We start from the raw sequence: 53,951 nt of genomic DNA, 5'->3' as shown, positions 1-53,951 counted from the left end.
TCCGTGAAGGTGGTCGTACAGTAGGTGCTGGTGTTGTATCTAAGATCCTAGACTAATCTAGACTTAGCAACATAAGCCAAAAAAAGCGCACTTAGGTGCGCTTTTTTATGCCTTTTGGAAAGTGCGCGAGTGTATGCCCTCCGAGAAACGCCGTAAACCCATCCATGGGGGCTTCGCAGCTGCTTCCATGCAGCTGAGAGTTCTAGAGTGAACAAGCCCCCCTTTTGCATCTATTGAGCCTGTACGGAGAGGCAGAAACGCACCGTAAATCCATCTTTGGCGGCATCAATCAGCGTCCCTACTGCGATCAGTTTTTGATGGGGCTTCACTCTCTCCTTAATTGGGATGGCAAGAAGTTTGGAAAGAAGGGGATTAACACGCCGTAAAGCCATCCTATCTTTTGTGTTAGCGGCTTCTGCACCGCATTCATTCTATGGCGGGATTTAGCGAGCAGTTGTTTAACATGGATAAGGCTAGTGGGTAGCTTTAATCGAAAGTTTAGCTAAGCTTAGGTATTGATAAATCTGAAATTTATCATTGTCATGTCTTTCTTTCATTAGTGCGAAGTGGCAAGCTTCGGTTTAGTCTTACATTAAGGTTTTATAAAGCAATGTCATTCGAGTCAGTTTTAAACGAATCGGAGTTCAGTGCGATTATCTTGGAAAATCGCAGTGCCTATGAGCAAGACTTAATAGAGTTCAACGAGTTACTGCAGGCTGACTATCTTTTTTTAGGTGTCAAAAAAGCACATAGTATTTCTGTGTTGATAGGGTTATCGCATAACTCATCGATTCCACAAATGGAATATGAGCTGAAAGGCTCTCCTTGTGAAAGCGTCTTAATAACAGGGCCGTGTGGTTATGAGTCAGACGTTTGTGTCCATTTTTCCGAAGATCAAACCCTTAAGGCGCTTAACGCCGAAGGGTATTTAGGCGCCGGGCTTTTTAACGAAAAACTTCGTGATATTGGCGTACTCGTCGCTGTGTTTAAAACGCCGAAAAAAGACATCTCTGAGTGGCTACAAGTTTTTTCACTTCAGGCCAAGCTGTTTTCTACGCAGTTTCAAAAAGACTTTTTTGCGACAAAAACTGCCCATAACTTGTCGCTTATTGATGAAATAAGTCGTATGTCGCACACGGGGTCTTGGGAATTCTACCCCGAAACTGAAAAGTTGATATGGTCACCGGAGACCTATCGAATTCACGATTTGCCAATTGATAGTGAGATAAACATACAAAAAGCACTCGATTTTATTGCGCCTGATTATCTTGCCGAGCTTACATTCGCCTTCGAAAATTTACGCTATAAGCAGTGCCCCTATGACATTCAGTGCCAAATTATCGATTCGTCCAGTTCTGTTAGATGGGTAAGAGCTTCTGGGAAGGCTGAGCTTTACAAAAACGGCGCGGTTAAGCGTCTTTTTGGTGCATTCGAAGATATTACCGAATATAAAACAGCGCTAATTCTCAGTGCAGACCGGGCTAAGAAAATTCAAAGCATTTTGAATAATATCAATGATGCTGTATTTAGTATCGACACCAGGGGCACAATCACACATTGTAACGACGTTGCGCTTAAAATGTTTGGTTACACCCGAGGCGAGTTACTCGCTCAATCCGTAGAGGTATTAATGCCAGAGCCTTACGCCTCTAACCATGCTTTTTATATGCGTAACTATATGGAGACTGGGGTAGGCAAAATTATAGGAGTAGGCCGGCAGCTTCCTGCTAAGCGAAAGAATGGCGATATCTTTCAGATGGAGCTGTCATTGTCTGAAAGTAGCGATCTGGGTGAGAAGGGCTTTATAGGTGTTATTAGAGATATTAGTGAACGCATAGAAGCGCAGGATACAATTTATAACCTCGCTTATACTGACCCTGTTACACACCTTCGAAATCAACAGTGGTTTCATCAACGTTTTAAAGATTTGATGCTGCGCGCATCAATGAATCAAGAATATATACACATTTTGTTGCTAGATATCGATAATATGGCGCAAATTAACACGCGGTTCGGCTTTGGTAACGGAAACTATGCCATAAGAAAAGTCGCCGAGCAGTTGCTCTTCGTCATCGGTCATGATTATGAGATATTTAAGTACGGTGGCGATAGTTTTGTCGTGTTGTCGAAGAAAACCTATAGAAAAGAAGATCTCCATAAATTCGATGCGAGCTTAGTGGAAAGTGCACTCCTTAGTCCACGTCATTTCGATATTGTCATAAATTCAGTGAAATGGTCTCTTACTGCGTCACTCGGCAGTGCTATCTTTAACCCGCAAGGTCAAAGTTTTGAGTCAATCATCAATGTAATCGAACAGGCTGTTAAAAGGGCAAAAAAGTCGGCGCCTTTTGGTCTTTGTCATATATCAGAGGATGGGTTTAAAGAATTCGACCGTTACTTAGATATAAAATCTAAGCTTGAACAAGCAATAGAAAGCGATGAATTATCAATAGTGCTTCAACCCCAAGTTACCCATGATGGAACTGTCTCTTCTTTCGAGGCTCTAGTGCGGTGGTACTCGAAAGAGTTAGGTCCGGTAAGCCCTGGCGAATTTATTCCTATCGCCGAAGAGAGCTATGCTATCTGCGAAATAGGCGACATTGTTTTACGAAAAACGCTGAACGTGATGAGTAACTTTGTAAAGGCCGGCTTAAATACCACTATTGCGATCAACATCAGTGCTAGACAAATTGTTATGCCAGACTTTATAAATTCGCTACTTTCTCGCGTAAATCAATTCGGCATTCCACCTCATAGGTTAATGCTGGAATTAACAGAAACCGCTTTAGTCGTAGATATTGAGCTGGTTAAGGAAACTATGCTTGAACTGGCGAAATTCGGCTTTCGTTTTTCAATTGATGATTTCGGTACGGGCTATTCCAGCCTCGCATACCTGAAAGTACTTCCTATTAGTGAACTTAAAATAGATAAATATTTTGTGGATGACATAGGTAAAGATTTTGATGGAAAAGCGACGCAGATTGTTGATGCAATCATCGAAATGGCAAAAGCGCTTAATGTGACCTGCATTGCAGAAGGTGTGGAGACTGTAGAGCAGTTAAACTATCTGAAAGGTAAAGGCTGTGAAAGATTTCAAGGCTATTACTTTTCACGTCCAGAGCCGGAAGCCTATTGGGCAGAGCTTAAGCAAAACCCAACACTTCCTTAGGTTTAAGAAAATATTTGCGATCACCGTTTACAGTATTATCCAGTCTTAAGCGTGTTTTACTCGCTGTTTATCGCTTTCATGAATGGCACTCTTGCTAGTTTGATTAGTCCATGTTGTTATAGTGTAACAATATCTAACGATAATATTTAAATTTAGCGCAGTAAGAGATTTTCATGATTACACGACGCGAGTTTTTAGTAGGATCATTGGCATTTGGTGGCCTAGCGACCAGTGCTTTTGGTAAGAAAATGAATTTGGCGTCAATGCCAATTAGTGAAGGTTATGGCGCGCTTGTTGCTGACCCCCAAAAGCTCCTCGATTTACCTAAAGGCTTTAGCTACAAGGTAATATCTAGTCTTGGCAATGCGATGTCAGATGGCATGCACGTACCTGATAGAGCGGATGGTATGGGGTGTCTACCTATAGACGATACCAGCGACAAAGTAGCGCTTATTCGTAACCACGAATTGCACCCCAAACATTTAAGTGCTCAGCCACCGTCTATCCAAAAGCATACTAGCTCGCTGGCTTACGACAATTACCATAACGGGGTTGCTTTGCCGGGTGGCACTACAACGATGGTGTACAACCTTACCACGCAAACGGTAGAGCGAGAGTTCATTAGCCTTGCTGGAACGGTAAGAAACTGTTCTGGTGGCATTACGCCCTGGGGCACATGGCTTACGTGTGAAGAATCGGTAGACCGTCCTTACGGCCCTAATGGCGATGTGGTAAACAAAGATCACGGCTATATATTTGAAGTACCTGCAAGTGCCGACTCACTGATAGAAGCTAAGCCGCTGAAAGCAATGGGGCGCTTTAACCACGAAGCCGCGTGTGTAGATCCTAAAACCGGCATTGTTTATCTAACCGAAGATAGAGGCGATAGCTTGCTTTATCGCTTTGTACCTAAAGAGTACGGCAACTTGGCGGCTGGCGGCCAGTTAGAAGCCTTAGTCGTAAAAAATAAGCTTCAGTTCGATACACGTAACTGGAATGACAACGATATGCCAGTAGCTACATGGTTCGATGTCGAGTGGGTCGCGTTAGACAACCCAGAAAGCCCTAGTGATGATTTACGCGTGCAAGGGCATGATAAAGGTGCAGCGCTTTTCGCTCGCGGTGAAGGCATACATTGGGGCGAAGATGAGCTTTATTTCTGCTGTACCAATGGCGGGCAAAAGCAGCTAGGTCAGGTGATGAAGCTTGTTCCATCTGCAGATGGAAAACAAGACAAGCTTCAGCTGTTTTTAGAAAGTGAAGACAAGAACCTGTACAACTTTGGCGATAATTTAACGGTGTGTCCAAACGGGCATTTATTGGTGTGTGAAGACCAGTACACCGACATTGTCGATAACCATTTGCGCGGTGTTACGCCAAGCGGAGAAGTGTACAACTTTGCTAAATTACATGCGCAAACTGAGCTTGCTGGTGCGTGCTTTTCGCCTAACGGCAAAACACTTTTCGTCAATATTTACTCACCTACTAAAACGTTGGCGATTACTGGCCCATGGCTAGATGCTTAAGTTTTTTCTCTAGAAGGTGTAGGAGCAGCGTTATAAATAAACGCTGCTCCTTATAGTACTTTACATTAGCTCAACGCTTTCCTACGCGTAACCCCTCCCAACGCTTACGCCCACATTTCTTTCGCTCATAAATAAATTCGATTAACTAGCATCTTTACAATCTTTAAAATCTATCGACTGAATCAACTTATCTCGTTTTAATAGTTTTACTCAATCAATAATAATGCTTTCAACTTAACAAGGAGAGCTAAATGAGCACACTATTAAAAAGGCTAACAATGGCGAATAGCCACCGTGTTTCCTCCACTATTAATCAACCTATTCGTACGCAGTGCAATTACGCTGACAACTATTACGGCGACCAAGTATGCGTAGAAGTGAAAGCCCCTAAACCTGGTACCAACCTTCATGTAGGAGTACAGCTGTGAGAACCTCGATGAAATCAACCGTATTAAATAGCATAGAATATAACTAGGGGGGAACGCCCTATTTGTATTCTATGCAGCTAGTTCAATACTAAGCCCATAAGAATATAGAAGTGGGTTCACTATGAGATCGTTATTTGCTGCATTTTTTATTTTTTTGCAGCTTCCTCTTTTGGTGACAATATCTAAAGTAACAGCAGAACGTTCAAAAATGCTACAAAGGTTTAATGATAAAACGCGTATTAAACATCTATATTTGTGACGTATTTTAATGTGTTTTTTGCGTTTTATTAGTTTTTGTTTATATTCCTGGTGTTCGTTTTTCTCCCCAGAGGAGTGAGTCATGAAATTCGATTCAATTAAATCTAGGCTAGTGTTAATGACCCTGATATGCGTGATAGGTATGGGGGTGTTGGTGGTAAGCCAACACTACTTTACGCAGCAGTTAATTAGCTTAAATCAGCAGCGAGATGTTCTACTAAGAATGGGGCAGGATTTACTTCAAATGCGAAGGCATGAAAAAGACTTTCTATTACGTCACGATACGTCTTATTTCGATGACTTTCTTGAACAGTCTTATCTTTTCAAAGGGCGTTTAACTACGCTTATTCCCTTGTTCAATGAATATAAATTGCCCGTGGCTGATGTTGAAAGCCTCTCTACATCAATTGAGGCATACAGTGGTGCATTTCAGCAGGTGGTACTTGTTCAAGAGCGCATTGGTTTAACACAAAACGACGGGTTGAGAGGCCGTATCTTAGCGCTAGAGAATGCTTTGGCTGAGGGGCCGCTTGCGCAAAAAGCTCAAGCAATCGAACAGCTCACTACTATGCAGTTAGCCACGCGCAACTTTCAAATCACCCGAGAAGGCTATTACGCTAAGCAAATAAAAGATATGAGTGCACAATTTTCTGCTAAATACCAAAATGACCCTGCGGTACGTGGCACTATAGTGCAGTATCGCGAAGCGCTGATAGGGCTTGTTGACGGCGTTATTACATTAGGTGTCACTCATAACGAAGGTTTAAGAAATGAATTTAGACAAAGCGCGCATAATGTTGAAACGCAATTAAAAGGTGTGGATGCCGCACTTCAACCTGTTATTGAACAACAAGAAGGGCAGGTGCGTATTTACAGTCTTAGTATAGCAGCGCTTACGTCTGTCGTATTAATTCTTGTTTTGATCAAGAGTTTTGCGACATTTCATCGCGCTTTTGTTAACTTTCTAACATTCTTTTATCGCTGTAAGCGCCAGTATCAGATGATTGATACAAGAAAGTTAGGGTTTGCAGAGTTGAAATCACTTGCTGAACTGGCAAATGAAATGGTTGAGTCAAAGAGAGATATCGAGGCACGACTAGCCAGTGTAGAAGCCGAGTTGGCCACTAAAAAAGCCCGCAGTTCTTAAACGAAGGTTTTCTAATGTAAGCGGTCAACTCATTATTGCATTAAAAGGTAGAAGCAAAATGAAGTTTAACCGCTTAGGAACTAGCGATTTACAAGTGTCTGACGTGTGTTTAGGTACAATGACATGGGGTATTCAAAACACTCAGCAAGACGCAGATGAGCAACTAGCATATGCCCTTGATAAAGGTGTTAATTTTATCGATACCGCAGAAATGTACCCAGTGCCGCCCAATGTTGATACGTACGGCGATACCGAGCGCGTGATCGGGAATTGGCTCTCGCGCAACCCGTCAAAGCGCGCTGATATTGTACTGATGACTAAAATTGCAGGTAGCGGTTTAAAGTATATTCGAAATGCAGGGCCTATTACCGCCGATGCAATCGCCAATGCGTTAACGTATTCATTAGAACGTCTGAATACCGATTATATCGATGTTTATCAACTTCATTGGCCTAATCGAGTCACCCCTCACTTTGGTAAGCACTGGCCTGATGGGGCGAACCCTACGAAGACCAATAGGGAGCAAGAACTTGATGGTATGCGAGATATACTAACCGGAATTAAGCGCGCCCTTGATGAAGGAAAAATAAGGCATTGGGGGTTGTCGGATGATACGCCATGGGGAATTCACACATTTTTGATGCTATGTAATGAAATGGATATCCCACTTCCTGTTTCCATTCAAAATGAATTTAGTCTACTTCACGCAAAAGATTGGCCGTATCTGATAGAAATGTGTGAACTAGAGAATATTGCTTATTTGCCCTGGTCGCCTTTAGCAACGGGAATGTTAAGCGGTAAATATCAAAAGGGGGCGCGTCCTGAAGGAAGCCGGTGGACATTAGCACAGCGAATGGGACTATTTAGAGATAAGCCGCCGGCGCAGGCTGCCACCGTTGAGTACATGCAGATTGCCAAAAAGGCCGGAATTACGCCGTCTCAACTTGCGTTAGCCTGGTGTCAGCAGGTCCCTGGCGTCACTTCTACTATTATCGGCGCAACAACGATGCCCCAGCTAAAAGAGAATATTGATGCGTTCGACTTATCGCTTTCTCAAGAAACCTTAGATGACGTTCACAGTGTGCTAAGGCAATATCCTATGGGCTTCTAAGCCCCTCATAGCCCATTAGAACTGGCGGGAGGCATGCGTACTCCCGTCATTTTTGTGTAATACGCACGTCATACTATGGCCTTTTCATGTATTAAACCGTGCGTATTATGTCAATGACCGACCCACAGCTAGCCCAGAACGACGCCCTTCAAAAAACACATAATTGGCGTCAGTGGTTACTCTTAGTGCTCCTAGTTTACGTTATGTTACTTGCTGTTAGTATGATTGGCAGCGGGTTCAAATTTGCCACTGGCGATCATGCCAAAGCGCTTTTTAGCTTCGCTTCTAACCCTGTGATGGGGTTAATTATTGGCATGGTATCCACTGCACTTATTCAATCTTCTAGTACGGTCACGTCTATTATTGTGGGCATGGTAGCCGGTGGTTTACCTATTACTATTGCGATACCCATGATGATGGGAGCTAATATTGGTACAAGTATTACTAACACCCTGGTGAGCCTAGGCCACGTAGCAAGAAAAGAAGAATTTCAACGGGCCTTTAACGCCGCCACCATACACGATTTTTTTAACGTGCTATCAGTGCTGATATTTTTACCCTTAGAAATGGCATTTGGCATTTTGGAATATTTAAGTGCTCAAATGGTCGCAATTTTTCATACCGGACAAGCCATTGGGGTTGATGGTGTTAACCCAATAAAAGTGGCAACCCAACCTGTTACCGACCTTGCTACCCACGTATTCTCATTTTTGCCTTCTATTTACCCTGGCGTGGCTAAGATTATTTTGGGTATTGGGCTTATTATGTTTTCTATCACCTATATGGGCAAAATTATGAAATCGCTCATGGTGGGGAAGGCTAAAGCGCTATTGCATACTAGCATTGGTAAAGGGCCACTTTCCGGCATTGCATCAGGTGCGGTAATGACTGTGTTAGTGCAATCGTCATCAACAACCACATCGCTCATGGTGCCTTTGGTTGGCAGCGGTATTCTAAAGGCAAAAGACATCTACCCGTTCACCTTAGGTGCCAATATTGGTACCTGCATTACTGCGCTAATCGCGGCACTAGGCGTAGTGGGAGTAAATAGTGGGTTTGCATTACAAATTGCTTTTGTTCATCTGATTTACAATGTACTGGGCGTAACGCTTATTTACGGCTTTCCGCTATTGCGTAACATTCCGCTTAACCTTTCCTATCAATTATCTGTGATAGCAGCAGAGCGTAAAATGTATGGAGCAGCCTACATAGGTGGCTTGTTCTTTATCATGCCATTGGGGATTATTTTTACTACGATGTAGTCGTCGAGGGAATGATGAAAACGGCGCAGGCGCCGTTTTCATAGGGTTTATTGAAAGGCTGGATTAAAACGCATACTTCGCTGAAACTTGGAAGCGATTCATATCACCTTCTAAACCTGCTTCAACTTCGCGATGAGCAAATGCGTACTCTGCGCCCACGGTCAGTGCTTTTGTTGGCGAGTACAAGTAGTTAACGCGTGTACTGTATGTGCTTTCGGTTACTGCCATCCCCGTAAGCGTTGCGTCATTATCAGCCTCAAATGCTGAAAACATGATGCTGCTGCGCGCTTTATCGCTCCACTTGTGGCGATACGCAATGCCGTAACCGGTAGAGTCGATTGCTTCAAGGTCGCCACTTTCTGTGAGTACAGCGCCATTGGCAGCGTTAAGGGCTGAATATCGTCCTAGACCTTTACCTGAATTGAACGTGAAGCGGATGTCATCGCCATTTGCCAAGTTGTATTTACCGGTAACTGATACGCCGAAGCTAGTTTCATCTGCATCAATCCCTGCGGCGTTATCGTAGGAAAGCTGGCGAAGTAAGCCTGCTACTTTTACATAACCCCAATCTTGTTTGGACGTGTAAGCTGCTACTAAATCAGGCACGCTGCTATCGTCACTTGTGATACGGCCGCCACCGCCAAAGGGGGTGATAGTCGACTCAGGATTTTCTAACGCAATCTGCAGCCCGCCGTTGGTGTATCTCACCATCACTTGTCGGCCAAAAGTAATACCGTCAGTAGTACCAATGAAGTCCAGTGACTCAGGTAGGGAGTAGACGTCCATGAACGTCGTCCATGTTTGACCAACCAACCAATTTTTATACGTCAGGTAAGCATGACGTACGCGAGGCGTGTACGAGTTACTGATACGTTCATCACCGCCGCTAGTTACAACGAAGTCGAGTTCGAATACACCGTTTATGGTATCGCCTTCAGCCGTAGGCGTTGATGTTGCAAAGCGGAATCGTGATGTTCTAATGTGGGCATCAAACTGTGGGTCTTCGTCAACGCCACCAACCGGAGTTAGTGAAGGGATGTAAAAGTCGCGGCCTACGCTTCCCGAGGCAATGGTGCCGTCAGAGTAGTCGCTTACCATCGCATCGACTTTGATATAGCCTGTGAATTTCACACTTGTGTCGCCGATTGTTGCTGCTTGCGCCGCGCCGCTAGATGCCGCTAGGCACAATGCTACCGCGGTAGCCGTATTTTTTATTTTAGCTTTCATCGTGTCTGTTCCAAAATGTGGTTAAATAAATGTAAATTCAACGTTAACATTGCTGATTGTGTACGTATTATTTCAAAATTAAATAAGCCTATGGTCGCATAAGACTATAGTCGCAGTATTTTTACACTAATTCTTCGTTACGAGAACCTAAGTAGGAGGTTGTTAAGACCAAAGTCTCATTTTGCTTTGTGAGTGAATGGCTAGAGTGTTTCACCATACAACAAGAATTTTACATTATTGATATTGGAGGCAATCTTTATGACCGCCGGCAAAACTTATCCTGTACCTGAGAATATCCTTCAGTCTACACATCTTAATGCGTCGCAATATGACGAAATGTACAAGCAATCTATAGAACAACCCGAAGCGTTTTGGGGCGAACATGCGTCTATTCTTGAGTGGTACCAAAAGCCAACCAAAATTAAAAACACGCATTTTGGTGAAAACGACGTGTCTATCAAATGGTTTGAAGACGGTGAGCTAAACGCCAGCTATAACTGTATCGACCGCCATCTTGCTAATAATGCCACTAAGGTTGCCTTTCATTGGGAAGGTGACTCTCCCGAAGAGAGTCAAGATATTACCTACCAAGAAGTGCACTACGAAGTATGTAAGTTAGCGAATGCACTGAAGGGCATGGGCGTAGAAAAAGGTGACCGTGTGGCTATCTATATGCCAATGGTGCCAGAGGCGGCTTACGCTATGCTCGCCTGTGCCCGAATAGGGGCTGTTCACTCGGTGATCTTTGGCGGCTTCTCGCCAAACGCCATTGCCGATCGCATTAACGACAGCAGTGCTAAAGTCGTTATTACGGCTGATGAAGGACGCCGTGCTGGAAGAAGCATTCCCTTAAAAGCGAATGTAGATAAAGCGCTGGCAGGCGATGCATGCCCGTCGATTACTCACGTACTGGTCCATAAACTTACTGGTGGTGACGTTGATTGGAACGAAAAGCATGATGTGTGGTGGCAAGATGCCGTAGACGGCATGTCTGCCCAGTGTGAGCCAGAGGTAATGAACGCGGAAGACCCGTTATTTATTCTTTATACGTCAGGTTCAACGGGAACGCCCAAAGGCGTGGTGCATACCACAGGGGGTTACCTGTTGTATTCTGCCATGACCTTTAAATATGCGTTCGACTATAAAGACGATGATGTTTACTGGTGTACGGCTGATGTGGGTTGGATTACAGGCCACAGCTATATGGTTTACGGCCCTATGGTTAACGCCGCTTCGCAAGTCTTCTTTGAGGGGGTTCCGACGTACCCAGATGTTAAGCGTATTGCTCAAGTGGTAGAGAAGTACAAAGTAAATAGCCTTTACACAGCGCCTACGGCTATTCGTGCGCTAATGGCTCATGGCGATGCGCCCGCTGAAGGTTGTGATTTATCATCACTGCGTTTACTTGGCACCGTGGGTGAGCCGATTAACCCTGAAGCGTGGGAATGGTATCACCGCGTGATTGGCCAAGGCCGCTGCCCCATTATCGATACGTGGTGGCAAACCGAAACCGGTGGTCACATGATTTTACCACTACCCGGTGCGACGGAATTAAAACCAGGCTCAGCCAGTCGTCCTTTCTTTGGTATTCAGCCTGCGTTGTTTGATGCAGATGGCAAAGAGTTAGAGGGAGCGGCCGAAGGTAACTTAGTGATTAAAGACAGTTGGCCAAGCCAAGCGCGCACGGTATACGGCGACCATCAGCGTTTTATCAATACGTATTTTAGTGCATACAAAGGGGTGTACTTTACCGGTGACGGTGCCCGCTGTGATGAAGATGGTTTCTATTGGATCACTGGCCGCGTAGATGACGTGTTAAACGTGTCAGGTCACCGCCTAGGCACCGCAGAAATTGAAAGTGCGCTGGTTGCTCATCCTAAAGTGGCGGAAGCTGCGGTAGTAGGTTTTCCTCACGATATTAAAGGGCAGGGCATTTACGTTTACGTGACACCAAATGAAGGGGTTGAAGCAGACGAAGCGCTAACCAAAGAGCTTAAAGCGTGGGTACGCCAAGAGCTTAGTCCAATAGCCACGCCCGATATGATTCAGTGGTCACACGGTTTACCCAAAACCCGCTCGGGTAAAATTATGCGCCGCATTCTTAGAAAAATCGCGGCTAACGAGCACGAGCAATTAGGTGACACTTCTACATTGGCGGATCCGTCGGTTGTTGATACACTGATAGAGGAACGTCTAAATAAGTAAAACTAAGGATATAGACAATGATAACCCTTCTAATCGCTGATGATCATCCGCTGTATCGCGATGCACTAAGAGGCGCGTTATCGTTGTCATTGCCAGCCTTAACGCTTAAAGAGGCTGGCGACTTAACCACCACAGTCGATATTCTTAATAACGAGGATATCGATTTGCTGTTACTCGATTTACATATGCCGGGCAGCAATGATTTGTTCGGCTTATTGCACATTCGTAAACTCTTTCCTGAACTTCCCGTTGCAGTCGTGTCGGGAACCGAAGATACCACTCTCATCTCGAAAATAATTAGTGTTGGCGCACTTGGCTTTATCCCTAAAACTGCCAGTGCACAAGACATTGCTAATGCCGTAGAAGCGATTTTAGATGGCGACGTATGGTTACCTGAAAACTTAAGTGAAAATGTTGATGAAGTGAACGAAGCGTTTTCTGAGTTAGCAGATAAGGTAGCATCGCTTACCCCATCGCAATACAAAGTATTGTGTTACATGCGAGATGGGTTGTTGAATAAGCAAATTGGCTTTAACTTAGATATTGCTGAGGCTACCGTGAAAGCCCACGTTACGGCTATCTTCAAAAAGCTAGGAATAAATAATCGCACGCAGGCGGTGCTTATTGCTTCTCAACTTGAACTGGAACCGCCATCTCAGTAGCCTCAAAATCTTCTAAAGGCTTTGACGCAGAAAACTCGGGAAGAAACTTCTCTAGCGCCAAACGGCTTTGTTCACTCAAAAATGGGTTTTCAATGCCTATCACGGTTCGCTCTTCAATAAGCGACATGCCCTGCTTAAAATTAGCATTTGCCACTAATAGCGCCTGAAATTTACCCGTTTCAAACAAAGTCAGTAAACCTTCGGTAATACGGTTAGCCAACGCTTGGTTATCGCTACTTACGAAGAAAAATATGGGGCTTGGGTAAGCAATGATAAGGTTTTGATCTATGACGAGATCACGTGAAAGGGTATCATCTTGGGCCTCTTCATGAATTTCCATTACGCTACGAGGAAACATGTCTGCAAAGCCTTCCGATACAATACGGAAAGAGGCGCGGTATGTGGTTTCTAATACTGGGATATCGTTGGCGCGAAAAATTTTTGTATCGGGCCAGTCATAGCCCAAGACGGCTCTGAAAGCTTGTAAATCCTGAAGGGTTTCCACGCCTTTTAATCGAGTGTCACCTGCCTTTACAAATAGAGCTCGTTTACCAAAAAGCCCGGCCATAATAGGGATACGGATAGGCAAAAACTGACGTTCCCGTTCTTTAGAGGTCACACTCCAGGTTACGTCTAGCATATTGTGTTCAAGGCTTCGCAATTGACGCTCTTGCGCTGTTTCTTGGTCGCTGACTAAAAGCTCAAATGTGCCATATTGGGCCTTTGTAACACGTAACGACTCTGCTAAAAGTGTTTTTGCATACGCGTACACGGCATCTCTGCCGGGATGAACATTTGGCAGCCGAATAACAGTGTGGGGTAGCTCACTTTGAACCTTACTCGCCACGACTTCTTGAGCACTAATAGTGAAAGACGTCACAGTACTTAGTAGTAACGCGACCCACCCTAGTTGTTTAGTCCACATGTCCATAAAGTTCACTTTATTTATTCCGGTGAAGCCCACCACCTATCGTCTGGCCTTTCAACGCGTGGTGATAATTAGTCTCTTCCCGTAAGCAAAAAATCGTGCTCTGGGTCGACAATAAAATGCCCGCTCATTGCTTCGCGTCCAAGTAACATAAGATACGTCATTTCAGAGCGGTCAGTAAGGGTTAACTGTATATCCCACTGGTACCCATCCATTATTATAGGCGTAATTATCACATAGCGCTTTTCCCGTGTAGCCGTAGAGCTTTTGACTCGTTTCTTTCCTTCCACTCGCGCTTCTCTGCGCACCACTCGCTCAACGTTGTGAATATCTGGATGGATATCGAAGGTAATCCAAAGCTCACCGTTTTGCTCAAATTCTTCGATATTGTCTACATGTAACGAAGACGTGGCTGCGCCCGTATCCACGCGCACATTCAGGTCAGTAATAGCAAGTTTGGGTAGGTCACACAGCTCTACCGCACCAACGATTTTTTTATTGTTCATTTATTGTTATACCAATTTTATAAACCAGGGTCTTGTTCTTGTGGCAATAAATTGTCTTGCAATAACTCTACGTGTTCTGCAACGGTATCAGGCTCAGAGAAGTATGCAATGTGATAAATCGCTTCACCTTCTTGAGTGAGTGGAATATTTTGTTTACCAATGACGACCCCTTCTGCAGGACTTACAATACTATCTAGATAGTTGCCAAACGGGTCTGCAATGATAGCCAGCTTGTCACCCTTTTCCACATGATCGCCAAGTTGTGCTAAGTGCGTAACAAACCCGCTTTCCGGGGCACGAACCCAGCCGCTCTGTCTGGCGATAAAACGTTCAATGCTATGACCCTTACTGCGGCTTTTATTGAGCATGCCTAAATGACGCATGGTGTTAATAATGCCTTTTACACCTGCTCGTATAGAGAACTCATCGTAGCGCAGTGCTTGCCCGGCCTCGTAAAGTAAGATTTTAACACCGTTTGCGCTGGCCGCTTCTCGCAATGATCCGTCCCGTAATTCTGCATTGAGTAACACAGGAACACCAAATGCTTTGGCCATTTCCAGCACGGCTGCATCGTCTAAATCGGCGCGAATCTGGGGAAGGTTACTGCGGTGTATTGCACCAGTGTGAAGGTCTATTCCTACATCACACTTGCTTACGACTTCTTTAAAAAATAAGTTCGCTAAACGGCCGGCCAAAGAACCTTTTTTGCTTCCTGGAAAACTGCGGTTTAAATCCCGTCGGTCTGGTAAATAGCGAGACTGATTGAGTACGCCATATACGTTAACCATAGGTACCGCAATTAATGTACCCCTAATGCGCTCAATCGCTTTTGAACGAATTAAACGCCCCACGATTTCTATCCCGTTTAGTTCATCGCCATGAATGGCTGCACTTACAAACATAGTAGGGCCCGGTCGCTTTCCACGTCTTACATACACCGGAATGCTCATGTTAGTAGCCGTATAAAGCGGCGGCATTTCTAGCTCAATCTTTTTTGTTTCGCCAGGGGCAATGCTCTCCCCCCCAATTGTTAGCACATCGTTTACCACTCACGTTTTCCTATAAGTAGGTTATTGCAAAGCAAAGGTAAAAAAAGGGTTAGCCCTTTCCTCGGGTTTTGGTTTTATGCGGCTCTGCACATTTTTTCAATAAATTCAATGATCATGCTGGCCACATCTTTCGTGGTGGCTTTTTCTATACCTTCTAATCCTGGCGACGAGTTGACCTCCATGACAACCGGGCCATTGTTTGAGCGCAGAATGTCTACACCACAGCAATTTAGACCCATTGTTTTCGCCGCATCGACTGCCGTTTTTCGCTCAGCGGGACTTAAGCGCACTAAGCTTGCTTGCCCACCGCGGTGAAGGTTAGAGCGAAATTCTCCCGGTGCCGCTTGGCGCTTCATCGCCGCAACCACTTTGCCGCCCACTACAAAGCAGCGAATGTCACTGCCGCCTGCCTCTTTAATAAACTCTTGCACTAGAATACTGGCGTTTAACCCCATGAATGCTTCGATAATCGACTCTGCCGCTTTCTGTGTATCTGCCAACACCACACCGATACCTTGGGTACCTTCTAGAAGCTTAATCACCACCGGTGCGCCGCCTACAGTTTTAATAACATCGTCAATTTTATCTGGGTGGTGAGCAAACCCCGTTCTAGGCATGCCAATGCCTTTGCGTGATAAAAGTTGTAGGGAACGCAGCTTATCGCGAGAGCGGCTAATCGCGACCGACTCATTAAGGCTATACGTCCCCATCATCTCAAACTGGCGCACTACCGACGTACCGTAAAAACTCACCGACGCTCCAATACGAGGGATAACCGCATCGTAATAGGGAAGTTTTTTACCGTGGTAGCGTACAGATGGACGCGCACTGGTGATATCCATGTAACAGTGCATGGTGTCGATAACATCAACGTCATGCCCTCGAGCCTGACCGGCTTCAACTAAGCGTGAAGTAGAGTAAAGGCGAGGGTTTCTTGAAAGAATTGCAATGCGCATTATAAAAACCTGTAGTTTAAAAGTTGTCGTTTTTTTGACCCGGCTAGTGTTATTAAAGCGTGAATATCACACTCTGTCGATGCGAGGTGTCGTTTTTATTGATGGTGTATTATCACTTTCACTTTGCCCTCATTCTTTGCCCTCAACGGGCACGCTGTGAGCAAGCGAGAACAATATAATGCGACAGGCATCACTAGGTACGTCATTTTGCGCGCATACTAATAGAAGTATTTAACACTGTCTTACGAATAATTCTTGTTGTGTCGATTGCTTTTAATGCATGAACTCGTGAGTTATTCACGTTAGCATGAAGACGCGTCGGCGTCTTCTGTCGGCAATCTTCGCGCGTTTGACATAAATAGCGCTATAAAAATTAAGGGTTTACTGTGATGAATGAATGGTGGCATGGGTTTTTGACGTGGTTGACGCAATACCAGTCAAATGCCGTGTGGAGTGGCGTGGTGCTGTTGTTTTATTTGGGCATGTCTCGCAAATTATTGCCAAAGCTAGAAAGCAATATCGAAAAGTCTAAGCTTAAGTCCCATAGTGCCCTTAAAGGCTTGTTTGCCGCGCGGGTTATCGTTGCCACTGTTTCTCTAGCGCTCCTTTTGCTTGCGTGGGGAATTGATTTTTCAGGCTTGTTGGTGCTGTCCACGTCCATTATTACGGTAACAGGTGTCGCGCTTTTTGCCAGCTGGTCACTCATTAGTAACATCACCGCTTATTTTATTTTGTTGACGAATGTGGCTTATCGCAGAGGGAACTATGTTCGCGTGCTTGACGGGGATAACTATATTGAAGGAATTATTGCTGACGTGGGCCCATTTAGTACACGCCTGGTTACAGCAGAGCGTGAAACACTGATGTACCCGAATAATTTAATTCTTACTCGCCCAGTGTTGCTGAACCCTAAACAAAAATGGGGCTCAATGGGTAAGATAGTGGCAAAATCTTCGAGTGAAACCGCTGTTGTGAAAACAGAAGATAGTAAAGCTCACGAAGAGTTTCTCTAATTCGTAACTAAAGGTGCCCACAATTAAAGCTAAACGTTTTTTGCTTCCCTAATATAGCGCGTCATACTTTGAAGAAGGGCACGGAGTTTGGCGGGTTTAAGTGGCTTTGCCAAAAAGTTTACGCCCTGCGCTTTACATTGTGTGACCAAGCTCTCATCGGGGGTTGCGGTTATCAAAGCGGCTGGCACCACAATGTTAAGCCTGTGCCTAATTTCCTCTATCAGCGCTAATCCGTTTTTCTCGCTGTCGTGGCTAAGCTGATAATCCATTAACAGAATTTGCGGCTGAATTGTCTTACACAGGGTTAGTGCATCATCCCAGTTGTTGGCAAGGGCAACGTTAATCCCCCACTTTTGCAAAAGGGTTTTCATGGCATCAAGGTTTTCTTTTTGATCGTCCACACACAGAACGTCCATACCCGTGAAGGTGGTGCCGCGAGGTTTCGATACAATACTCGATACCCGTTTGGGTTCGGCTTTCTCGAGCGTAAACGTAAAACAACTGCCTTTACCTATTTGTGACATGACTTGGATATCGCTGTTTAGTTGAAGGCTTAGGCGCCTTACTACCCCTAAGCCCAGCCCCAAACCGTGCTCTTTACTCTCGTTTGCACGGAAAAAGTCGCCGAAGATACTGTCTTTTTTATCGGCAGATATACCTATGCCCGTATCGAGAATTTTAAAATGAACGGTGTTTTTTATTGGTTTTACAATAAATAGAACCCGTCCCTTTTCGGTATATTTCACAGCATTTGATAGCAAATTTTGAGTAATTCGGTACAAGTAGGTTTTGTCCGCTCTAACCCAGCAGGGACGCACAATGGCTTTAAAGCCCAAGCCTTTTTCTTTGGCTCGCATGGCCATTTCGTCTATCAGCGGGGAAAGTAGTGCCGTAATATCAATAGATTCAATATCCGGTTTCATCTCGCCCTGATCTAAACGTGCAATATCTAACAGTGTACCAATCAGTGTTTCGCTCGACGTAACGCTGTGTCCAAGTTTCTGAATAATGGCGTGGGACGATTCGGGTAGCTCTTGCTCTTCTAGCGCACTGACATAAAGCTTTGCCGCGTTCAAAGGCTGCAGAACGTCGTGACTGGCGAGCGCCAAGAACCGGGTTTTACTGGCGTTAGCATCTTCGGCCGCTTTTCTTGCTCTTATCAGCTCTTTTTCTGCTTCAGAACGACGTTCAATTTCAAGACGTAACTCGGCGTTAATTGAATGCACTTCTTCAGTACGCTTTTTAATTCGCGCTTCAAGATCTATATTCGACTCTTCTAGAGCCTGCTGAATTTCCACATGCCCTGTTATGTCGTTGAAACTTGTTACGAAGCCGCCACCAGGTAGCGGGTTGCCGACCATTTCAATGACTCGGCCATCTTTGCGCTGGCGGGTAAAGCGGTGAGGCATGCCCGAGCGCAAATGTGAGAGACGTTTTTCAACTTCGCTATCTACGTTATCTGTACCAAATTCACCCTGAGCGGCATTGTATCGAATGAGCTTTTCTATTGGAGTACCCACCGCGAGTAAGTTGTCGGGGTAAGGGTAGAGATTAGCGTAGCGCTTGTTCCACGCTACTAAGTTTAAATGCTTGTCGACAACGCTGATTCCTTGATCCATGTTTTCAAGCGACGTTAAAAGCGCGGTCATATTAAATTGCATTGCCTGCGTGGTGTCATCAAAGAAGTTGATAACCTCAGTGAAGTCCATTTTTTTACCACGTAACGCGCTGTCTAGCAGCACTTTTGCGCTCGATGCGCCAATAACACCACCTAATGCACGCTCGCAGAAGGATAAAAAGGATTCATTAGGCGTGTCGTCATGCTTCAATTGACAGTTATTAAGGTGCTGGTATTGGTCTAGCAACTGCTCACACCGACCAGATCCCATGAAGGTAGAAAGTAAAGTAATAAGGTCTGATACTGTTACGTTCGTTGCCTGGGTTTTTACTGTGTTACTGCTGGATATAGCGGGAGATACGAAGGCTTCGGCTTGAATGCGATCGATAAGACGCTGGGGCGCGAAGTGAGAAAATAAAATGTACACAAAGCTATTTGCCGCCAAGCTAATCATGGCGCCTTGGCTGATTAACTCGTTTTGCTCCATTTGCGATACTTGCTCGCTCACAATGGGAAGCACTAGCCACAGCACCCAAATAACTAGGCCTACCATTAGGCCTGCATATACCCCGTGTGCATGAGCCCGCTTCCAATACAGCCCGCCCACAATGGCAGGCATTAGCTGAATAACCAGCGAGAAGGCAATTAAGCCGATAGAGTGAAGAGAGCGGCTGCTGGTCATTTGCTGGTGGTATAAAAACGCCATAAGTAGAATAAACGCTATAACAATACGGCGAATTAAACGAATCTTTCTCGATACGTCCTTTTTGTCATCTGTGTTGCCCGTAAACGCTAATATGCGAGGTAAAATAACATCGTTAGTTAACATAGTGCTAAGGGTTAGCGTAGCGACAATGATCATCGCCGTTGCCGCGGACAACCCGCCCACAAATACAATAACCTGAAGCAGTACCGACTCGGAAAATACGGCCAGTGATAACACGTAAGAGTCGGGCTCTATGCCTTGGTTGGCGAAGATCGCTTTGCCCGCGATAGCAATTATCGGGATCACGGCGGAAATAACAGTAAGGTATAAGGGAAAGAGCCAACGCGCAGTGCGCAAATGCCCAAGGCTTAAATTGTCGATAATGGCAACGTGGAACTGGCGGGGTAAACACACTATTGCAGCGGCAGCCATGATCGTTTGTGCAATAAAGCTGAACGAGCCAAACTGAGAGAGGGCGATTTCATTAGTAAAACTTTCAAAAAACGGCCCTGACTGGGTTCGTTTCCATGCACTATACCCAACCGCAGCCACTAGCACCAAAGCCAGTAATTTGATGGTCGATTCGAATGCTATGGCTAACATCAAGCCCCGGCGGTATTCAGTGACATCGGTTTGGCGTGTGCCAAAGTAAATAGCAAAAGCGGCAATGAAGCCGGTGGCGGCAATAATAATGCCGTTGCTGTTTGGTTGTTGCGTTAACAACTGGAAAGTCGCCCCAACGGCCTTCAACTGAAGTGCGATATAGGGAATGGTGGCCAATAAAGCAATAAGTGTTACTACTAACGCAACGGTTTGGCGCTTCCCATAACGTGAAGCAATAAAGTCTGAGATGGTGGTAATGTGTTGCTTTTTACTCACCAGGGTCAGCTTGTAAATAAACTTATACCCCAATACATAAACCAAAATGGGACCAAGCATAATGGGTAGGTAAATCCATGTATCTCGGCTTGCTTGGCCTACCATTCCAAAGAACGTCCAAGCCGTACAGTAAATAGCGAGCGCGAGTGAATAAATAGCCGGGTGAGAGGTGAGTGCGCGGGCAGTAGGTGAATTCTTTTCGCCCCAACTCGCTAATGAAAATAGCAAGAAGAGATACAGAACTGCAAGCGTTACCCAACCAAAGACCATAACATTCCTTTTAACGAAGATTTAACAATGCTGTTGCTATTATAACCATTTCGACCATGGTCTACCTACGACCATGGTCTCATTTTGAATTTCATGATGCAGGACTAGAGTAATAGCCGACCTCCTAGATGCTTGACTTTTGCTGCTTTGTTCTTTCAATTGATAAAGACCGAATCACAGCAATAACGTTAACAAAGCCGAGCGTTAGGGAATTGTAAAATCATAACAACTAGTTAACCTGACATGAGGGTGAAACAATGGCATTTAGAAACGAAGAGGACAAAAAAGCGTATTGGAAGGAGAATTTATCACTCCTTGCCAAGCTTTTAGTCGTTTGGTTCATCGTATCATTTGGTGCCGGCATACTGTTTGTCGATATCTTAAATGAAATTCAGTTCTTTGGCTTTAAATTAGGCTTCTGGTTTGCACAACAGGGCGCAATTTACGTATTTGTTGCATTGATCTTTGTCTATATGGCAAAGATGAACGCCATGGATAAACGCTACGGCGTAGATGAGGAGTAAAGCATGGACGTTCAAACTTTAACATTTATTATTGTTGGCGCTTCTTTTGCGCTTTACATTGCAATTGCAATTTGGGCTCGCGCTGGGTCTACTAACGACTTTTACGTTGCTGGTGGCGGCGTGCCACCTGTGATGAACGGTATGGCTACCGCAGCAGATTGGATGTCGGCAGCGTCTTTCATCTCTATGGCTGGGCTTATCTCATTTATGGGCTATGACGGCGCCGTCTACCTTATGGGCTGGACCGGCGGTTATGTATTGTTAGCACTCTGTTTAGCACCTTATTTACGTAAGTTCGGCAAATTTACGGTGCCTGATTTCATCGGTGATCGTTACTACTCTCAAACGGCACGTACGGTGGCTGTATTCTGCGCAATCTTTGTTTGTTTCACATACGTGGCAGGCCAAATGCGTGGGGTCGGTGTGGTATTTAGCCGTTTCTTAGAAGTAGACATCGTATCTGGTGTGGTTATCGGTATGGTTATCGTGTTCTTTTACACCGTGTTGGGCGGCATGAAAGGCATTACCTATACTCAGGTAGCACAATACTGCGTAATGATATTCGCTTACATTGTACCAGCGGTATTTATCTCTATGATGGTGACAGGCCACATCCTGCCGCAAACAGGGTTCGGTGCCACACTCGCTGACGGCTCCGGCGTCCATATGCTGCAAAAGCTCGATAATTTATCCGTCGAACTTGGGTTTAATGAATACACATCCGGTACCAAAAGTACCATAGACGTATTCTTTATTACCTTTGCACTTATGGTGGGTACAGCGGGTCTTCCACACGTTATCGTTCGTTTCTTCACTGTGCCTAAAGTTCATGATGCACGTAAATCAGCAGGTTATGCATTGGCGTTCATTGCTATCTTGTATACCACTGCTCCTTCGCTAGCGGCATTCGCTCGGGTCAATATGATTGAAACCATTAATGGCCCTGAAATGACAGGAACCAGCTACGCAGAAGCGCCGTCTTGGATTAAAAACTGGGAACAGACTGGGCTAATCGCCTTTGAAGATAAAAACGGCGATGGCAAGATGTTCTATTCGGGTGATGAGCGCAACGAAATGAAAGTTGACCGCGACATCATGGTATTGGCAAACCCTGAAATTGCCAACCTACCAGCATGGGTAATTGCGTTGGTTGCAGCGGGGGGAGTGGCAGCAGCCCTTTCTACATCGGCAGGCTTGCTGTTGGTAATTTCCACCTCTGTATCTCACGATTTGTTGAAGCGAAACTTCATGCCAAATATTACCGATAAAGCCGAGCTTATGTATGCGAGGTTAGCTGCGGGGGTGGCAATTGTTATCGCGGGCTACTTCGGTATTAATCCGCCCGGCTTTGTGGCTCAGGTGGTCGCCTTTGCCTTCGGCTTGGCTGCGTCGAGTTTCTTCCCCGCTATCATCATGGGTATATTCAGCAAACGCATGAATGATAAAGGGGCCATTGCAGGCATGATTTCAGGTATTGCCTTTACTGCGGCTTACATCATTTACTTCAAGTTTGTAAACCCAGCAGCAAATACGCCTGATAACTGGTGGTTCGGTATTTCGCCAGAGGGCATTGGCACGGTAGGTATGCTGGTGAACTTCATTGTGGCGTTCCTAGTGTTTAAAGCAACCGATGAAGCACCTGAAGAAATCCAAGAGCTGGTTGAAAGCATTCGTTACCCGAAAGGTGCGGGCGAAGCGTCAGCTCACTAAACGGATAATGCCTTCAGATAGGCTTTAGCAAATAAAACCAATCTACTGGCGAAAGTGAGTAGGTTGGTTTTTTCTTTTTTGTCTTAAAAATTGGACGACGGCTATGACGGCAATGGCTAAACAAGTGGAAGACTTCTTAAATACGTCTGCGCCTTTCGATGTGCTTGATAAAGAACAGAAATTGGAGCTAGTTAAGCACACCGAGCTTATTTACGTTACTTCCGAGAATGTTAGCGACCTTTACCAAGAAAATAACGCACTTTTTCTTATACGAGGTGGGCAGTTCTCTATTCAAGATTCAGATGCGCCTTTGCGTCATTTAAGTGAAGGCGACTACTTTGGCTATGCGGGGATCATGGAGCAGCGCTCCTTCCCGTTAAGTATCAGTGTAGACAGCCCTGGGCTCGTTTATCGTTTCGATGCATCGGCTGTTTCGCCCTTATTTGAGCAGCCGGCGATACGACAATTCTTTAATGGGTTAAGAGACAACGCCCTGCAGAGTCATGCTATTTCTGATACTAATTCAATGTGGCTATATAAAGGGCTGTGTGATGTTATTGAAAAAGCGCCTGTATCGGTAAATGCAGATACGTCGATTTCAGCGGCGGCACAGCTAATGACAACGCAAAAAGTGTCGTCATTGTTGGTAACACAGAATGACAAGCTTACCGGCATTGTTACCGATCGCGACTTGAGATCCCGGGTGGTTGCGGCTTCGTTAGATACCCATTTGCCGGTAAGTGAAATTATGACGCAAAGCCCTGCGCAAATAACTGGAAATAGGACTTTGTTTGATGCGCTAGCACTAATGACAGAAAAAAATATCCATCACCTGCCCGTTATCGATCATCAGTCACTGGTGCCCTTAGGTATGGTAACGGCGAGTGATATTATTCGCCATCAAAGGGGCAACGTTCTCTTCATTATTGGCGAGCTTAGTAAAGCTGAAAACTTGTATGAATTGACTCGGCTGTCCTGGCAGCTACCTCACTACTTTGCTGCTCACGCAAAAAAAGCGGGGGATTATGATATCGCCGGAAAAATTTTGTCTCAGGCCACCGACATTATGACAAGAAAGTTGATTGGCTTTTTTCAACAAGCCAACGGTAAAGCCCCTATGATGTTTGCTTGGCTTGTGTATGGTTCTCAGGCAAGAGAAGATCAAACAATGGGTTCGGATCAAGACAACGGCTTGTTATTGGCAAAGGCCCCGACTAAAGCGCAGGCTGACTACTTTTCCAAGATGTCGGAATATGTTTGCAATGGCCTAGCAAAGTGCGGCATAAAGTTGTGCGATGGCAACATAATGGCCAGTAATCCCGCGCTTCGGCTGTCACTAGACGAGGCCATAGAGGAGGCACGGCACTGGGTAAAGGCACCGACAAAAGACGCCATCATGCACTTTAATATCTTTCTTGACGTGCGCTGCGCCGCAGGTGACGTCAGCTTGTTTAAGCAGCTACAAAAACAGCGCGCTCCTCTTATGAAACAAAACATGTTTTTGGCCGCTCTGGCAAGACACAGTAATGAGATTTCTGTTCCGTTATCGATGTTTCAGAAGTTTATTTATGAAAAAGCGAAAAACGACAAACAAAAAGAAAAGGATGTCATTGACCTTAAAACCCGAGCGGTAGCGTTAATTAATAATATAGCCCGTATTTATGCATTGGCGGACGGGATCACACTACCTAATACCCTTGCTCGTTTAGACGCATTATCATCTCGCTCTCAACTGTCAAAACGAGATGCCACTAATTTGCGCGACATTTGGCTTTTCTTAAACAGATTGCGCTGGCGTCATCAGTTGGAAAATAAAGTGACCGACAATAGAGTGTCGATATCGAGTCTATCGTCCATAGAAAAACATCAGCTTAAAGCTGCATTTAAAGCCATAGATAGAACCAATCAGGCAATGGTAATGAAGTTTTCTGGCGGCGTAGGCTAAATGCGATGATAAAGCAGTTTATACAAGCGTGCGCCTCAGTGTTTTTCGATAAAAACAGGTTTAAAGCAAAGCTTCGAGAACGCTATGTAGGTAAGACTTCATTTGCCGCTATCGATTTAGAACTTACCTCCCTGCAGCCGTCTAAAACACAAATAACCTCATTGGGTTATGTGGAAGGTAAGGGGATGCGAATTTCTCTTGCATCAAGCGGATATCATGTAATTAATACACGTGCCGACCTAGGGCAAAGCCCGGTCATTCATGGTTTAACGCAAGACATATTAGAGAGAGGAGAGGAGCTTGACGAAGCACTGCGTCACTTACTGCCACTACTAAAGCGTAATATTCTGATATTTCATAACGCTAAACTTGACCTAATGGCACTTGACCGGGCGTTCAAGCAGAATAATTTACAAACAGTAGAGGTGATTTACATTGATACCCTACAACTGGCGCTATATCAGTTAAACAAACAACATCAGGTTCTTCCTAATAATAGCGCTACGCTTACGGTGTGTCGGCAGCGCTTAGACTTACCCGCCTTTCCCGCCCACAATGCATTAGACGATGCGTTAGCCACGTTACAGTTATTTTTTGCCCAACTAAACGAATTAGGGGTTACCGGCGAAGACTCATTAAAGGCATTGCTTCATACCAAGGCTGTGGGTCAATATCAATTAGGCTGAGCTACTCGCTTTGACTTTTGATTGGAAGATGGGCGTGGTGATTTTCAGAAATGCTTTTTATCACTACCGAAGGCGCTTTCAATTGGTTTCTTCCAGATGTTTTTGCCGCATATAAATTCTTATCGGCTTCCAGCATGACATGGTCGATTGTTTTGCTAGCATCATCATGTTTAATGGCGAGCCCTGCGCTTAGTGTAATGCGCCCGTATCCAGATGCAGAGTGTGGAATATTTAAATCGTAAACAATTTTCAGCAGACGCTCGGTCACTGCTGTTGCCCCTTCCACATCAGTGTTAGGCAATATGACCAGAAACTCTTCGCCGCCAATTCTTACCAGCTTATCCATGGGGCGTAGCAGCGCATCATTAATGGTCTTGCTGACCTTCCATAAACAACTATCGCCGTCTAAATGGCCATACATATCATTAAAGAGTTTGAAATGATCGATGTCGAATATGACTAAGGCAAGGGGAGTAGAGGTTCGAAGCTCATCTTTTACTAGCCGAGGAAGGTAGTCATCAAGGTAGTGCCGATTGTACGCACCAGTTAGTTTGTCTACATAAATGAGCTTTTCGAGCAGGTCGTTCCTCAGCTTATGATTAATATGTGATTTCACTCGGTTCCGTAGAGTACATGCATTTACAGGTTTCACCACAAAATCAACGCATCCAGAGTCCCAGCACCGAGTCTCTTCTTCATCGGTACTCGATGAAGTAACAAAAATGATAGGGATGTGAGCGCATAAAGGCTTACTCCTTAGAAGCGCGGTGGTTTGATGCCCATCGAGTTCAGGCATTGACACGTCCATTAAGATTAAATCAGGCGTGTGAAACTTACAGTACTCAATAGCCTCCTGTCCTGAACTCACAGAAGTACAGGGAACCGTGTCCTCAAGTAATGTTTCCAGTACAAGTCTGCTGCTGGCTTGGTCGTCAACGATAAGCACTTTACAATCTTTTAAAGTACGCTCGCCAACTTGCTCAATATACACGCTCGCTCCTCAGTGCGGGTGATGACTTCCATAACACACATTACTCCTCAACGAAGCAATTGTAGATTAATCATAAGTTGAATATTGAACCATTTGGTTCACATTATTTACATAGTTGCAGCGTTCCTACATAAATAATTGGAAAATCGCAAGTCCAAACACGCCAACTGTACAAAGCACGCCAATCATGTAGAAATAGCTTCTGGGGCTAGGGTTTTTTTCCGTAGCTATTGCGTAGTATAGCCCCATATGCATTATTCGGCATAATGCATATATCCATATTAGTAACGCTAATAGCGTTGTTGGTGCGCCTAAAAACATGCATAGAATGGCAGGAAGCGTAAATTGGTGTACGTTCTCTAACGAATTATGAAAGGTTCGGTGGCTTCTAAATACAAAACTATCATGACTTAACTCATCACTAACTTTACCCGGGATATACTGGGATTGTCTTCTGTGTGCAATGGCGGCCACGATGTTTTGAACAAACACAGTAAAAATAATCAGTAACAGGCCGGCAATGCTATAGGTATAGACAGCGAACATACGAACTCCTTTTCAGCAGATTTGATATTTTTGAAATGCGAGCACATTAATGCTCAAAAAAGTTAGCGTTAATACCTACGCCACGCGCATTAGAAGAGTTCGCAATAAAAGATGAAGCGAAGCACCAAATTTTCAGCGCTTCGACTTGTTTACGCGGTTTTAAAAGCCAACAAATACGTTCTTTTGCGGTGAGGGGCTAACATTTGGGGTTGTAAATAAAATGTGAAATTTGTTGCGAGTGCTATAATTTAGGCTATCGAGTAAATAAAAAGGTGCCTATTATGAATGCTCGAATTCTTGTAACAATACTGTTTTGTTTTGTAGTTGGTGGGTGCACGTCTACTAATAACAATCAGGCAGATGCTACACCAATATTATTAAACGATAGCCTCTTTCCCTCTTTTAGTTTGTTTCCCGTCGAGCCGCCCGAAGAGATTTTTTACTTAGATGAAGACGCACAGCAATTTGCAGAAAAAGCCGTGCATGAAAAAAGCATTTTACAAAAAAATGTGAAAGGGTTAGTAAAGGCCATTTTCGATCATTCTGACCGCGGGATGCTTTATCGAAACAGTGCCAATACTACAGCAAATACCACGTTTAATAACCGCGCTGCCAATTGCCTTTCATTGTCTATTATGACTCTGGCGTTAGCTGAACACGTTGGGCTTACCGCCACTTTTTATGAAGTAGATATCCCAGAGTATTGGACTCGCCGTGAAGGATTTAGCTTGCTTAACGGGCATATTAATTTGCGTATTTCACTACCTAATGAAAGCCCTGTAGCCTCGGTTGGCGGAACGTGGGCAGATGTAGATTTCGACCCTCAAATGTTACGCAATTACTTCCCAAGAAAGGCAGTATCGAGAGACAAGGTTATAGCTATGTTTTACAACAATAAGGGCGCTGACGCTTTAGTGGCGAACAGTTATACCCGAGCCTACAGCTATTTTAGAGCCGCAGCCAAAATCTCCCCTGCGTTACAGCAGACCTGGGTAAATTTGGGCGTTTTGTACCGAATGGTTGATGAGTACGAGCAAGCTGAGTTGGCCTATAAGCATGCGTTAGCACTGGACGATGAAAACTTAACGGCATGGGAAAACTTATCGATTCTTTATACCTATCAAAATAAAGATGATGCGGCCCTAAAGATAACTCAAATGGTAGAGGCTAAACGTAAAAATAACCCGTTTTATCACTATATCTTAGGTGAGCAGGCCTTCGAGGCTGGAAAAGCCGATGTGGCAATAACCCATTACGAGCGAGGGCTTAGGCTTGATAACGCACGTCATGAACTATTGTTTGGAATGGCAAAAGCATTTCATGAGCTAGGTGATGTGAGTAAAGCAACGCGTTATCTTAAGCACGCAGTTAAGCATTCACCGAACGAGCAAGAAAAGCAGCGTTATTCGTCTAAATTAGCGTCGTTGGCTAGTCGCTAATGCGAGGGCAAAAAAAAGCCGCAGACTAGCTGCGGCAAAGAATAACACTACAAAAGGAACTTAATTTATATAACGCCCAGCTCACGAAGGCGCTCTTGCAGGTATGACCCCGCAGTATGACGTTCTGAAAGAACAACATCTGGTCTAGGGTGTAAGAATAGTGGCAATGAAATACGAGATTTCGTCATGTCAGCGCCATCTGGGTTTACAACCCTATGCGTAGTTGATGGGAAATATCCGCCTGATGCTTCTTGAAGCATATCGCCGATATTCACAATCAAATTCCCGAAGTCACAAGGAACCTCTAACCAACTACCGTCTTTAGCTTGTACTTGCAGTCCAGGCTCATTGGCTGCAGGTAAGATAGTAATTAAATTAATATCTTCGTGTGCAGCAGCGCGGATTGCGTCAACTTCTTCATCACCTTTAAGTGGTGGGTAGTGCAGTATACGTAGCAAGGTTTGATCTGAGTCTTTGATCATGTCGCCTAGCGGTTGACTGTACTTACCGCTCACCTCTGAAGGAGAGTGTTTTTCTATCCAGCCTAGTAACTCTTTCGCTAAGCCATTTGCTTCCTCATAGTATTGAGAAATCTGAGGGCGTAGTGTGTCTGGGCACTGACCCCACGGATAGAAATGGTAATACTCTTTAATATCTTTTTTCGTAAAGCCTTTGGCTACCTCAGAAACACTCTGAGGGAAAAATCCGTCTTGTTTACCTTTGTTGTACAGGTAATCATTCTTCTGTTCACTGTCGAAGAAGGCCTGCCAATTATCGTAAATACCTTGAACCAATGACTGCTGGATAGGGTGGTTTTTTAAAACACCGAACCCGGTTTCGCGAAGTGACTTCACGAATTCTTCTTGAGCGTTGTCCGCTTGGTAATCTACAGCAACTAATTGCATAACTTTATCCCGTATATATTGACTGCGGCATTATAAAGGTAGACGGGCTACAGAAAAAAGTCGCAGAAATTGATACAAATCAACCCCGCGATGAATTTGCGCGTAATTTACATAAACCTGACCAGTTAGTCTAGTATTTTCTTGACCAACTGGTCTGATTTAATGAAATTTAACCAAGAGAGAGGTAAAAGCCCGCTAGCGCGGCGCTCATTAAGTTTGATAACGTTGCAGCAATAACAGCTTTTAACCCCAGTCTCGCAATTTCTTTTCTGCGTGTTGGTGCCATAGCACCAATTCCACCCATCAAAATGGCGATAGAAGAGAAGTTTGCAAAACCACAAAGTGCAAAGGTGATAATGGCCTGAGATGCTTCAGACAGCTGTTCTTGGCTTTCTAAGAAGTTGAGATAGGCAACGAACTCGTTAACCACCATCTTCTGTCCAATAAAGCTGCCTGCAAGTTGCGCTTCTTCCCATGGAACGCCGATTGCCCATGCAAGAGGTTGAAGCACATAACCCAGGATCCCTTCAAACGTTACGTTTTCATAGCCAAATAACCCTGCTGTCCAGCCTATAAGACCGTTGAACATGGCAATAAGTGCTATGAAAGCAAGTAGCATTGCACCTACGTTTAACGCAAGCTGCATGCCTGATGCAGCGCCGCTGGCGGCTGCATCAAATACATTGGCGTAGCCGGTATCTTCCGCGTCTACGTCATGTAAATCTTCGTTGGGTTTGGTTGTTTCAGGCAAAATGATCTTTGCCATCAATAAGCCACCCGGTGCCGCCATAAAGCTGGCTGCAAGTAAATATTTAAGCTCTACACCCATTCCGGCGTAACCTGCCATTACAGAGCCTGCAATGGAAGCAAGGCCCCCCACCATAATGGCGAAAAGCTCAGAACGGGTCATGTGTGGGATGAATGGGCGAACGACTAACGGCGCCTCAGTTTGGCCGACAAAAATATTGGCCGCTGACGACATAGACTCAGGACGACTTGTGCCTAGCGCTTTTTGTAGAAAGCCACCAATCACCTTAATAACAATGCCCATTACCTTAAGGTGGTATAAGACCGCAATTAGGGCTGAGAAAAACACGATAACAGGAAGCACGTTAAAGGCGAAAATAAACGCTATCGATTTGTCGCCAATAGGGCCAAATAGAAAATTAATCCCTTCTTGGCTGTAGGCAATAATATTGGCGACAAATTTTGTCGCGCTTAACAAGACTTCTTTACCAGGTTCCGAGTACAGGACAAAGGCGCCAACCGATGCTTGAATAGCAAATGCGCCGCCTACAGTGCGCAGATTAATACTGCGTTTGGCGGAGGATAACGCGAAAGCAATACCCAGAAGGACGGCTATGCCCAGTAAACTTACCATAGTAATGTTCCCTTAAAGAAGCGCTTGCTGAATGTGTGATTTAATCACATCTAATGCAATTTGGTTTTTGCCACCTTGCGTCACTACTACGTCGGCAGTGAAGCGGCTAGGTTCGATAAATTGATGATACATTGGCTTAACAGTCTCTTCGTACTGTTTTGCCACAGATTCAATACTGCGACCACGTTCTTTGAGGTCACGCATCATTCTGCGCATTAAACAAATATCTAGTGGGGTATCGATGAAAATTTTAACGTCGTACAAGGGTAGTAAGTCGGTACGGGCTAGCAACATGATACCTTCAAGTATTATTACCGGTGCGGGGTTTAAACGCTCCGTTTCAGGTAAACGTGTGTGCGTTTTATAGCAATAATGTGGGTAGTCGATAGGTTGACCGTCACGCAATGCTTGTAAGTGCGCTTTTAAAAGCTCATGTTCAAAGGCGCTGGGGTGATCATAATTGTTCTTCTCACGCTGCTCCATGGGAAGATGATCTTGCGCACGATAGTAGTGATCTTCGCGCAGCACTTGAACGGGACGTCCTTGGGCACTGAAGCCGTTGAACAAATTTTTTGTAAAAAGAGACTTCCCAGAGCCCGAAGCCCCAGAAATGGCAATAATAAGTGGCGATTGCATAGTACTTTAAAGCTGGTTTTGTTGGTGCAAAGATACGCGTTTAGGCCTCGCGAATCAATGCCATATTCGCAAGTTATCAGATTTTGGATCGGTCTTTGCTAGAACTTTATCGTATTTTCAAGGTATTGCAGGCTGTTTACTTAATTAGCAAAAAATAACAAAAAGTTCTCCAAGTGGTCAGTTTTTAGTTAATTTCCAATGATTTCAATATCCTCTTCTCTTATAGATGGTAACGCGTAAGAGTGTTGTTTCGAACGCGACCCTTCGCCCTGTGCCCTAGGTGGGTAATACGTTTCTTTTTCTTTAGAATAGCCAACGAAAACCTCATCAAGCGCCGCGCGTACTTCACTGAGCGTTTTATCAAGGTTCGCGTTGAAATCTGGGCGTTTACGCTTGGTATGACCCAGTTCTATCAGTCGACCGAAGCTTTTATTCGCTAAGGCGAGCAATTCAGTTGGCACGTCTTTATGGGGGGGAAGCGGCTCGCCAGGGTGCTCGATGCAATATTTAACCAGTGCGGTGTAAAAACATAACGGTTTATTTTGTAGTGTAACGGCTTTGTCATCGATACCATTGGAAATTGTCTTTTCTTTGAGGTTGATGACTAATTTAGGCGTAGGTGGAATTATCTCTTCTACTATTGCGCGACGCTTTTTAGTTCGGTTTGATACCGCGAAGAAAGGGGTAAGAAGCATTGATAATGCTAGTGCAGCCCAACTGAACGATAGTGCACTTAAAAGGCTTTTGCCTCGCATTTCTACCGTGATTTCTTGCTCGGCGTTTTTAAAGTTTGTGGTGACAAGTTTTGGATACTGGCTAAAGTCTTCTTTCGTTGTAACCACCCCTTGTACCTCTCTTACGAGGACAGGGTATCCTTCATCTTTGAGTGTAGCGTTTAATCTGCCAAGATAGCGAAAGATTGCAAATTGATTAACCGGCGTATTTAACGTGTTATTTCCTACATCTAAAAACGCACTGTCTAGACTAATTCTGCGCTCTACCTTGTCTAGCGCTCGATGAATGGAAGCTTGATAAGACAATAGCTGAGCTGTCAGCGCAATGCATTGGAGAAGTGCTATTAGAACAACCAAATTTAATCCGATAAATGGCTTGGACTTAAAGTGGAGCTGTTTATTACCCATTAATTACACCCCTCTTCCAATGTAATAGTTTTGTAATAGGGGCGAGGATGGGCCATGGCTATTTCGTGCACAACGCTTTGCATCGCGCAGAATAAGTCGGTGTTCTGAGTTTGCATTTTTAAGAACCACTGCATACCGCTTACGCTCTCTTGAAGGGGAGTGGCATAGTTTCTAGAAAAGCTATCTTTGTCTTCTTGTGCCCAATACGAAGAAATAATATCAATCTCACCCGCAAGCAGGGCCCGTCTTAACTCTTGGTGCGAACTGTAGTAGACGATATTTACATTGTTATCGCTTAACCCCAAGTTCTGCATAACTGTTTTAGGAACAATGTGTCCTGAACGACTGCTAGGGTAGTCAAGTAACCCAATTCGCTTTCCCAATAGGTATTCTTTGGATAACTGAGGGCGTTCTCTTAACGCTATAAAGAACGCAGAGTAATCTGGGTGGGAAGCAATTTTAGTTAAACCATATATTTGGTCTGCGCCGAAGGCGTTTACCACATTACTTTTAACGAGCGCTAAATCGACGACGCCATGGTTAATGTATCGGAACGTATCATAATCACTTTGGCCGATGGTTACTTTCACTTCACCGTATTGCCGTTTTATCGTTTCATCATTACACAACCGTTGCCTTGCCATTTCGGCAATGCGTCCATCGGTAACATAGACTGAAAAAACGTCATTATTTCCTACAAGTTCGGTTTTGCAGGTTAAATATTGACCAGTTTGAGGGGCGATGTCACTAAAAGAAACGGAATTTTGAAAATAGTTTATCGAACCGCACAAGATGGCGGCTAACATAAAAATTATCCATTTTCCGGAAGCAACAATTCTGAAATTCGTCAAAAAAACGACCAAATGAATTAACGATTTATATAGTGATTTCATCAGTTAAGGTTATTTATTGCAATAGGTAAATTTATTTTAAGGTGTTAACTATATGAAAAATGGTTAATTTTTATAGGTAAACCTGATTTTTATTAAACGCTGTTTATTAGTCGCATATGTGGCAAGAATAGGTTCAGCTATTCGTCGCAAATTGACAATAATAATAACAAGTAAATTAACTTGACCATGTGGTCAAGTAATTTTTTGCAAACTCACTAGCCTCGGGCGATTGCTGTTAAATAAAAATGTAAAATTGTAATAAATTTGACACGAACCTTTACGACAATTTGTCGGGTTCAGTGAAAGTCATAGGTTTTATGTAGTACTTTTTGCACTACACTAGGCCGAGTAAAAAAGAATTTTAAACAAAAAGGGAAACACACACATGAGCTCATCAGCTAAATTCAGTCGCATTGCGGCTGCGGTTGCGCTGTCAATCGGTTTGTCGACCACTGCAATGGCGCAAGAAACGTCATCTGCAATGGAAGGCCGCATCCTTACCCCTACAGGTGCACCTGCTGCGGGAACATCTGTTACTGTTATTCACGAACCTACTGGCACAGCCCGTGAAGTGGTTGTTGGCGCTAACGGTACGTTCAACCTTCGTGGCCTTCGCGTTGGCGGTCCTTACAGAGTCGTAGTTGACTCTGACGAATACCAAGACACCACTATCGATAGCGTATTCCTAGAGCTAGGTAACCCATTCGGCGTTAACCTTACGCTAGAAGACGCAAGTGATATTGAAGTTATCTCTGTAAGCGGTAGCGCATTAACAGCGACAGCGTTTGGTGCAACAGGCCCACAGACTGTATTCAACTTAGAGGCGCTAGAAAATACACCAGCTATTAACCGTAGCATCGGTGATATCGTGCGTGTTGACCCTCGTGTTTTCGTTGATGAAAGCTTCAACGACTCGATTAGCTGTGGTGGTGCAAGCCCGCGTAACAACAGCTTGACCCTAGATGGTATTCGCATGAATGACAACTTCGGTCTTAACAGCAACGGCTTCCCAACCGAGCGTATGCCTTTCTCTTACGACGCTATCCAACAGGTAGCCGTTGAGCTTGCTCCGTTTGACGTTGAGTACGGTGGTTTCACTGCGTGTAACATCAACGCAGTAACTAAATCAGGTACTAACGAAGTTCACGGTGGTGTTTTCTACGACTTTACGTCTGATTCTTACCGCGGCGACGAAGTTGACAGTGTAGAGCGTGACAACGGTAACTACACAGAAAAACGTTACGGTTTCAACGTTGGTCTTCCACTAATTAAAGATAGCCTGTTCCTTTTCGCAGCTTACGAAAAGCTTGAAGGTGTTCAGCTTTATGATTACAACGCGCTGGGTAGTCGTGTAACTCAAGACGACATCAGTCAGGTTTCACAAATTGCGCAAGACGTGTATGGCTATGATGTAGGCGGTACACCGGGTTCTGCGCCAGTTGAAGACGAAAAAATTCTTATTAAACTAGACTGGAACATTAACGCAGACCACCGTGCTTCATTAGTATATAACTGGAACGACGGTTTTAGCGTAAGCCAATCTGACGGCGGTTCTTCAAGACTTTCTTTAAGTAATCACTTCTACGAGCGAGGCGCTGAACTAACTACTGTTGTAGGTTCACTATACTCAAACTGGACTGATGACTTTTCAACAGAGCTTCGTATTGGCCACACTGACCTAGATAACCGTCAACAGTCACTAGACGCAGCTTCTGGCTTCGCTGAAGCGCAAATCAGAACTGATAACGGTGGAACTATCTACATCGGTCCAGATGACTCTCGTCAGTCTAACGACCTTAACTATGAAGTATTTAACTTTAAACTAGCGGGTACTTATTTCTGGGGTGACCACGAAATTACGGCTGGTGTTGAATACGAAGAAACTGACGTATTTAACCTGTTTATGCAGCAAACTGTAGGTGAATACCGTTTCGACAGCATCGCTGACTTCGAAGCTGGTCTTGTTGATCGTATCTACTACAACAACTCTGCGGGTACAAACAACCCAGCGGATGCTGGTGCTTCTTTTGCATTCGACGTAACTACCTATTACGTACAAGACGAGTTCTACCTAACTGACGACCTCAAAATCATGGCTGGTCTTCGTTATGATACATACGGCTCTGACGATACGCCTCGTTTGAACGAAAACTTCACTGAGCGTTATGGTTTTGCCAACACTGCAAACGTAGATGGTATTGACCTTCTTCAGCCACGTTTCGGCTTTACCTACACAGTTAACGAAAGCTTAGAACTACGCGGTGGTTTAGGTCTTTACTCTGGTGGTAACCCTAACGTTTGGATCTCAAATGCATACTCTAACGACGGTGTAACGAACATTGGTACTCGTGAACGTCAAATCAATGGCTTCGTAAGTGGCACTACTTCATTGTTTGACCTAGAGCTAACTGGTCAAGGTCGTCCGATTTACGACGTACCACAAGAGCTATTTGACGTAGTAGCGAACACTAGCCTAACGGATGGTGACGGTAACACTAACGCAACTGACCCAGACTTTGAGATTCCTTCTGAGTGGAAATACGCGTTAGGTTTCACCTATGTAACTGAAAATGACTACCTAATTAACGCTGACATGATCTATACCGATCGCCAAGATTCAGCAATAGTTAGAGATGCGAACATTGTTTACAACGGTGAAAACCGTTTCGATGGTCGCCCAATCTACACCAATATTGACTCAGGTCGTAATGAAACGCAGGACTTCATTCTAGGTAATGTTGATTCAGGTGATGACGGTAGTTCACTTGTTCTTTCAATCGGCGTAAGCAAAGAGTGGGATAATGGCTTCGATATGGGCGCTTCATACGCTTATGTTGACGCAGAAGATGCTAACCCAATGACAAGCGCAGTAGCGTTCTCAAACTACGCTAACTTTGCAACAAGCGATCCTAACAACCCGTCTGCGGCAACGTCTGACTACGCTGTTGGCAACCGCTTTAACTTCTCACTAGGTTATACTGCAGAGTTCTTTGACGGTTATGCAACACGTTTCAACTTGTTTGCAACGGCTAACGAAGGTAAGCCTTTCTCTTACGTTCACAGCAACAACTCAGCGTTCCCTTGGGATGGTGTATTTGCTCGTCAGCTTATTTACATTCCTGAAGTAAACGATCCGAACGTAGTGTTTGTTGATCAGACAAACCGTGATGGTGATGTACTTCAAACTGCGGAAGAAGCTCAAAGACAGTTCAACCGTTGGGTTGAAGATAACGGCTTTGAGCGCGGCGAGATCCTTGAGCGTAACAGTGAAACTGCTGATTGGTGGTTTAAAGCTGACCTACGTGTCTCTCAAGAGCTACCTGGCTTCTATGAAGGTCATACAGCAAGCGCGTTCTTCGTAATCGAAAACTTGACCAACTTAATCAACGACCAATGGGGTGACTTCCGTCAAGGTAGCTTCGGCGGTGATGAAGTTATTGCTGCGGACTTCAATGACGCAGGTCAATACGAGTACAGCGCGTTCTCAAGACCAGAGCAGAGCGTATCTCGCGGTCCTTCACTTTGGGAAATCCGCGTAGGTGTTAACTACCGCTTTTAAGAAGTAGTAAACACTAACTACAAGTTGTAGTGTTAGGTGCCACTCTCCTTAACAGGAAGTGGCACTTTTTTATGCCTGCGATTTATCTCACACACCTGTTACTGAGCGCGCATAGTCTTTGCTTATGATCTAAGTCTCTCCATTGAACGAACAAACACATGATAAATTTTTAGATGCTCGCAAGGAGGGCTTATGTCAAAACGTATGCTAATGGTAATGACGTCTCACGAAATTATGGGTGACACCGGCGAGAAAACCGGCATGTGGCTAGAAGAGTTCGCTGCGCCATACTACGCATTTAAAGATGAGGGATATACAATCACCTTAGCGTCACCGATGGGCGGCCAGGTACCGATTGACCCCAATAGTCTTGCTGACGACGCAATGACGGACGATTCGATTCGATACACAAAAGACGAGCTGGCTCGAAGCGCTATAGCGTCGACTATTCCGCTTGAAGATGTACGTGCAGATGAGTTTGACGCTGTCTTCTACCCGGGCGGTCATGGTCCGCTATGGGACTTATCAGATAATGCGCATTCCATTAAATTGATTGAAGACACTATCGCAGCCAATAAACCCGTTGGGGCTGTGTGCCACGCGCCCATCGTGCTAAAAGATGTTAAGACGCCAGATGGCAAATATTTGGTTGATGGCAAGCAGGTTACTGGCTTCTCAAATAGCGAAGAAGCTGCGATGGAGCTTACTGACGTAGTCCCTTATCTGGTTGAAGACGAGCTAGTCAAAAAGGGCGGTAAGTATGAAAGCGCGGATGATTTTGCTGTTAAAGTCTGTACAGATGGATTGTTGGTGACGGGGCAAAATCCGCCATCGTCACGTCCTGCAGCCGATGCATTGATCAAACTTCTATCTTAAGAACGTTTTAATTATAATGTAGTTGGAAACCGCATCATGTATGCGGTTTCTTGTTTTCGTTTGCCTAGCTTTTAGCGCCCTGGCTAGACATTCTCAAATAAATCTTCTACGCGCTGTCTTAATTCTTCAATTTTAGTGACATCAGCGGGAGCGATGAAAATGGTATCATCACCAGCGATAGTACCTAACACGCCATCTTTTTTGCTTAGCGAGTCAAGTAAGCGGGCGATAAGTTGAGCTGCACCTGGGCTAGTTCTTATGATGACCATCACGTTGTTGTGCACAATGTCTAATACAAGCTGTTTGAGGGGGCTTTTAGCCGTAGGCATACCTAACTCAGGGGGAAGGCAGTAAACCATATCACCGCGCGCGTTGCGCGTTCTTACAGCTCCAAATTTACTTAACATTCTTGAAATTTTAGACTGACTGATATTGTCAAAGCCTTGTGCTTTTAATGCGTCAACAATTTCGCCTTGTGAACCATAACTTTCCGCTTTAAGAATCTCTTTAAAAGCCTTGATGAGTTGCTCTTGTTTTGCGTTTGCCATTAGCGCTCTTTTCTTTTCTGAGGGTTTATGTGTGGTGAATTTTATTTGTTATGCCCATATTGTGCCGTACAGGTAGACTTTGCGCAATTTCTTTGCATAATCATTCATGATAATGAATATCGAGATAAAATCGCCATAAATAACGTTAATAAGACGATCCGGTGATTGAGTTTTCCCCCGCGTTGCATTAGTGTGACGTTCCGTTTAAATACGTGAAGTAATCCCATAGGAGAAATGGTATGAAAGTAGCCGTGTTAGGTGCTGCCGGTGGTATTGGTCAGGCGCTGTCTTTGTTGTTGAAAACACAATTGCCAGCAGGTTCAGATTTAGCGCTTTACGACGTAGCGCCAGTTGTTCCTGGTGTTGCCGTTGATTTGAGCCACATCCCCACTGCGGTAAAAGTAACCGGTCACGGTAAAGATGACCTAGCTGATGCACTAACTGGAGCAGACGTTGTTCTAATTCCAGCGGGTATGCCTCGTAAGCCAGGTATGGATCGTTCTGATCTGTTCAACATCAACGCCGGCATTGTTAAAAACCTAATCGAAGGTGTAGCTGATAACTGCCCGAACGCGTGTGTTGGTATCATCACTAACCCAGTTAACACTACTGTTGCGATTGCAGCTGAAACGCTAAAAGCAAAAGGCGTTTACGACAAGAATAAGCTTTTCGGTGTAACGACACTTGACGTTATCCGCGCTGAAACGTTTGTTGCTGAACTTAAAGATGTTGACGTATCTTCAGTGCACGTACCGGTAATCGGTGGTCACTCTGGTACTACAATCCTTCCTCTTCTTTCACAAGTTGAAGGCGTAGAGTTCACAGACGAAGAAGTATCTAGCCTAACCACTCGTATCCAGAATGCTGGTACTGAAGTGGTTGAAGCAAAAGCGGGCGGCGGTTCTGCAACCCTTTCAATGGGTCAAGCAGCAGCACGTTTCTGTTTATCTCTAGTTGCAGCAATGCAAGGTGAGAATGTGGTTGAGTACACTTATGTACAAACTGACGACAGCGACGACGCAGCATTCTTTGCACACCCAGTTCGCCTAGGTGCAAACGGTGTTGAAGAAATCTTGCCATACGGCGAGCTAAGCGCGTTTGAAGAAAAAGCGAAAAACGACATGCTTGAAGGCCTGCGTGGTGACATCAAGCTAGGCGTAGACTTCGTAAACGGCTAATCGGTGAGTATCATTGGCGGGCCTTTGAACGTAGGCACGCCGTGAATACTTCCCTGTAGGCTTCGCCACCGCTTCTCTGCGGTGGAGAGCCTACATTTTAATTACTTTCTCAGACTTCACATCAAGTTTCCACTTTATTATCAGCTCTTATCACCCCAGCGATTAAAGGTTCTGTTACGACCTTTGTGTATTAGTTAAGTGAAAGATATTTCGTGATATCGAAAAGCCTGATTTCACCGGCATCTAAAGTTACACCTTTATGTACAGCGTAAGCGTAACCTTTTAATACGCTATTGCCTTCAGACATAAGGAAAAGATGGGTGGCAAAAGTCGTGTGGGAAGTGGTTATTTCAACAATAGGGTGTTGAAGCGAGATATTTTCCGGTGAGATCTGTGTGCTAACAGCCAATTCACTCGTCTTCCCCTTTTCTAAAAACCGTGAGCGACCCTTGTCTATCTTCATACAACTGAAGAAGAGCCAATTCTGGTTTATCTAAATAATGTAAAATGCCCACCCATAAACCGTACGGCGTCTCGTCGTTTGCGCGTTCCGCATTGTTTAGCAAAGTACCGTATTTCTCTAAAAACTTGCGAGGCGTTGAGCTAGATTCTTGTTTTATGAGTCGGTAACTAGTGGAAAGTAAGCCTTTATTGTCATTGTAGTTTGATTCAAGCGCGGTAAAGCTGGTGTCTAGGTAAGGGGACAGAGTAAGCGAACGGGTTACGTCTTCTTCGATAACGGTACTGATCGTACATCGGTTCTCTTTACAGGATATATCCTCATCACTAAAGGCTGAGCGTTTGGCGTACCTCAGGCCTGAAGGTATGTGGATTTCATAAAGAAAATGTTCGCCGCTATCGTTTATTTGGAGAAGTTTATACTGCATTTCATCTTCACTAATTCCTTCCCACAATCCGGGTGACAGTGATAGCGGTTTCGCTTGTAAACTTAATGTCGAAATCCCCAACAATAAACCTGCTAAGGCCGGTAGCAAATGCATGTTTAGTCCTTTATGAAATTGTTATGTCGATAAATAAGATAACGGTTTTTTTTTCATGATTAAAACTATTTGAGTGATTGGAGGGAAGAATATTGCTAAGCGAATGCTCTGGTTGTTGATTACTGCCCGTTTGCGGTGGCAGAGGTAACGCTTCAACAGGTAACCAGCGTTTTGCGCCTCTAAACTCGTGGCCAGACAACGTTAACTTAGATAAAGCTCGCCGTTTGCTTTGGCCAATTAAAAAGAAGTATGGCAACAAACTGAGCTGTGCTGATTTATTTGTCCTAGCAGGCACTATTGCCTATGAAAGTATGGGCCTTGTTTACGTAAACCCTGAGGGGGTTAATGGCAAGCCTGACCCCCTTAAAACCGCTTCCCATGTACGTGAAACCTTTGCGCGTATGGCAATGAATGATGAAGAAACTGTTGCATTAGCCGCCGGTGGTCACACGGTAGGTAAATGTCACGGTAATGGCAGTGCCGAAGCATTAGGGCCAGATCCAGAAGGTGCAGGTATTGAAAAAGTCGCCAGCCGGTGCCAAGCAGTGGGAACCTATCAATATTAAAGAGGAAGAGAAGCCTATTGATATTGAAGATCCAACAAAGCGCTACAACCCCATCATGACCGATGCTGAATCTTTTGAGCCACTAGAGCCCATTGCTGACGGCTACAGAAACTATCTTCAAAAAGACTACGTGGTTAAACCTGAAGAGCTAATGCTAGATAAAACCCAGTTACTCGGTTTAACAGCGAAAGAAATGACGGTACTCGTAGGCGGCATGCGTATGCTTGGCACTAACTACGGCGAAAGTAAGCACGGTGTATTTACCGATAACGTAGGCGCATTGAGCACAGATTTCTTCGTAAATCTTACTGACTTGAAATACACATGGAAGCCGACAGGGAAAAATAGCTACGCTATTGTCGACAGAGCGTCCGGTGATGAAGTGTTTACCGCTACGCGTTTTGACCTAGTGTTTGGTTCAAACTCTGTATTGCGCGCATATGCTGAGCTATACGCGCAAGATGACAGCAAAGAGAAGTTTGTTAAGGACTTTGTTGCCGCGTGGACAAAGGTGATGAACGCAGACCGCTTCGACCTTACCTGTTAGTGCTTATCTTTAGTGTAAGTAAAAACACTTAAGTAACAAAAAGCCCGCTTCATGATGACGCGGGCTTTTTTCGTTTTATTACTTAGCGAAGCGAGTGGCGACCAACATGATAAAACTATGTGCGCCAATTCAAGCGCTTCGCTAATACAAGTTTTAACCCGTGTTACGCATCCCGATAGCAATACCGGCAATGGTAACCATCATGGCGCGCTCTAGGCTGGTGTTCTGTGCATCGTCACCGGCTTTACGGATACGATCTAGAAGCTCAATTTGCAGGTAATGAAGGGGCTGAAGGTATCCTGCGCGGATCTCCATAGACTCTTTACCCTGCGGGTCGTTCTTCATTATGTCGTCGTTGCCAGTGATAGCCAACAGCGAGGAGATACTTTGTTTTAGCTCGCTGCGCAGCGCTTCACCAAAATGTTTGAGCTCTTTGGGTACCAAGCGCTCATCATAAGCTTCACTGATACGCGGATCGGCTTTATGGAACACCATGTCCAGCATTGAAAGACGTGAACGATAGAACGGCCATTCGCTGAACATCTCGTTAACCACTTTTTCATTTTCCGGTGTCTTCACGCTATCGATAGCGCGCATAACGCCTAACCAGCTTGGCAGTACCAAACGGGTTTGTGCCCAGGCAAATATCCATGGAATCGCACGTAGGCTCTCTATGCCACCTTGTGGCTTACGCTTCGCTGGGCGGCTACCTAGCGGTAGTTTGCCTAACTCTTGCTCTGGCGTTGCAACACGGAAGTAAGGTACGAACTCTTTATCGTGACGCACGGTTGCACGATAGTTATCGCGACCTTGGGCTGCCATTGCAGTTATTAGCTCTCGCCATTCTTCTTTTGGTGCCGGAGGCGGGAATAACATGGCTTCAATTATGGCGCTGGCGTAAATACCTAGGCTGCGTTTAGCCAGCTTAGGCATACCGAATTTATAGCGAATAGTTTCGCCTTGTTCAGTTACGCGGAAGCCGCCGTCTAGTGAGCCAGGAGGTTGTGAGTAAATAGCAGCATGTGCAGGTAATCCACCGCGACCAATTGTACCGCCACGGCCGTGGAATAGCGTCAGGCTTACGTCAAACTCATCAGCAATGGCAACTAAGGCTTCTTGTGATTGGTATTGAGCCCAGCCCGCAGCAAGTGCACCTGCGTCTTTAGCTGAGTCTGAGTAACCAATCATGACGAACTGACGACCTTTTACGTAACCGCGATACCAGTCGATAGACAGAAGTTTGCGCATTACGTCAGGCGAGTTGTTCAAATCGTCTAGCGTTTCGAATAATGGCGCCACTGGCATTGGCCAATCTACACCACTTTCTTGAAGTAGAAGCTGTACGGCCATGACGTCTGATGGCTCACTCGCCATAGAGATAATATAGATACCAAAGCCGTGTTTGCTGTGCTTTGCAATTACCTTACAGGTATCCAGCACTTCTTTTACTTCTTCAGACGCATCCCATTGAGCAGGGAATAGCGGGCGTTTTGAACCAAGCTCACGTAATAAGAACGCTTGCTTGTCGGCTTCGCTCCACTGAGCATAATCACCAAGACCAAGATAGCGTGTTAGTTCGCTGAAAACGTCTGCATGACGCTCAGAGTCCTGACGCACGTCAAGGCGCAGAAGGTGAATGCCAAATACACGTGCACGACGGATAGTGTCTAGCAGCAGACCGTTTGCTACAACATGCATTCCGCAGTCTAACAGAGACTCGTAGCAAAGCATCAGTGGTTCAATTAACTCATCATCACTTTCAACCCAGTTTGAAGTATCTGGGTTTTTATCTGCTAAGTAGTCGCTAATGCCATCGCGGGTTGCGATGAACTTGTCAACAAGTGGACGAAGAAGGGCGCGGTATGGCTCGTTGGCGTCGCCGACTTTTTCGCGTAACGCGTCGTTGCAGTCGTACATTGAAAGCTCAACTTGCAAGCGATCAAGATCTATCGCGAAAAGCTTGGCCGCACGTTTTCTAGCAAGTAATAATACTTGCTCAGTCACTTTTGACGTTACAAATGGGTTGCCGTCTCTGTCGCCGCCCATCCAAGAGCTAAACTGAACGGGAGACGCATCTAGAGGCAGTGATATTTCGTAATCTTCATTTAGGCGACCATCAAGCTCGCGCATAAAGTCTGGCACTGCTTCCCATAATGAGTTTTCAATAACAGAGAAGCCCCAGCGTGCCTCATCAACTGGGGTTGGACGTACTGAACGAATTTCTTCAGTGTGCCAAGCCTGTGCAATAAGGTCAGCAATGCGGGTTTCAATTTTCTTACGCTCAACATCATTAAGCGACTCTTGGTGAATAGCCTGCAGGCAGTTCGCCAATTCTTTATGTTTGTGAATAAGTGTACGGCGCGTAACCTCAGTAGGGTGCGCGGTTAATACAAGATCGATGTTTAGTTTTGCAACGGCGTCTTGTACTTTGTCAGCAGTTAGTTCTGCTTTATCTAGGTGTTTGAAAAGGGCATCAATAGATGCATCAACATTCATTGCCGCGTTGTATTCTTGCTCGGCAATATTACCTAGGTTCAAGAATTGTGCGAAGGCACGACCAACAGTAAGCAAATCGCTGTCAGACATTGTTTTGAAAGTTTCTTTCAGTTCTTCGCTACAAGTAGCGTCTCCCTGATAAGAAGCTCGGCCGCCTTTTCGAATCTTTTCAATCCGGTCTAGCCACTCCTGACCTAATTGATTTTTGATTGTTTCACCAAGGGTTTTACCAAGGTATCGAACGGTATCTTTCAGTTCAGCATCGTAGTGTGTTTGCATGCTATCCTCCTAAATATATGGGCTAACCATACTGTGTCCTTTGCGACTTGTCTAACCACTTTCGGTTATAATTTACAACATTTTGATACTTTTGCACCCTAGTTAACATTGCTCAAAGCAAGATATTTTGTGGTGTGATACACTCTTGCACCGGAAAATGCAGAAACATTCTCGCGTCATGCGTTTTGTTTGAAATTTGTACTGCATTTGTAATTTAATTTCAGGAGTTCTTGTGACTGATACATTCAATACAGTAGAAACCCAAGCAAGTTACGGCATTGGTTTTCAAATGGGTCAACAACTACAATCGAATCCGTTTGACGGACTAGCGATTGACGCTGTTGTAGCTGGCCTTAAAGACGCCTTCGCAGGTCAAGCACCTCAGGTTGATAATGACACTCTACGTGATGCGTTTGGCGAAATTCACAAGCGTATGCAAGCTGCTAAAGAAGAAGCAAGCAAAGCGGTTATTGAAGAAGGCACAAAGTACCTTGAAGAAAACGCGAAGCGTGACGAAGTAACCGTAACTGAATCTGGTCTTCAATACGAAGTTGTTACTGAAGGTGACGGCGAGACACCAGATGCTTCTAGCACAGTACGTGTTCACTACCACGGTACGCTTATAAACGGTACTACGTTTGATAGTTCTTACGAGCGTGGTCAGCCAGCTGAATTCCCAGTAGGCGGCGTAATCAAAGGTTGGACTGAAGCACTTCAACTTATGAAAGCAGGTTCAAAGTATCGTCTATACGTACCACACGACCTAGCTTACGGTGAGCAAGGCGCTGGCGCAGCTATTGCACCTTACAGCACCCTGATCTTTGACGTAGAACTTCTTGACGTTCTAGGTTAATGATTTCTTCACAGGAGTGCCCAATGGTACTCCTGTGAATACCTGTATTCCTCTTTGTTAAATCTTTTACTCCTTTCTATCTTCTAGCCTATTTCTTTTACTTTTCTGAGGCTTAGTTTGTAAACAAACAGTTCACTCATAATCTGAGGTTGTTTGTGTTTCGCTTTTTCAAATATAAATATGTGATGCTACTATGTTCTGTTGGTGAGAATGCATGTATGCGATATGCTGACAAAATTGTATCAAAGATCGGCAGGCTTCCATCTGCTCCGAGTTGTTATCAGTGGCTTCGGCATTACAATAGCCCCACGCTCAAATAAGGAAAATTATTATGGTTATCAAGCCTAAAGTGAGAGGCTTCATTTGTACAAACGCGCACCCTGTTGGCTGTGCAACGGCGGTTGACGAGCAAATTGCTTATGTAGAAGCAAAAGGCGACTTAGGCGAAGGCCCTAAAAATGTTTTGGTTATTGGTTGCTCAACGGGATACGGCTTAGCATCACGCATTACTTCTGCGTTTGGCTATGGCGCTAAAACGCTGGGTGTGTGCTTTGAAAAAGCACCAACAGAACGCAAAACAGGTACTGCGGGTTGGTACAACACCGCTGCATTCCATGAAAAAGCCAAAGCAAAGGGCTTGTATGCAGAAACTATTAATGGCGATGCTTTTTCTGATGAAATCAAAAATGAAACCATCGAAAAGATTAAGGCTGAAATGGGCAAGGTTGATTTGGTCATTTATAGCCTTGCATCCCCGCGTAGAACCGACCCTGAAACAGGTGTAACGTATAAATCTACGCTTAAGCCTGTAGGGCAGGCGTACACCACAAAAACTTATGATACTGATAAAGACAAAGTACATGAGGTATCGCTAGAGCCAGCCAACGACGAAGAGATCCTTAACACCATTAAAGTTATGGGTGGGGAAGACTGGGAGCGTTGGATGGACTTTTTACGTGAAGCCGATGTGCTTGCTGAAGGCTGTAAAACCACCGCATATACCTATATCGGTAAAGAACTAACATGGCCTATTTATGGTCAAGCGACGATTGGTAAAGCGAAGGAAGACCTGGATCGCGCTGCCGCAGCCATTATTGGTAAAAACAGCGACCTGTATGTACAGGCGAACGTGAGTTCATTAAAAGCTTTGGTAACGCAAGCAAGCTCGGCTATTCCTGTAATGCCTCTGTATATTTCACTTATTTACAAAGTGATGAAAGAGGAAGGGACGCATGAAGGGTGTATTGAACAGATTTATGGCTTGTTTACACAGTGCTTGTTCGGCAATACACCAACGTTAGATGAAGCAAATCGCTATCGCATGGATGGAAAAGAAACTAACGATGCAACACAGGCAAAAATTAAGGCGCTATGGGATCAAGTGACACAAGAGAACTTTCATGACTTAAGTGACTACAAAGGTTACAACCATGAGTTCTTAAAACTGTTCGGTTTTGACATTTCAAGTGTTGATTACGACAGTGAAGTTGACCCAATGGTTAATTGGTAAAACCTAAACTTACCATTAATTAACCTAATGCTTATATGCGCAAAAGCCGTCTGATTTGACGGCTTTTCTGTTCCTGATTACAAGTTGATAAGGCATATGGATTTGCAAAATGTAAATGAATAAGACCAAAGGTTTACATTAAATTGTAGAAAAATTTGCCTTTATCTAGAAATAGCGTGGCACAAACGCATGGGTTAATGCTAAAATCCCGAAATTAAGTAGGGGTCTTTTCTGCCTCTACCAAAACAGCAGTAGCGATTGCAGCTACACAAAAACAATAATAAGTGTAAATTTCTGCTGGTGGTCTATAAAGAAAGGGCGAATTAAGCGTCCGCAAAAGGAATTATGCGTTACGGCTTCATAACAGGCTGACCGTAGCAATTGCAGCGAGTTCCATCAATCAACAACGAAAAGGTGTTCTACACCTGTTAATAGTGCGCTTTTGCATGCTGACAGGCAGGTTTTCTGCGGTCATGCAAAAGGGTATTTCTATTAGAGTAGTGCGATTACATATGATAAAAATCAAGAAAGGTCTCGACCTCCCAATTGAGGGAGCGCCAAAGCAGGAGATTGCTGATGCATCTGCTGCAACGCGCGTTGCCATTCTGGGAGAAGAATATGTGGGTATGCGCCCTACCATGCACGTCCAAGTTGGCGATGTAGTGAAGAAAGGTCAGGTTCTTTTCGAAGACAAAAAGAACCCTGGCGTTAAATTCACTGCCCCAGCAGCGGGTGAAGTGGTAGAGGTTAACCGTGGTGCAAAACGTGTTCTTCAGTCTGTAGTTATCAAAGTGAACGGCAGCGATGCTGTGACATTTGATAAAATTGCAGCTGACCAGATCGCGAGCGCAACACGCGAGCAACTTCAGTCAATCCTTGTAGAGTCAGGCATGTGGACAGCGTTCCGTACACGTCCATTTAGCAAATCTCCTAAGCTAGACTCTGTTCCAAGTTCAATTTTCGTTACAGCAATGGATACCAATCCACTAGCCGCAGATCCTGCAGTGATTATTGCTGAGCGCCAAGACGATTTCGTAAATGGTCTTAAAGCATTAACGCAATTGAGCGGTGGCAAGACTTACGTTTGTAAAGCGGCAGGTGCATCTGTTGCTACTGGCGATGCGGCAGTTGATGTTGAAGAATTTGGCGGTCCTCACCCTGCGGGCCTACCGGGTACTCACATCCACTTCCTTGATTCTGCTGGCATGAACAAAACGGTTTGGCACATCAACTACCAAGACGTTATGGCAATTGGTGCATTGCTGACCTCTGGCGAGCTAGATAACCGTCGTGTTATTTCACTTGCAGGTCCTGCAGCAACTAACCCACGCCTAGTGCGCACCGTAATGGGCGCAGACTTGACCGAGCTTACTGCTAGCGAGCAAGTAGACGGTGAAGTACGTGTTGTTTCTGGTTCTGTACTTAACGGTACCACTGCAATGGGCGTACACGGTTTCTTAGGTCGTTTCCACACCCAAGTTTCACTATTAAAAGAAGGTCACGAGAAGAAATTGTTCGGTTGGATCCTACCTGGTTCAAACCAACACTCAGTGACACGCGCTTACTTAGGTCATCTAAGTGGTAGCAAGAAATTTGATATGACAACAACTACCAATGGTTCAGAACGTTCTATGGTTCCAATTGGTAATTACGAACGCGTTATGCCCCTAGATATCATTCCTACGCTTCTGCTTAGGGACCTGATTTCTGGTGATACTGACGGTGCTCAGACGTTGGGTTGCTTAGAGTTGGACGAAGAAGATTTGGCATTGTGTACTTATGTATGCCCAGGCAAATACAACTACGCTCCTATCTTACGCGACTGTTTGACCACGATAGAGAAAGAGGGTTAAGTCATGGGTTTAAAAGCGTATTTAGAAAAAATTGAGCCGGATTTCGAGCCGGGTGGTAAGCATGAAAAGTGGTATGCGCTTTACGAAGCTGCGGCTACCATTTTTTATACGCCAGGTAAGGTAAACAAAGCGAACACGCACGTGCGTGACAGCATTGACCTTAAACGCATCATGATCATGGTATGGATGGCAACATTCCCAGCTATGTTCTTCGGTATGTACAACATTGGTTTTCAAGCGCAAGAAGCTATTGCTGCTGGCGCAGGAACACTGCCTGACACATGGCAGGCGGGTCTTTTCACTGCACTAGGCGGTGATTTGACAAACGCTGGCATATTAGGCCTGTTCTTCTACGGTGCATGTTTCTGGCTACCTATTTATGCAGTAACGTTTGCTGTTGGTGGTTTCTGGGAAGTACTGTTCGCTTCTGTGCGTAAGCACGAAGTAAACGAAGGTTTCTTCGTAACATCAGTGCTGTTTGCACTTACACTTCCAGCCACTATCCCTCTATGGCAAGTAGCACTAGGTATTACCTTCGGTGTTGTTATCGCTAAAGAAGTATTCGGTGGTACAGGTCGTAACTTCCTTAACCCAGCTCTGTCTGGTCGTGCATTCCTTTACTTTGCTTATCCTGCACAAATCTCAGGTGACCAAGTATGGGTAGCAGCAGACGGTTATTCGGGTGCAACGTCTCTTAGCCAAGCAGCTTGGGGTAACCTAGACTACGCTGATATGACTCAGTGGATGGATAGCTTTATCGGTACTATCGCGGGCTCTGCGGGTGAAGTATCTACTCTTGCTATTATTCTTGGTGGCTTGTTCATCATGTACATGCGTATAGCAAGCTGGCGCATTGTTGCTGGTGTAGCGATAGGTGTTGCCTTCTTCGCAACTCTACTAAACCTAATTGGCAGCGATACTAACCCTATGTTTGCAATGCCTGCACATTGGCACTTTGTTGTTGGTGGTCTTGCTTTTGGTATGTTCTTTATGGCGACAGACCCAGTTTCTGCGTCGTTCACAAACCAAGGTAAGTGGGCTTACGGTATCTTCATTGGTTTCATGACGGTACTAATCCGCGTCCTTAACCCAGCCTTCCCTGAAGGTGTAATGCTAGCAATTCTATTTGCTAACTTGTGGGCGCCACTGTTCGACTATTTCGTCGCACAAAGCAACATCAAGCGGAGGGTAGCACGTGTCGGCTAAGAAAGAATCTTTAGGCAAAACTATCGGTGTAGTAGTTGCCGTATGTTTGGTTTGTTCAATTGTTGTTTCTGGTGCGGCTGTTGGCCTTCGCTCTTTACAGCAAACAAACGCGGCTCTTGATAAAAAGAGCAACATTCTTAATGCTGCAGGCCTTTACGAAATGGGCATGAGCAACAACGCTATCGAAAGCACGTACAGTGAGCGAGTAGAGCAGCGTTACGTAAATCTTGAAGAAGGCACATTTGTTGAGGCGCCTGCTCCAGATTACGATATGTATAAAGCTGCTAAGCAAACTGAGTACAGCACAAAGGTAACTAACAGCAATGTTGGTTTTCAACGTCGCCCTAACGTGGCGAGTGTTTACTTAGTTCGTGACGAAGCAGGTGATGTATCTCGTATCATCTTACCTGTACACGGTAGCGGTCTTTGGGATCTTATGTACGGATTCTTAGCGATAGATGCAGACGGCCAAACGGTTCGCGAGCTTATTTACTATCAGCAAAAAGAAACGCCAGGACTAGGTGGTGAAGTGCAAAACCCTGCTTGGCAGGAAAAATGGGACGGCAAAGAACTGTACGAGAATGGCGAAGTTGCTATTCGCGTAGTGAAAAATGCTAACCCTAGCAATCCTCACACTATCGATGCGCTTTCAGGTGCAACCCTAACTAGTAACGGTGTTGAAAACACCATTCGTTACTGGGTAGGCGAGCAAGGCTTCGGCCAGTTCCTGAAGAACCAAGCATGGCGTTCATAAGGGAAGTCTCATGGCAGATACTAAAGAAATGAAAAAGGCCCTCTTTGGGCCAATCCTGGACAACAACCCGATCGCCCTACAGGTATTGGGTATCTGTTCAGCACTGGCAATTACCACTAAGCTGGAAACAGCATTGGTAATGTCGCTAGCGCTTACAAGCGTTGTAGCGTTCTCAAACTTGTTTATTTCACTAATTCGTAACCAGATTCCATCTAGCGTTCGAATTATTATCCAGATGACCATTATTGCGTCGTTGGTAATCGTTGTTGACCAAATCCTAAAAGCATATTCGTATGAAATATCGAAGCAGCTGTCGGTATTCGTTGGTCTTATTATTACTAACTGTATCGTAATGGGTCGTGCTGAAGCCTACGCCATGAAGAGCCCACCTCTAATGAGCTTCCTTGATGGTATTGGTAACGGCTTAGGCTACTCTTTCATCCTGATTGTTATTGGTACAATTAAAGAGCTATTTGGTTTCGGTACTATTTTAGGTTTCGAAATCCTTCCACTGGTTCAAAACGGTGGCTGGTACCAAGGTAATGGTTTGTTAATTTTACCATTCAGCTCATTCTTCTTAATCGGCGGTATGATTTGGGTTATCCGTACTATCCGTCCTGAGCAAGTAGAGCCTAAGGAGTAAGTCATGGAACATTATTTGTCGTTATTTGTTCGCTCAATCTTTGTTGAGAACATGGCGTTATCACTATTCTTAGGTATGTGTACCTTCCTTGCGGTATCTAAGAAAGTTAAAACTGCTATGGGTCTTGGCGTAGCGGTAATCGTGGTACTAGGTATCTCGGTTCCGGTTAACCAAATTATTTATGTAAACATTCTTGCTCCAGGCGCATTAGCGTGGGCAGGTTTCCCAGAAGCTGACTTAAGCTTCCTTAACTTCCTAACCTTTATCGGTGTTATCGCGGCATTGGTACAGATCCTAGAGATGAGCTTAGATAAGTTCTTCCCAGCGCTTTATAACGCACTAGGTATCTTCCTTCCGCTTATTACCGTTAACTGTGCAATCTTCGGTGGTGTAGCGTTTGCAGTACAGCGTGAATATAACCTGACCGAAAGCGTTGTTTACGGCGTAGGAAGTGGTATTGGCTGGGCAATTGCAATTGTGTTGCTTGCGGCAGTACGTGAAAAGCTTAAATATGCTGATATGCCAGATGGTGTTCGCGGTCTTGGTTCTGTATTCATGATCGCGGGTCTAATGGCACTAGGCTTCCAGTCATTCACTGGTATTCAGCTGTAAGAAAGCTCGGGAGCATATAAATGAATAATGTAGAAATATATCTAGGCGTCGGCATGTTCATTGCCATCGTTCTAGCGCTGGTATTTATTATCATGTTTGCCAAGTCTAAATTGGTACCAAGTGGTGATGTCACTATCACTATTAATGGTGACCCAGACAAAGCAATCAAAACTGCACCGGGTGGCAAGCTACTTGGTGCTCTAGCTGATGCAGGATACTTCGTATCTTCTGCGTGTGGTGGCGGTGGTTCATGTGGCCAGTGTCGTGTAGATGTACACTCAGGTGGTGGTGAAATCCTTCCAACTGAACTAGACCACATCACTAAAGGTGAAGCGCGTGAAGGTTGCCGTCTTTCATGTCAGGTTGCGATTAAGCAAGACATGGAAATCGAGCTAGAAGAGTCGGTATTTGGTGTTAAGAAGTGGGATTGTGAAGTTATCTCTAACGATAACAAAGCTACCTTCATCAAAGAGCTTAAGCTTAAAATTCCTAACGGCGAAAGCGTACCTTTCCGTGCAGGTGGTTACATTCAGATTGAAGCGCCAGCTCACCATGTTAAGTACAAAGAGTTCGATATTCCTGAAGAATATCGCGGTGACTGGGAGCGCTTTGGCTTCTTTGACATTGAGTCTAAAGTAGACGAAGAAACCATTCGTGCGTACTCAATGGCGAACTACCCAGAAGAAGAAGGCATTATTATGTTGAACGTGCGTATCGCTACGCCGCCACCTAATAACCTAAGCCTTCCTGCTGGTAAAATGTCATCGTACATTTGGAGCCTGAAAGAAGGTGACAAAGCGACTATCTCTGGTCCATTCGGTGAGTTCTTCGCGAAGGAAACTGAAAACGAAATGGTATTCGTAGGTGGTGGTGCGGGTATGGCCCCAATGCGTTCACACATTTTCGATCAGCTTCGTCGCCTTAAGTCTAAGCGTAAGATGAGCTTCTGGTACGGTGCACGTTCACTTCGTGAAATGTTCTATACCGAAGACTTCGACGAGCTAGCAGCAGAAAATGATAACTTTGAGTGGCACGTAGCACTATCAGATCCTCAGCCAGAGGACAACTGGGAAGGTTACACAGGGTTCATTCACCAAGTACTTCTTGAGAACTACTTGAAAGATCACCCTGCACCAGAAGACTGTGAGTTCTACATGTGTGGACCACCTATGATGAACGCGGCTGTAATCAACATGCTTAAAGAGCTAGGTGTTGAGGACGAAAACATCATGCTAGATGACTTCGGTGGCTAAGCTAATCGCTTAAAAAGTTAAGCATAATAAAAGGGGCGCAAGCCCCTTTTTTGTTGAAGCAAAACGCTTAATGCACATTGTTAGTGAAAAATGTGCAAATTAGCTAAGGACAACATCGTGATTCGTTTCGCAATTCGAATTTTTCTCGCTTTTTTTGCAATAGGCATATTAGTACTTGCAAGCTGTAGTGATAAAAAAGCGCCTGTAGTACATCTTCAGGGCCAAACAATGGGTACAACCTACAACGTTAAATACCTTGTAGGTAAGGAGCCGGTAGAAGGGTTACAGGCTGAAATAGACGCACGTCTTGTTGAAGTAAACAAGATGATGTCAACGTATGACCCTACATCAGAACTTTCAAGGTTCAATCAGTATCGCTATACCGATAACTTTGCCGTATCGCCAGACACTTTGACCGTGGTTAATGAAGCGTTGCGTTTAGCTAGCTTAAGCGGCGGTGTGCTTGATGTAACGGTGGGCCCTTTGGTGAACTTGTGGG

At 44.8% G+C, this 53,951-nt stretch carries 42 protein-coding genes and 2 pseudogenes (1 of these 44 cut by a window edge); 27 read left to right on the top strand and 17 right to left on the bottom strand.

Annotated elements, in window-relative coordinates; translation table 11 throughout:
- The first annotated feature begins 610 nt into the window (after window positions 1-610).
- From ACX5J7_RS11295 to ACX5J7_RS11270, 6 genes are all read left to right on the top strand, one after another.
- Entirely contained in the window at window positions 611-3,169 is a 2,559-nt protein-coding gene (locus ACX5J7_RS11295) for a sensor domain-containing protein (protein WP_498707249.1), read from the top strand.
- 173 nt (window positions 3,170-3,342) lie between these two features.
- A complete protein-coding gene (locus ACX5J7_RS11290; protein ID WP_024017019.1) occupies window positions 3,343-4,695 on the top strand; it encodes an alkaline phosphatase PhoX in 1,353 nt (450 codons plus the stop codon).
- A gap of 251 nt (window positions 4,696-4,946) precedes the next feature.
- Window positions 4,947-5,123, top strand: a complete 177-nt coding sequence (locus ACX5J7_RS11285; protein ID WP_498707248.1) for a hypothetical protein — start codon at window positions 4,947-4,949, stop codon at window positions 5,121-5,123.
- Window positions 5,124-5,463: 340 nt separating this feature from the next.
- The gene (locus tag ACX5J7_RS11280; protein WP_015068175.1) at window positions 5,464-6,528 is read left to right on the top strand and encodes a hypothetical protein; all 1,065 of its coding nucleotides are present in this window, start codon (window positions 5,464-5,466) and stop codon (window positions 6,526-6,528) included.
- 58 nt (window positions 6,529-6,586) lie between these two features.
- Window positions 6,587-7,639: an aldo/keto reductase gene (locus ACX5J7_RS11275; protein WP_498707247.1), complete on the top strand. Its 1,053-nt coding sequence runs from the start codon at window positions 6,587-6,589 to the stop codon at window positions 7,637-7,639.
- Between the two features lie 107 nt (window positions 7,640-7,746).
- Entirely contained in the window at window positions 7,747-8,901 is a 1,155-nt protein-coding gene (locus tag ACX5J7_RS11270) for a Na/Pi symporter (RefSeq protein WP_020744834.1), read from the top strand.
- 63 nt (window positions 8,902-8,964) lie between these two features.
- Here ACX5J7_RS11270 and ACX5J7_RS11265 read toward each other — a convergent pair whose 3' ends face one another.
- Window positions 8,965-10,128, bottom strand: coding sequence for a DcaP family trimeric outer membrane transporter (locus tag ACX5J7_RS11265; RefSeq protein ID WP_071952769.1), 1,164 nt, complete (start codon window positions 10,126-10,128; stop codon window positions 8,965-8,967).
- A 258-nt stretch (window positions 10,129-10,386) separates the two neighbouring features.
- On the opposite strand from ACX5J7_RS11265, the gene acs reads away from it, so the two are divergent.
- Both acs and ACX5J7_RS11255 read left to right on the top strand, forming a co-directional pair.
- On the top strand, window positions 10,387-12,333 hold the full coding sequence (acs, locus tag ACX5J7_RS11260; protein ID WP_498707246.1) for an acetate--CoA ligase: 1,947 nt from the start codon (window positions 10,387-10,389) through the stop codon (window positions 12,331-12,333).
- A 17-nt stretch (window positions 12,334-12,350) separates the two neighbouring features.
- Window positions 12,351-12,995, top strand: a complete 645-nt coding sequence (locus ACX5J7_RS11255) for a response regulator transcription factor (RefSeq protein ID WP_015068170.1) — start codon at window positions 12,351-12,353, stop codon at window positions 12,993-12,995.
- Here the strand turns inward: ACX5J7_RS11255 and ACX5J7_RS11250 are convergent.
- From ACX5J7_RS11250 to rimK, 4 genes and pseudogenes are all read right to left on the bottom strand, one after another.
- On the bottom strand, window positions 12,955-13,926 hold the full coding sequence (locus ACX5J7_RS11250) for a type 2 periplasmic-binding domain-containing protein (RefSeq protein WP_020746644.1): 972 nt from the start codon (window positions 13,924-13,926) through the stop codon (window positions 12,955-12,957). The two genes, ACX5J7_RS11255 and ACX5J7_RS11250, sit on opposite strands and share 41 nt — an antisense overlap.
- A gap of 68 nt (window positions 13,927-13,994) precedes the next feature.
- Entirely contained in the window at window positions 13,995-14,429 is a 435-nt protein-coding gene (locus ACX5J7_RS11245; protein ID WP_020744354.1) for an ATP-dependent zinc protease family protein, read from the bottom strand.
- Between the two features lie 17 nt (window positions 14,430-14,446).
- Window positions 14,447-15,478, bottom strand: a complete 1,032-nt coding sequence (locus ACX5J7_RS11240) for a succinylglutamate desuccinylase/aspartoacylase family protein (RefSeq protein ID WP_023559923.1) — start codon at window positions 15,476-15,478, stop codon at window positions 14,447-14,449.
- 49 nt (window positions 15,479-15,527) lie between these two features.
- A pseudogene (gene rimK / locus ACX5J7_RS11235) lies at window positions 15,528-16,434 on the bottom strand (30S ribosomal protein S6--L-glutamate ligase).
- Between the two features lie 389 nt (window positions 16,435-16,823).
- Between rimK and ACX5J7_RS11230 the strand changes: the two are divergent.
- Entirely contained in the window at window positions 16,824-17,447 is a 624-nt protein-coding gene (locus tag ACX5J7_RS11230) for a mechanosensitive ion channel domain-containing protein (protein WP_015068165.1), read from the top strand.
- A 29-nt stretch (window positions 17,448-17,476) separates the two neighbouring features.
- On the opposite strand, the gene ACX5J7_RS11225 is transcribed toward ACX5J7_RS11230, so the two are convergent.
- On the bottom strand, window positions 17,477-20,920 hold the full coding sequence (locus tag ACX5J7_RS11225; RefSeq protein ID WP_020744351.1) for a PAS domain-containing hybrid sensor histidine kinase/response regulator: 3,444 nt from the start codon (window positions 20,918-20,920) through the stop codon (window positions 17,477-17,479).
- 257 nt (window positions 20,921-21,177) lie between these two features.
- On the opposite strand from ACX5J7_RS11225, the gene ACX5J7_RS11220 reads away from it, so the two are divergent.
- From ACX5J7_RS11220 to ACX5J7_RS11205, 4 genes are all read left to right on the top strand, one after another.
- Entirely contained in the window at window positions 21,178-21,444 is a 267-nt protein-coding gene (locus ACX5J7_RS11220) for a DUF4212 domain-containing protein (protein WP_015068163.1), read from the top strand.
- A gap of 3 nt (window positions 21,445-21,447) precedes the next feature.
- Window positions 21,448-23,154 carry a sodium:solute symporter family protein gene (locus ACX5J7_RS11215; protein WP_015068162.1) on the top strand — a complete coding sequence of 569 codons (1,707 nt, stop codon included), beginning with the start codon at window positions 21,448-21,450 and terminating at the stop codon, window positions 23,152-23,154.
- A gap of 103 nt (window positions 23,155-23,257) precedes the next feature.
- Window positions 23,258-25,099: a DUF294 nucleotidyltransferase-like domain-containing protein gene (locus ACX5J7_RS11210; RefSeq protein ID WP_498707245.1), complete on the top strand. Its 1,842-nt coding sequence runs from the start codon at window positions 23,258-23,260 to the stop codon at window positions 25,097-25,099.
- Window positions 25,100-25,104: 5 nt separating this feature from the next.
- Window positions 25,105-25,785, top strand: a complete 681-nt coding sequence (locus ACX5J7_RS11205; protein ID WP_015068160.1) for a 3'-5' exonuclease — start codon at window positions 25,105-25,107, stop codon at window positions 25,783-25,785.
- Between the two features lies 1 nt (window position 25,786).
- Here ACX5J7_RS11205 and ACX5J7_RS11200 read toward each other — a convergent pair whose 3' ends face one another.
- Complete coding sequence (locus tag ACX5J7_RS11200; protein ID WP_278383523.1) at window positions 25,787-26,776, bottom strand: GGDEF domain-containing response regulator; 990 nt, start codon at window positions 26,774-26,776, stop codon at window positions 25,787-25,789.
- Between the two features lie 126 nt (window positions 26,777-26,902).
- Complete coding sequence (locus ACX5J7_RS11195) at window positions 26,903-27,322, bottom strand: MAPEG family protein (RefSeq protein ID WP_020744348.1); 420 nt, start codon at window positions 27,320-27,322, stop codon at window positions 26,903-26,905.
- Window positions 27,323-27,603: 281 nt separating this feature from the next.
- On the opposite strand from ACX5J7_RS11195, the gene ACX5J7_RS11190 reads away from it, so the two are divergent.
- Entirely contained in the window at window positions 27,604-28,761 is a 1,158-nt protein-coding gene (locus ACX5J7_RS11190) for a tetratricopeptide repeat protein (protein ID WP_015068157.1), read from the top strand.
- Between the two features lie 65 nt (window positions 28,762-28,826).
- Here ACX5J7_RS11190 and ACX5J7_RS11185 read toward each other — a convergent pair whose 3' ends face one another.
- The 5 genes from ACX5J7_RS11185 to ACX5J7_RS11165 form a co-directional block, all read right to left on the bottom strand.
- The gene (locus ACX5J7_RS11185) at window positions 28,827-29,666 is read right to left on the bottom strand and encodes an isopenicillin N synthase family dioxygenase (protein ID WP_015068156.1); all 840 of its coding nucleotides are present in this window, start codon (window positions 29,664-29,666) and stop codon (window positions 28,827-28,829) included.
- A 169-nt stretch (window positions 29,667-29,835) separates the two neighbouring features.
- Window positions 29,836-31,047 (bottom strand): NupC/NupG family nucleoside CNT transporter, encoded by a 1,212-nt coding sequence (locus ACX5J7_RS11180; protein ID WP_015068155.1) that lies wholly within the window; start codon window positions 31,045-31,047, stop codon window positions 29,836-29,838.
- A 12-nt stretch (window positions 31,048-31,059) separates the two neighbouring features.
- On the bottom strand, window positions 31,060-31,683 hold the full coding sequence (gene udk / locus ACX5J7_RS11175) for a uridine kinase (protein ID WP_498707244.1): 624 nt from the start codon (window positions 31,681-31,683) through the stop codon (window positions 31,060-31,062).
- A gap of 188 nt (window positions 31,684-31,871) precedes the next feature.
- Entirely contained in the window at window positions 31,872-32,825 is a 954-nt protein-coding gene (locus ACX5J7_RS11170; RefSeq protein WP_498707243.1) for a hypothetical protein, read from the bottom strand.
- Window positions 32,825-33,718 carry a substrate-binding domain-containing protein gene (locus tag ACX5J7_RS11165; protein WP_462835716.1) on the bottom strand — a complete coding sequence of 298 codons (894 nt, stop codon included), beginning with the start codon at window positions 33,716-33,718 and terminating at the stop codon, window positions 32,825-32,827. The genes ACX5J7_RS11170 and ACX5J7_RS11165 overlap by 1 nt, the downstream gene beginning before the upstream one ends.
- Before the next feature lie 385 nt (window positions 33,719-34,103).
- Between ACX5J7_RS11165 and ACX5J7_RS11160 the strand changes: the two genes are divergently transcribed.
- Both ACX5J7_RS11160 and ACX5J7_RS11155 read left to right on the top strand, forming a co-directional pair.
- On the top strand, window positions 34,104-37,277 hold the full coding sequence (locus tag ACX5J7_RS11160; protein ID WP_015068152.1) for a TonB-dependent receptor: 3,174 nt from the start codon (window positions 34,104-34,106) through the stop codon (window positions 37,275-37,277).
- Window positions 37,278-37,469: 192 nt separating this feature from the next.
- Entirely contained in the window at window positions 37,470-38,153 is a 684-nt protein-coding gene (locus ACX5J7_RS11155) for a type 1 glutamine amidotransferase domain-containing protein (RefSeq protein WP_015068151.1), read from the top strand.
- A gap of 83 nt (window positions 38,154-38,236) precedes the next feature.
- Here ACX5J7_RS11155 and argR read toward each other — a convergent pair whose 3' ends face one another.
- Complete coding sequence (argR, locus tag ACX5J7_RS11150; RefSeq protein WP_015068150.1) at window positions 38,237-38,701, bottom strand: transcriptional regulator ArgR; 465 nt, start codon at window positions 38,699-38,701, stop codon at window positions 38,237-38,239.
- A 239-nt stretch (window positions 38,702-38,940) separates the two neighbouring features.
- Here argR and mdh point away from each other — a divergent pair, with 239 nt between their 5' ends.
- Window positions 38,941-39,879, top strand: coding sequence for a malate dehydrogenase (gene mdh / locus ACX5J7_RS11145; RefSeq protein ID WP_015068149.1), 939 nt, complete (start codon window positions 38,941-38,943; stop codon window positions 39,877-39,879).
- 190 nt (window positions 39,880-40,069) lie between these two features.
- Here mdh and ACX5J7_RS11140 read toward each other — a convergent pair whose 3' ends face one another.
- Together ACX5J7_RS11140 and ACX5J7_RS11135 are read right to left on the bottom strand one after the other, a co-directional pair.
- Entirely contained in the window at window positions 40,070-40,288 is a 219-nt protein-coding gene (locus ACX5J7_RS11140) for a hypothetical protein (RefSeq protein ID WP_498707241.1), read from the bottom strand.
- Window position 40,289: 1 nt separating this feature from the next.
- The gene (locus tag ACX5J7_RS11135) at window positions 40,290-40,880 is read right to left on the bottom strand and encodes a hypothetical protein (protein ID WP_498707239.1); all 591 of its coding nucleotides are present in this window, start codon (window positions 40,878-40,880) and stop codon (window positions 40,290-40,292) included.
- A gap of 137 nt (window positions 40,881-41,017) precedes the next feature.
- Between ACX5J7_RS11135 and ACX5J7_RS11130 the strand changes: the two are divergent.
- Window positions 41,018-41,993: pseudogene (locus ACX5J7_RS11130) on the top strand (peroxidase family protein); the annotation flags it as partial.
- 153 nt (window positions 41,994-42,146) lie between these two features.
- On the opposite strand, the gene ppc reads toward ACX5J7_RS11130, so the two are convergent.
- Entirely contained in the window at window positions 42,147-44,768 is a 2,622-nt protein-coding gene (gene ppc, locus ACX5J7_RS11125; RefSeq protein WP_498707238.1) for a phosphoenolpyruvate carboxylase, read from the bottom strand.
- Window positions 44,769-45,000: 232 nt separating this feature from the next.
- On the opposite strand from ppc, the gene bamJ reads away from it, so the two are divergent.
- From bamJ to ACX5J7_RS11080, 9 genes are all read left to right on the top strand, one after another.
- On the top strand, window positions 45,001-45,621 hold the full coding sequence (gene bamJ, locus ACX5J7_RS11120; RefSeq protein WP_015068144.1) for a BamJ family beta-barrel-assembly machinery protein: 621 nt from the start codon (window positions 45,001-45,003) through the stop codon (window positions 45,619-45,621).
- A gap of 331 nt (window positions 45,622-45,952) precedes the next feature.
- On the top strand, window positions 45,953-47,131 hold the full coding sequence (fabV, locus tag ACX5J7_RS11115; protein WP_498707235.1) for an enoyl-ACP reductase FabV: 1,179 nt from the start codon (window positions 45,953-45,955) through the stop codon (window positions 47,129-47,131).
- Window positions 47,132-47,643: 512 nt separating this feature from the next.
- Window positions 47,644-48,984: a Na(+)-translocating NADH-quinone reductase subunit A gene (locus tag ACX5J7_RS11110; RefSeq protein ID WP_498707234.1), complete on the top strand. Its 1,341-nt coding sequence runs from the start codon at window positions 47,644-47,646 to the stop codon at window positions 48,982-48,984.
- 3 nt (window positions 48,985-48,987) lie between these two features.
- Complete coding sequence (locus tag ACX5J7_RS11105; RefSeq protein ID WP_015068141.1) at window positions 48,988-50,190, top strand: NADH:ubiquinone reductase (Na(+)-transporting) subunit B; 1,203 nt, start codon at window positions 48,988-48,990, stop codon at window positions 50,188-50,190.
- Complete coding sequence (locus ACX5J7_RS11100; protein ID WP_269918319.1) at window positions 50,180-50,944, top strand: Na(+)-translocating NADH-quinone reductase subunit C; 765 nt, start codon at window positions 50,180-50,182, stop codon at window positions 50,942-50,944. Before ACX5J7_RS11105 ends, ACX5J7_RS11100 begins: the two co-directional genes overlap by 11 nt.
- 10 nt (window positions 50,945-50,954) lie before the next feature.
- A complete protein-coding gene (locus ACX5J7_RS11095) occupies window positions 50,955-51,587 on the top strand; it encodes an NADH:ubiquinone reductase (Na(+)-transporting) subunit D (protein WP_015068139.1) in 633 nt (210 codons plus the stop codon).
- A 3-nt stretch (window positions 51,588-51,590) separates the two neighbouring features.
- Complete coding sequence (nqrE, locus tag ACX5J7_RS11090; protein ID WP_015068138.1) at window positions 51,591-52,199, top strand: NADH:ubiquinone reductase (Na(+)-transporting) subunit E; 609 nt, start codon at window positions 51,591-51,593, stop codon at window positions 52,197-52,199.
- A 20-nt stretch (window positions 52,200-52,219) separates the two neighbouring features.
- Entirely contained in the window at window positions 52,220-53,452 is a 1,233-nt protein-coding gene (gene nqrF / locus ACX5J7_RS11085) for an NADH:ubiquinone reductase (Na(+)-transporting) subunit F (protein ID WP_015068137.1), read from the top strand.
- A gap of 117 nt (window positions 53,453-53,569) precedes the next feature.
- Window positions 53,570-53,951, top strand: partial view of an FAD:protein FMN transferase gene (locus ACX5J7_RS11080; protein WP_498707231.1) — the 5' end (the start) only. It continues 644 nt past the right edge of the window; only the first 382 of its 1,026 coding nucleotides appear in the window; it begins with the start codon at window positions 53,570-53,572; its stop codon lies beyond the right edge, outside the window.

The organism is Alteromonas infernus (genome assembly GCF_902705815.1).
This window is presented reverse-complemented; position numbering and strand designations above follow the sequence as displayed.

What these genes read in the sequence shown, in the direction of transcription:
- ACX5J7_RS11170 (WP_498707243.1), bottom strand. Translation starts at nt 32,825, where the DNA reads ATGGGTAATAAACAGCTCCACTTTAAGTCCAAGCCATTTATCGGATTA.
- ACX5J7_RS11285 (WP_498707248.1), top strand. Translation starts at nt 4,947, where the DNA reads ATGAGCACACTATTAAAAAGGCTAACAATGGCGAATAGCCACCGTGTT.
- ACX5J7_RS11220 (WP_015068163.1), top strand. Translation starts at nt 21,178, where the DNA reads ATGGCATTTAGAAACGAAGAGGACAAAAAAGCGTATTGGAAGGAGAAT.
- ACX5J7_RS11280 (WP_015068175.1), top strand. Translation starts at nt 5,464, where the DNA reads ATGAAATTCGATTCAATTAAATCTAGGCTAGTGTTAATGACCCTGATA.
- ACX5J7_RS11245 (WP_020744354.1), bottom strand. Translation starts at nt 14,429, where the DNA reads ATGAACAATAAAAAAATCGTTGGTGCGGTAGAGCTGTGTGACCTACCC.
- ACX5J7_RS11225 (WP_020744351.1), bottom strand. Translation starts at nt 20,920, where the DNA reads ATGGTCTTTGGTTGGGTAACGCTTGCAGTTCTGTATCTCTTCTTGCTA.
- ACX5J7_RS11185 (WP_015068156.1), bottom strand. Translation starts at nt 29,666, where the DNA reads ATGCAATTAGTTGCTGTAGATTACCAAGCGGACAACGCTCAAGAAGAA.
- ACX5J7_RS11190 (WP_015068157.1), top strand. Translation starts at nt 27,604, where the DNA reads ATGAATGCTCGAATTCTTGTAACAATACTGTTTTGTTTTGTAGTTGGT.
- ACX5J7_RS11155 (WP_015068151.1), top strand. Translation starts at nt 37,470, where the DNA reads ATGTCAAAACGTATGCTAATGGTAATGACGTCTCACGAAATTATGGGT.
- ACX5J7_RS11295 (WP_498707249.1), top strand. Translation starts at nt 611, where the DNA reads ATGTCATTCGAGTCAGTTTTAAACGAATCGGAGTTCAGTGCGATTATC.
- ACX5J7_RS11195 (WP_020744348.1), bottom strand. Translation starts at nt 27,322, where the DNA reads ATGTTCGCTGTCTATACCTATAGCATTGCCGGCCTGTTACTGATTATT.
- ACX5J7_RS11250 (WP_020746644.1), bottom strand. Translation starts at nt 13,926, where the DNA reads ATGGACATGTGGACTAAACAACTAGGGTGGGTCGCGTTACTACTAAGT.
- ACX5J7_RS11265 (WP_071952769.1), bottom strand. Translation starts at nt 10,128, where the DNA reads ATGAAAGCTAAAATAAAAAATACGGCTACCGCGGTAGCATTGTGCCTA.
- acs (WP_498707246.1), top strand. Translation starts at nt 10,387, where the DNA reads ATGACCGCCGGCAAAACTTATCCTGTACCTGAGAATATCCTTCAGTCT.
- ACX5J7_RS11165 (WP_462835716.1), bottom strand. Translation starts at nt 33,718, where the DNA reads ATGAAATCACTATATAAATCGTTAATTCATTTGGTCGTTTTTTTGACG.
- ACX5J7_RS11105 (WP_015068141.1), top strand. Translation starts at nt 48,988, where the DNA reads ATGGGTTTAAAAGCGTATTTAGAAAAAATTGAGCCGGATTTCGAGCCG.
- ACX5J7_RS11110 (WP_498707234.1), top strand. Translation starts at nt 47,644, where the DNA reads ATGATAAAAATCAAGAAAGGTCTCGACCTCCCAATTGAGGGAGCGCCA.
- ACX5J7_RS11135 (WP_498707239.1), bottom strand. Translation starts at nt 40,880, where the DNA reads ATGCATTTGCTACCGGCCTTAGCAGGTTTATTGTTGGGGATTTCGACA.
- ACX5J7_RS11210 (WP_498707245.1), top strand. Translation starts at nt 23,258, where the DNA reads ATGACGGCAATGGCTAAACAAGTGGAAGACTTCTTAAATACGTCTGCG.
- nqrE (WP_015068138.1), top strand. Translation starts at nt 51,591, where the DNA reads ATGGAACATTATTTGTCGTTATTTGTTCGCTCAATCTTTGTTGAGAAC.
- fabV (WP_498707235.1), top strand. Translation starts at nt 45,953, where the DNA reads ATGGTTATCAAGCCTAAAGTGAGAGGCTTCATTTGTACAAACGCGCAC.
- udk (WP_498707244.1), bottom strand. Translation starts at nt 31,683, where the DNA reads ATGCAATCGCCACTTATTATTGCCATTTCTGGGGCTTCGGGCTCTGGG.
- ACX5J7_RS11160 (WP_015068152.1), top strand. Translation starts at nt 34,104, where the DNA reads ATGAGCTCATCAGCTAAATTCAGTCGCATTGCGGCTGCGGTTGCGCTG.
- ACX5J7_RS11270 (WP_020744834.1), top strand. Translation starts at nt 7,747, where the DNA reads ATGTCAATGACCGACCCACAGCTAGCCCAGAACGACGCCCTTCAAAAA.
- ACX5J7_RS11290 (WP_024017019.1), top strand. Translation starts at nt 3,343, where the DNA reads ATGATTACACGACGCGAGTTTTTAGTAGGATCATTGGCATTTGGTGGC.
- ACX5J7_RS11215 (WP_015068162.1), top strand. Translation starts at nt 21,448, where the DNA reads ATGGACGTTCAAACTTTAACATTTATTATTGTTGGCGCTTCTTTTGCG.
- ppc (WP_498707238.1), bottom strand. Translation starts at nt 44,768, where the DNA reads ATGCAAACACACTACGATGCTGAACTGAAAGATACCGTTCGATACCTT.
- argR (WP_015068150.1), bottom strand. Translation starts at nt 38,701, where the DNA reads ATGGCAAACGCAAAACAAGAGCAACTCATCAAGGCTTTTAAAGAGATT.
- ACX5J7_RS11255 (WP_015068170.1), top strand. Translation starts at nt 12,351, where the DNA reads ATGATAACCCTTCTAATCGCTGATGATCATCCGCTGTATCGCGATGCA.
- mdh (WP_015068149.1), top strand. Translation starts at nt 38,941, where the DNA reads ATGAAAGTAGCCGTGTTAGGTGCTGCCGGTGGTATTGGTCAGGCGCTG.
- ACX5J7_RS11230 (WP_015068165.1), top strand. Translation starts at nt 16,824, where the DNA reads ATGAATGAATGGTGGCATGGGTTTTTGACGTGGTTGACGCAATACCAG.
- ACX5J7_RS11275 (WP_498707247.1), top strand. Translation starts at nt 6,587, where the DNA reads ATGAAGTTTAACCGCTTAGGAACTAGCGATTTACAAGTGTCTGACGTG.
- nqrF (WP_015068137.1), top strand. Translation starts at nt 52,220, where the DNA reads ATGAATAATGTAGAAATATATCTAGGCGTCGGCATGTTCATTGCCATC.
- ACX5J7_RS11180 (WP_015068155.1), bottom strand. Translation starts at nt 31,047, where the DNA reads ATGGTAAGTTTACTGGGCATAGCCGTCCTTCTGGGTATTGCTTTCGCG.
- ACX5J7_RS11095 (WP_015068139.1), top strand. Translation starts at nt 50,955, where the DNA reads ATGGCAGATACTAAAGAAATGAAAAAGGCCCTCTTTGGGCCAATCCTG.
- ACX5J7_RS11205 (WP_015068160.1), top strand. Translation starts at nt 25,105, where the DNA reads ATGATAAAGCAGTTTATACAAGCGTGCGCCTCAGTGTTTTTCGATAAA.